The sequence below is a fragment of the Paraburkholderia sp. Ac-20347 genome (genome assembly GCF_017104805.1).
GTDB classification, from domain to species: Bacteria; Pseudomonadota; Gammaproteobacteria; order Burkholderiales; family Burkholderiaceae; genus Paraburkholderia; species Paraburkholderia tropica.
This window is the reverse complement of sequence record NZ_JAAGPN010000040.1, coordinates 1-46787: the sequence shown is the minus strand read 5'-3', so window position 1 is coordinate 46787 and position 46787 is coordinate 1. Positions and strand designations below refer to the sequence as shown.

The 46787-nt window shown below is 63.9% G+C and carries 49 protein-coding genes and 1 tRNA gene; 29 read left to right on the top strand and 21 right to left on the bottom strand.

Going from position 1 to position 46787, the window contains the following annotated elements; genetic code table 11:
• The 5 genes from G3N97_RS10940 to crcB form a co-directional block, all read left to right on the top strand.
• A partial coding sequence (locus G3N97_RS10940; RefSeq protein WP_205993220.1) for a hypothetical protein occupies window positions 1-261 on the top strand: 261 nt, incomplete at its 5' end.
• Window positions 262-271: 10 nt separating this feature from the next.
• Complete coding sequence (locus G3N97_RS10935; protein WP_205993219.1) at window positions 272-847, top strand: hypothetical protein; 576 nt, start codon at window positions 272-274, stop codon at window positions 845-847.
• A gap of 26 nt (window positions 848-873) precedes the next feature.
• The gene (gene styD / locus G3N97_RS10930; RefSeq protein WP_205993218.1) at window positions 874-2352 is read left to right on the top strand and encodes a phenylacetaldehyde dehydrogenase StyD; all 1479 of its coding nucleotides are present in this window, start codon (window positions 874-876) and stop codon (window positions 2350-2352) included.
• A gap of 181 nt (window positions 2353-2533) precedes the next feature.
• On the top strand, window positions 2534-3295 hold the full coding sequence (locus tag G3N97_RS10925; protein ID WP_205993217.1) for an SDR family oxidoreductase: 762 nt from the start codon (window positions 2534-2536) through the stop codon (window positions 3293-3295).
• Between the two features lie 170 nt (window positions 3296-3465).
• On the top strand, window positions 3466-3846 hold the full coding sequence (crcB, locus tag G3N97_RS10920; protein WP_065061136.1) for a fluoride efflux transporter CrcB: 381 nt from the start codon (window positions 3466-3468) through the stop codon (window positions 3844-3846).
• Between the two features lie 111 nt (window positions 3847-3957).
• Here crcB and cfa read toward each other — a convergent pair whose 3' ends face one another.
• Window positions 3958-5136, bottom strand: coding sequence for a cyclopropane fatty acyl phospholipid synthase (gene cfa / locus G3N97_RS10915; protein ID WP_205993216.1), 1179 nt, complete (start codon window positions 5134-5136; stop codon window positions 3958-3960).
• Between the two features lie 255 nt (window positions 5137-5391).
• Between cfa and G3N97_RS10910 the strand changes: the two genes are divergently transcribed.
• Window positions 5392-5808, top strand: a complete 417-nt coding sequence (locus G3N97_RS10910; RefSeq protein ID WP_205993215.1) for an HIT family protein — start codon at window positions 5392-5394, stop codon at window positions 5806-5808.
• 70 nt (window positions 5809-5878) lie between these two features.
• Here G3N97_RS10910 and G3N97_RS10905 read toward each other — a convergent pair whose 3' ends face one another.
• A complete protein-coding gene (locus G3N97_RS10905) occupies window positions 5879-6550 on the bottom strand; it encodes a nitroreductase (protein ID WP_205993214.1) in 672 nt (223 codons plus the stop codon).
• A gap of 94 nt (window positions 6551-6644) precedes the next feature.
• Window positions 6645-7826, bottom strand: coding sequence for a porin (locus G3N97_RS10900; protein ID WP_205993213.1), 1182 nt, complete (start codon window positions 7824-7826; stop codon window positions 6645-6647).
• Window positions 7827-8105: 279 nt separating this feature from the next.
• Here G3N97_RS10900 and G3N97_RS10895 point away from each other — a divergent pair.
• The 4 genes from G3N97_RS10895 (at window position 8106) to G3N97_RS10880 (ending at window position 11248) form a co-directional block, all read left to right on the top strand.
• Window positions 8106-8196, top strand: a tRNA-Ser gene (locus tag G3N97_RS10895).
• 257 nt (window positions 8197-8453) lie between these two features.
• A complete protein-coding gene (locus G3N97_RS10890; RefSeq protein WP_205993212.1) occupies window positions 8454-8711 on the top strand; it encodes a hypothetical protein in 258 nt (85 codons plus the stop codon).
• Window positions 8712-8836: 125 nt separating this feature from the next.
• Complete coding sequence (locus tag G3N97_RS10885) at window positions 8837-10534, top strand: FkbM family methyltransferase (protein ID WP_205993211.1); 1698 nt, start codon at window positions 8837-8839, stop codon at window positions 10532-10534.
• Window positions 10535-10660: 126 nt separating this feature from the next.
• The gene (locus G3N97_RS10880) at window positions 10661-11248 is read left to right on the top strand and encodes a tyrosine-type recombinase/integrase (protein ID WP_346778049.1); all 588 of its coding nucleotides are present in this window, start codon (window positions 10661-10663) and stop codon (window positions 11246-11248) included.
• Here G3N97_RS10880 and G3N97_RS10875 read toward each other — a convergent pair.
• Entirely contained in the window at window positions 11232-12014 is a 783-nt protein-coding gene (locus tag G3N97_RS10875; RefSeq protein WP_205993210.1) for a hypothetical protein, read from the bottom strand. The genes G3N97_RS10880 and G3N97_RS10875 overlap by 17 nt on opposite strands.
• Before the next feature lie 430 nt (window positions 12015-12444).
• Window positions 12445-12630, bottom strand: coding sequence for a hypothetical protein (locus G3N97_RS10870; RefSeq protein ID WP_205993209.1), 186 nt, complete (start codon window positions 12628-12630; stop codon window positions 12445-12447).
• On the opposite strand from G3N97_RS10870, the gene G3N97_RS10865 reads away from it, so the two are divergent.
• Window positions 12616-13248 (top strand): hypothetical protein, encoded by a 633-nt coding sequence (locus G3N97_RS10865; RefSeq protein ID WP_205993208.1) that lies wholly within the window; start codon window positions 12616-12618, stop codon window positions 13246-13248. The two genes, G3N97_RS10870 and G3N97_RS10865, sit on opposite strands and share 15 nt — an antisense overlap.
• Window positions 13249-13288: 40 nt before the next feature.
• On the opposite strand, the gene G3N97_RS10860 is transcribed toward G3N97_RS10865, so the two are convergent.
• From G3N97_RS10860 to acs, 3 genes are all read right to left on the bottom strand, one after another.
• The gene (locus tag G3N97_RS10860) at window positions 13289-15307 is read right to left on the bottom strand and encodes a sodium:solute symporter family protein (protein ID WP_205993207.1); all 2019 of its coding nucleotides are present in this window, start codon (window positions 15305-15307) and stop codon (window positions 13289-13291) included.
• A complete protein-coding gene (locus G3N97_RS10855; RefSeq protein WP_205993206.1) occupies window positions 15304-15669 on the bottom strand; it encodes a DUF4212 domain-containing protein in 366 nt (121 codons plus the stop codon). Before G3N97_RS10855 ends, G3N97_RS10860 begins: the two co-directional genes overlap by 4 nt.
• A 100-nt stretch (window positions 15670-15769) precedes the next feature.
• Window positions 15770-17752, bottom strand: coding sequence for an acetate--CoA ligase (gene acs, locus G3N97_RS10850; RefSeq protein WP_205993205.1), 1983 nt, complete (start codon window positions 17750-17752; stop codon window positions 15770-15772).
• Between the two features lie 409 nt (window positions 17753-18161).
• Between acs and G3N97_RS10845 the strand changes: the two genes are divergently transcribed.
• The 9 genes from G3N97_RS10845 (at window position 18162) to G3N97_RS10805 (ending at window position 26108) form a co-directional block, all read left to right on the top strand.
• Complete coding sequence (locus G3N97_RS10845; RefSeq protein ID WP_176080985.1) at window positions 18162-19055, top strand: DMT family transporter; 894 nt, start codon at window positions 18162-18164, stop codon at window positions 19053-19055.
• 287 nt (window positions 19056-19342) lie between these two features.
• Window positions 19343-19948, top strand: a complete 606-nt coding sequence (locus G3N97_RS10840) for a TIGR00645 family protein (RefSeq protein ID WP_205993204.1) — start codon at window positions 19343-19345, stop codon at window positions 19946-19948.
• Between the two features lie 54 nt (window positions 19949-20002).
• A complete protein-coding gene (locus tag G3N97_RS10835; RefSeq protein WP_205993203.1) occupies window positions 20003-21526 on the top strand; it encodes a fumarate hydratase in 1524 nt (507 codons plus the stop codon).
• A 208-nt stretch (window positions 21527-21734) separates the two neighbouring features.
• Window positions 21735-22214: a bacterioferritin gene (gene bfr, locus G3N97_RS10830; RefSeq protein ID WP_065061384.1), complete on the top strand. Its 480-nt coding sequence runs from the start codon at window positions 21735-21737 to the stop codon at window positions 22212-22214.
• Between the two features lie 121 nt (window positions 22215-22335).
• Window positions 22336-23196, top strand: a complete 861-nt coding sequence (gene murI / locus G3N97_RS10825; protein WP_205993202.1) for a glutamate racemase — start codon at window positions 22336-22338, stop codon at window positions 23194-23196.
• Window positions 23197-23611: 415 nt separating this feature from the next.
• Window positions 23612-23863 (top strand): (2Fe-2S)-binding protein, encoded by a 252-nt coding sequence (locus tag G3N97_RS10820; protein ID WP_205993201.1) that lies wholly within the window; start codon window positions 23612-23614, stop codon window positions 23861-23863.
• Window positions 23864-24128: 265 nt separating this feature from the next.
• Window positions 24129-24863: an energy transducer TonB gene (locus G3N97_RS10815; RefSeq protein WP_205993200.1), complete on the top strand. Its 735-nt coding sequence runs from the start codon at window positions 24129-24131 to the stop codon at window positions 24861-24863.
• 78 nt (window positions 24864-24941) lie between these two features.
• Complete coding sequence (locus tag G3N97_RS10810) at window positions 24942-25670, top strand: MotA/TolQ/ExbB proton channel family protein (RefSeq protein WP_176080984.1); 729 nt, start codon at window positions 24942-24944, stop codon at window positions 25668-25670.
• An 18-nt stretch (window positions 25671-25688) separates the two neighbouring features.
• Complete coding sequence (locus G3N97_RS10805; RefSeq protein WP_205993199.1) at window positions 25689-26108, top strand: biopolymer transporter ExbD; 420 nt, start codon at window positions 25689-25691, stop codon at window positions 26106-26108.
• A 453-nt stretch (window positions 26109-26561) separates the two neighbouring features.
• On the opposite strand, the gene G3N97_RS10800 is transcribed toward G3N97_RS10805, so the two are convergent.
• Window positions 26562-27620: a LysR family transcriptional regulator gene (locus tag G3N97_RS10800; protein WP_205993198.1), complete on the bottom strand. Its 1059-nt coding sequence runs from the start codon at window positions 27618-27620 to the stop codon at window positions 26562-26564.
• A gap of 122 nt (window positions 27621-27742) precedes the next feature.
• On the opposite strand from G3N97_RS10800, the gene G3N97_RS10795 reads away from it, so the two are divergent.
• From G3N97_RS10795 to G3N97_RS10780, 4 genes are all read left to right on the top strand, one after another.
• Window positions 27743-28624 carry a pirin family protein gene (locus G3N97_RS10795; RefSeq protein ID WP_065061377.1) on the top strand — a complete coding sequence of 294 codons (882 nt, stop codon included), beginning with the start codon at window positions 27743-27745 and terminating at the stop codon, window positions 28622-28624.
• Between the two features lie 173 nt (window positions 28625-28797).
• Window positions 28798-29196 carry an OsmC family protein gene (locus G3N97_RS10790; RefSeq protein WP_205993197.1) on the top strand — a complete coding sequence of 133 codons (399 nt, stop codon included), beginning with the start codon at window positions 28798-28800 and terminating at the stop codon, window positions 29194-29196.
• A 45-nt stretch (window positions 29197-29241) separates the two neighbouring features.
• Window positions 29242-29730 (top strand): SRPBCC family protein, encoded by a 489-nt coding sequence (locus tag G3N97_RS10785; RefSeq protein WP_205993196.1) that lies wholly within the window; start codon window positions 29242-29244, stop codon window positions 29728-29730.
• 194 nt (window positions 29731-29924) lie between these two features.
• Window positions 29925-30191 carry a hemin uptake protein HemP gene (locus G3N97_RS10780; protein ID WP_205993195.1) on the top strand — a complete coding sequence of 89 codons (267 nt, stop codon included), beginning with the start codon at window positions 29925-29927 and terminating at the stop codon, window positions 30189-30191.
• A gap of 471 nt (window positions 30192-30662) precedes the next feature.
• Here G3N97_RS10780 and G3N97_RS10775 read toward each other — a convergent pair whose 3' ends face one another.
• The 6 genes from G3N97_RS10775 to uvrB form a co-directional block, all read right to left on the bottom strand.
• Window positions 30663-31070: a heme-binding protein gene (locus G3N97_RS10775; RefSeq protein ID WP_065061373.1), complete on the bottom strand. Its 408-nt coding sequence runs from the start codon at window positions 31068-31070 to the stop codon at window positions 30663-30665.
• Between the two features lie 140 nt (window positions 31071-31210).
• Window positions 31211-32629: a 4Fe-4S binding protein gene (locus G3N97_RS10770; protein ID WP_205993194.1), complete on the bottom strand. Its 1419-nt coding sequence runs from the start codon at window positions 32627-32629 to the stop codon at window positions 31211-31213.
• Between the two features lie 10 nt (window positions 32630-32639).
• Window positions 32640-33485 carry an FTR1 family protein gene (locus G3N97_RS10765; protein WP_205993193.1) on the bottom strand — a complete coding sequence of 282 codons (846 nt, stop codon included), beginning with the start codon at window positions 33483-33485 and terminating at the stop codon, window positions 32640-32642.
• A gap of 82 nt (window positions 33486-33567) precedes the next feature.
• Window positions 33568-33921, bottom strand: coding sequence for a cupredoxin domain-containing protein (locus G3N97_RS10760; protein ID WP_065061371.1), 354 nt, complete (start codon window positions 33919-33921; stop codon window positions 33568-33570).
• A gap of 117 nt (window positions 33922-34038) precedes the next feature.
• Complete coding sequence (locus G3N97_RS10755) at window positions 34039-34587, bottom strand: iron transporter (RefSeq protein ID WP_205993192.1); 549 nt, start codon at window positions 34585-34587, stop codon at window positions 34039-34041.
• 359 nt (window positions 34588-34946) lie between these two features.
• Complete coding sequence (uvrB, locus tag G3N97_RS10750; RefSeq protein ID WP_205993191.1) at window positions 34947-37028, bottom strand: excinuclease ABC subunit UvrB; 2082 nt, start codon at window positions 37026-37028, stop codon at window positions 34947-34949.
• Window positions 37029-37496: 468 nt separating this feature from the next.
• Here uvrB and G3N97_RS10745 point away from each other — a divergent pair, with 468 nt between their 5' ends.
• Window positions 37497-38696, top strand: a complete 1200-nt coding sequence (locus tag G3N97_RS10745; RefSeq protein ID WP_205993190.1) for an amino acid aminotransferase — start codon at window positions 37497-37499, stop codon at window positions 38694-38696.
• Window positions 38697-38839: 143 nt separating this feature from the next.
• Here the strand turns inward: G3N97_RS10745 and G3N97_RS10740 are convergent, their stop codons facing one another.
• Together G3N97_RS10740 and G3N97_RS10735 are read right to left on the bottom strand one after the other, a co-directional pair.
• Window positions 38840-40102: a patatin-like phospholipase family protein gene (locus G3N97_RS10740; RefSeq protein ID WP_205993189.1), complete on the bottom strand. Its 1263-nt coding sequence runs from the start codon at window positions 40100-40102 to the stop codon at window positions 38840-38842.
• Between the two features lie 15 nt (window positions 40103-40117).
• Window positions 40118-40921 (bottom strand): 3-hydroxybutyrate dehydrogenase, encoded by an 804-nt coding sequence (locus G3N97_RS10735; RefSeq protein ID WP_183038243.1) that lies wholly within the window; start codon window positions 40919-40921, stop codon window positions 40118-40120.
• A 346-nt stretch (window positions 40922-41267) separates the two neighbouring features.
• Here G3N97_RS10735 and G3N97_RS10730 point away from each other — a divergent pair, with 346 nt between their 5' ends.
• Together G3N97_RS10730 and rlmJ are read left to right on the top strand one after the other, a co-directional pair.
• The gene (locus G3N97_RS10730) at window positions 41268-42239 is read left to right on the top strand and encodes an aldo/keto reductase (RefSeq protein WP_074986426.1); all 972 of its coding nucleotides are present in this window, start codon (window positions 41268-41270) and stop codon (window positions 42237-42239) included.
• A gap of 243 nt (window positions 42240-42482) precedes the next feature.
• Entirely contained in the window at window positions 42483-43328 is an 846-nt protein-coding gene (gene rlmJ / locus G3N97_RS10725; RefSeq protein WP_205993188.1) for a 23S rRNA (adenine(2030)-N(6))-methyltransferase RlmJ, read from the top strand.
• 115 nt (window positions 43329-43443) lie between these two features.
• On the opposite strand, the gene G3N97_RS10720 is transcribed toward rlmJ, so the two are convergent.
• From G3N97_RS10720 to cueR, 3 genes are all read right to left on the bottom strand, one after another.
• Window positions 43444-43719 carry a hypothetical protein gene (locus G3N97_RS10720; protein ID WP_346778048.1) on the bottom strand — a complete coding sequence of 92 codons (276 nt, stop codon included), beginning with the start codon at window positions 43717-43719 and terminating at the stop codon, window positions 43444-43446.
• A gap of 255 nt (window positions 43720-43974) precedes the next feature.
• Complete coding sequence (locus tag G3N97_RS10715; RefSeq protein WP_074986432.1) at window positions 43975-44121, bottom strand: DUF3563 family protein; 147 nt, start codon at window positions 44119-44121, stop codon at window positions 43975-43977.
• Window positions 44122-44432: 311 nt separating this feature from the next.
• Window positions 44433-44849, bottom strand: coding sequence for a Cu(I)-responsive transcriptional regulator (gene cueR / locus G3N97_RS10710; RefSeq protein WP_205993186.1), 417 nt, complete (start codon window positions 44847-44849; stop codon window positions 44433-44435).
• Between the two features lie 175 nt (window positions 44850-45024).
• On the opposite strand from cueR, the gene G3N97_RS10705 reads away from it, so the two are divergent.
• Both G3N97_RS10705 and G3N97_RS10700 read left to right on the top strand, forming a co-directional pair.
• The gene (locus G3N97_RS10705) at window positions 45025-45231 is read left to right on the top strand and encodes a heavy-metal-associated domain-containing protein (RefSeq protein ID WP_205993221.1); all 207 of its coding nucleotides are present in this window, start codon (window positions 45025-45027) and stop codon (window positions 45229-45231) included.
• A 13-nt stretch (window positions 45232-45244) separates the two neighbouring features.
• Window positions 45245-46177: an SDR family oxidoreductase gene (locus tag G3N97_RS10700; RefSeq protein WP_205993185.1), complete on the top strand. Its 933-nt coding sequence runs from the start codon at window positions 45245-45247 to the stop codon at window positions 46175-46177.
• Window positions 46178-46260: 83 nt separating this feature from the next.
• Here the strand turns inward: G3N97_RS10700 and G3N97_RS10695 are convergent.
• Window positions 46261-46787: OB-fold nucleic acid binding domain-containing protein (locus tag G3N97_RS10695; RefSeq protein WP_346778047.1), on the bottom strand; the 527-nt coding region annotated here is incomplete at its 5' end.

Genomic DNA, 46787 nt, shown 5'->3' with positions numbered 1-46787 from the left:
CGCCGCCAGCGGGCTTGCGCTTGCGGCGATGGCGTGCTTGCCCGCCATGCTGGCGCGGCGATTCGCAGCGCGGCCCATCGCGCCCATCGCCACCGCGCTCGTGACAACGATGCTCGCGATAAGCGCGGCTTCGGCGCAGGCAAATTCAATATCGGTCGGTCAAGCGTCGATATTGATTTTGCTCGGCGTGGCATTGCTCATTCCGATGTGGAATTTTTGGCAATTCAAAAATTTACCAAGGATTCCCAATCATCAAATTAAACGCAGCGATTTGAATAGCGCATTACGCGGCAACGCAGCCATGCTGGCTGCCGCGTTGCTTGCCGGATTGTCGAGCGGCGTGCTCGCCCGCTTTCAACTCTTTTCGCTCTGCGGATCCGGACCGTTCTCGTTTTTGCACGCGGCTATTTCGCTCTGCCTCGTCGCGTTGCTCGGTTTGATCGCGGATCGCGCCGATCATCGGCACACGTTGCTCACACTCTTTGTCGTGCGCGGCGCGTTACTCGCCGCGCTCGCACTCACTGCGTTTTCCGCCTGGACCGTTTTCGCCGCGCCCGCCTTCGCGCTGCTCGATGCGCTCACGCTACCCGCGCTCATCCGCGCGTCACGCACGCAGCGCGCCGCACACGCGGGTTGTCCCGGCATGGTTCATCACGGCGGCATGCTCGCGGGCGCGGCGCTCGCCACGACGTCCTGGGGCTTCGGCCAGGGCTTCTACGCGCTTTACTTGCTCGGCGGCGCGCTCAATCTCGCCTGTGCGTATGCACTCGCCCATCGCCGCGTCGCCGGGACGCATTACGTCGCGTCATCCGCGCTCGCCACGCGCGGCGCTATCGAACTTCGCTGAACCCATCATCGAATCAAGGAGACAAGATGGACCGCCAGGATTTCACGCACACGATCCGCACGCAGATGTTCGTCGACGGACGCTTTGTCGAGAGCGACAACGGCCGCCACTTCGCCGTCTTCAACCCGGCCACCAGCCATGAAATCGCACAGGTGCCCGACGCCGGCGACGCCGACATCGACGCAGCAGTCAGCGCCGCGCGCCGCGCCTTCGAAGCCGATACGTGGCGACGCCTGCCGCCCGCCGCGCGCGAACGTCTGCTGCTCAAACTCGCCGATCTCGTCGAGCAGAACGGCGACGAGCTCGCCGCGCTCGAAACGCTCAATCAGGGCAAATTGCTGGGCTTTTCGAAAATGCTCGAAGTGGGCGGCAGCGTGCAATGGCTGCGTTACATGGCGGGCTGGGCGACCAAGATCGAAGGCAGCACGGTCGATCTCTCGCTCGCGTTTCCGCCGGGCGTGCGCTACAACGCCTCCACGCGTCGCGTACCCGCGGGCGTGGTCGCCGCGATCGTGCCGTGGAATTTTCCGCTGCTGATGGCCGTGTGGAAGATCGCGCCCGCGCTCGCGTGCGGCTGCACCGTCGTGCTCAAACCCGCCGAGGAAACGCCGCTCACCGCGATCCGTCTCGCCGAACTCGCGCACGAAGCGGGCTTTCCGCCGGGCGTGTTCAACGTCGTCACCGGTCAGGGCGAGACGGCGGGCGCGGCGCTCGTGCGTCATCCGCACGTGGACAAGGTCACGTTCACCGGCTCGACCGAAGTGGGCCGCATCATCGGCAAGCAATGCGCGAGCGATCTGAAGCGCGTTTCGCTCGAACTCGGCGGCAAGAGCCCCGTGATCGTGCTCGACGACTGCGATACGCAGCGCGCGATCGAAGGCGCGGCGGGCGCGATCTTCTTCAATCACGGCCAGGTCTGCACGGCGGGCTCGCGGCTCTACGTGCCGCGCGCGCGCTTCGACGAGATCGTCGGCGGCATTGCGGACGTCGCGCGCAATACGGTGCTCGGCTCCGGCTTCGAGGCGGCCACGCAGATGGGTCCGATGGTTTCCGCGCGCCATCGCGACAAGGTGGCAGGCATGATCGCGCAGGGCCGCGCGGAAGGCGGCGAGATTCTCGCGGGCGGCGGCGACGCTCAGCGTGCGGGCTTTTTTGTCGAACCGACCGTGATCGCGAACGCCGGCAAGCGCGCGCTGACTGTCGTGCGCGAAGAGGTCTTCGGCCCGGTGCTCGTGGCGATGCCCTACGACGACGTGGAAGAAGCGATCGACGCCGCTAACGCCTCCGAGTACGGGCTGGGCGCGAGCGTGTGGACCAACCAGCTCGATCGCGCCTTGCGTGTGGTCGATGCCGTGCAGGCGGGCACCGTCTGGGTGAATACGCACAACATGGTCGATCCCGCGCTGCCGTTCGGCGGGTTCAAGTCGTCAGGGATCGGACGCGAACATGGCCGCGCGATCATCGATGCGTACACCGAGACGAAATCGGTCTGCATCGCGTATTGAGCGTCTTCGCGGGCGCACGTGACGGTGTGAAATACGTTCGCTAACCTGCGCCCGCCCTCGATCGATTGTTAATCGAAATGGAATGATGAAACCCGCCGGCGGGCAATGACCGGCGGCGCGAATTCCCGCATGATCGACTCCATTCCCGCTGCGGCGGACATCCATCGAAAGGAGATCGAGCATGAGCAACGCAACCACGACCTCAACAAGCGGCACGCGCGGCGTGGCGATCGTGACCGGCGCGTCGCGCGGCATCGGCGCCGCCGTGGCCGAGCGGCTGGCGCGCGACGGCCACGCGGTCGTCATCAACTATGCGTCGAGCGCACGCGAGGCCGAAGCGCTGGTCGCCACCATCACGGCCGCGGGCGGTCGCGCCATCGCTGTGAAAGCCAATATCGCGAAGGCCGACGAAGTGCGCGCGCTGTTCGACACGACCATCGCGCAACTCGGGCAACCCACGGTGCTCGTCAACAATGCGGGCGTGATGAAGGTGGTCACGCTCGCCGATTCGACCGACGCGCTCTACGACGAGATGTTCGACATCAACGTGCGCGGCACACTGAACACGATGCGCGAGGCCGCCACGAAACTCGCGAACGGCGGGCGCATCATCAACTTTTCGACGACGGCGCTCGCGCTGAATCTGCCGGGCTATGGCATCTACAACGCCACGAAGAACGCGGTCGAAGCGCTCACGCGCGTGTTCGCGAAAGAATTGCGCGGGCGCGGCATCACGGTGAACGCGGTCGCGCCGGGTCCGGTCGCGACCGCCCTCTTCCTCGAAGGCAAGACCGAGGAGCAGATCCGCCATTTCGCAAGCCTGCCGCCGCTCGAACGCCTCGGCCAGCCGGAGGACATCGCCTCGGTCGTGTCGTTCCTCGCCGGGCCGGACAGCGGCTGGGTCGACGGCCAGACGCTGCGCGCCAACGGCGGACTCGCGTGATGCCGTAAGCGCAGTTTCACATCAAGCCGCACATTGCGCCGCACAGCGCCTGCCGCCCTGCGGCGCGATGCTACACTTTCGGGGTCCAGGCCGGAGCGCGCCGGCAGCCGGCAAAGACCGTTCGCCGCCAGCCGTGTGCGCCTTTCATTGCGCTCACCACGACCCCTGACATGTATCTGTCCATACTCGCCGTCGGCATTGGCGGCGCGCTCGGTTCGCTGCTGCGCTGGGTGCTCGGCCTGCGGCTGAATGCGCTGTTCCCTTCGTTGCCGCTCGGCACGCTGGCGTCCAATGTGATCGCCGGTTACGTCATCGGCGTGGCGGTCGCGGCGTTCATGCGTCTGCCCGAAGTCTCGCCGCAATGGCGTCTGTTCGTCATCACCGGCTGCATGGGCGGCCTTTCGACGTTTTCGACCTTCTCCGCCGAAGTGGTTTCGCATCTGCAAAACGGACGCTTCGGCTGGGCGGCGGGCGAGATCGTCATTCACGTCTGCGCGTCCGTGCTGATGACGATACTCGGCATCGCAACGGTCGCGGCCGTCATGCGCTAAACGCGCGTGCAATGAAAAACCGCGCTGCGTTTTAGATTGGCGCACACGCGGTTTTGCTCATCAGGCGACGGCATTGAAAAAGGCCTTGTTTCAAGGCCTTTTTTCATTCGATCATTCTGCCGACGGCAATTCAGGCCGCACGTAACCGCCCACCAGACCATTTCTCGACAGCACGAATTGCCAGAGCTGAATATCGCGCGCACGGAACGCACCCGCGCACGACAGCAGGTAATAACGCCACATGCGATAGAAACGCTGGCCCATTTCGGCTTCGAAACGCGGCCACGCGGCTTCGAAATTCGCGTGCCACGCCATCAGCGTGCGGTCGTAATCGGCGCCGAAATTATGCAGATCTTCGGTGACGAACAGACCGCCCGATGCATCGGCGATCTGGCCGATGGTCGGCAATTCGCCATTCGGGAAAATGTATTTGTCGATCCACGGATCGGGCGTGGTGTCACGCCGGTTCTTGCCGATCGTGTGCAGCAGGAAGAGGCCTTCGCTGTCGAGACAACGATGCGCGACTTCCATATACGTGCGATAGTTTTTCGGCCCGACGTGCTCGAACATGCCCACGCTCGCGATGCGATCGAACTTCTCGTCGAGCAGACGATAGTCCTGCAGGCGGAACTCCACCGGCAGCCCTTCACAGCGCGCGGCGCCCAGCGCGGCCTGCTCTTTCGAAATGGTCACGCCCACGCATGAAACGCCGTAGTGCTCGGCAGCGAACTTCATGAGACTGCCCCAGCCGCAGCCGATGTCGAGCAGACGCATGCCCGGCTGCAAGCCAAGCTTGCGGCAAATCATGTCGAGCTTCGCTTCCTGCGCTTCTTCGAGCGTCTTCGCGCCGCCCGACCAGTAACCGCAGGTGTAGGTCATGCGCTTGTCGAGCATGGCCTCGTAAAACGCATTGCCGATATCGTAGTGCTGCTGACCGACCTTCCATGCGCGACGCACGGTCTGGCGATTCATGAGGCGCGCCTTGAGCGCGTGAAAGACGAGGCGCGAGGGATCGATCTGATCATCCAGATGCGCGCGCAACACATGCGCGAAGAACTCGTCGAGTTGTTCGCAATCCCACTGGCCATCCATATAGGCTTCGCCGAGGCCCAGATTGCCGAGCGCCAGCACCCGCTCGGGCACCTGGTTGTCGTGGATGCGCATGTCCCACGGACGCGTGCCGTTCAGCTTGACGTCGGCGCGCGCGAGGAGTTGGGATGCAAATCGCCAGGCCCCCGAACCGGTGGCCTCGCGGGCGGGTTGGGCTGCTTCGAGATCGGTCGTTGCCATACGTGCTCCGTCAAGACCGGCACTGGCGCCCTGCGCCTCGCTCCGGCCACATGCAAGAGGTTGCTATCAAGACTTCGTCGTCGCGCTCGCTGCGAGAACCTCTATGATGCACCCGCTTCAAAAAAAGTGCAGGGACACGGACACACCGCTTTCACCATCCGGCCAGGCGATAATCGACCGCTGCGGCTGCGACAGCCGCCCGAAAGCCTCCAGCAATCACGCAGGAAAACCCAAGCAATAACCCGAGGACAACCCATGGCATACGACACCAACAACATCTTCGCGAAGCTGCTGCGCGGCGAAATTCCTTCCATCAAGCTGGCCGAAAACGACGACGCCGTCGCGATCATGGACGTGATGCCGCAGGCCGAAGGCCACGTGCTGGTGTTGCCGAAGGAAGGCGCGGAAGAGATTTACGAGCTGTCGCCCGAAGCGCTGAGCGCGGCGATGGCGATGGTGCACACGCTGGCCGCGGCGCTGCGCAAGGCGCTCACGCCCGACGGCCTGATGATCGCGCAGTTCAACGGCGCGGCCGCCGGCCAGACCGTGCCGCATGTGCATTTCCACCTGATTCCGCGCCGCAACGGCGAGGAACTGCGCATGCACGCGCGCGACATGGCCGACAAGGCGGAACTGGAAGCCGTCGCCGCGCGCATTCGTGCGGCGCTTTGAAGCAATGCGTCACGATGTGACGCAATCAGCTTTCAAATAGCTTAAAACGCGGTTCGCGGCGGCGAGATCGTCAGATGCCGTCGAACTGCGCGAACGCCTCGAGCGGCACGCGCGCCGAACGCCACTGATTGATCGGCGCCGCGACATCCTCATAGCCGATCGCCATGCCGCTGAACAGCATGCGCTCATCCGGCAGCGCCAGAAAGTCGCCGACCGTCTGCGCATAGCGCGCCCAGCATTCCTGCGGGCAGCTATGCAAGCCGGCTTCGCGCAACAGCAGCATGACCGTTTGCAGGAACATGCCGAGATCGGACCATTGCGGCGGTCCCATCTGCCGGTCGACGCTGCAAAAGAGCGCGAGCGGCGCGTCGAAGAACGCGAAATTGCGCGCGAACTGGCGCAGCCTGCCTGGCCGGTCGTCGCGCGCGATGCCGATGCTGCGATACAGATCCTCGCCGACCTGATAGCGCCGGTCGCGATACGGCGGCGTGAGTTCGCGCGGATAGACATCGTATTCGCCGCGCTCGCCCTCGGGCGCCTCGGCGATGCGCGCGGCCATGATCGACTTGAACGCCGCGAGCCGCTCGCCGCCCACCACGTGGATGTGCCACGGCTGCAGATTGCCGCCCGACGGCGCGCGCGACGCGGTGGCGAGCACCGCGCGAATCAGTTGGGGATCGATAGGATCGGGCAAGAACTGACGCACCGACTTGCGGCTGTTGACGGCTTCACTGACCTTCACGCGCGGACTCCTCAAAGAATCGACGATGCATTATCGACGAAGCGCTGTGCGTCTGCAGAGCGCCTCTTCCGCGCGCGTGTGTGTACGTCCGGCGTTAGAACTTGTGACGGATGCCGACGACGGCGAGCGTCTGCGTATCGGTGCCGGAATTCACGCCGAAGTCGCCGATCGATGCCTGCGCATCGACCGCGGCGCCCTTCGCGTTCAAGGTGTGGCCGCTCGCCTTTTGCCAGCCCGCGAGCGCGTACAGCTCGGTGCGCTTCGACAACGCGTAATCGCCGCCGACGTTCACCTGGTTGTAGTGCGCCGACGACGGCCCGGTCAGCGACGTGTAGTTATAGCCGACGCCCGCGCGCAATGCCGGGCTGAACTGATAGTTCACGAACGCCGAACCGTTGTTGAATTTCGCGGTCTCGTGGAAGGTGGAAAACGCGTCGCTGCCGTATTGCGTATTCGAATACGCGAGGCCGAAGCTCACCGCGCCGATCGCGTAGCTGCCGCCCGCGCGCACGATCTGAATCGAGTTCGCGCTCGCGAAGCCCTGGTTGATGACCGTGTTGAAGAGGCTGTCCGAACTGCTCGACCAGGTGCGCACGCCGCTCGTGACGGTGTTGCCGCCGTTGGCGTAGAAGTAGCCCGCCGCGAGGGCGAGCGGACCGTTCGAGTACGCGGCGCCGAAGCTCCAGGTCTGGCCGCTGCCGGTCGCGCCCGCGACGCCGCCGAATCCATAAAGCGCTTCGAACTGCAGCCCCGAAATCAGCGGGCTCGTGTACTTGACCGAGTTGCTGACGCGCAGGCTGTTGTCGTAGTTGTCGAGGTCGCCCGGCGTGCCGAACACGCCGCCGAACGGACCATCCTGCGTGAGCGGCTGCACCAGATCGACGAGCGGATCGTACTGGCGACCGAGCGTCACCGTGCCCCACGTGTTGCTCGCGAGCCCGACGATGGATTTGCGGCCAAACTCGCGCTGCCCTTGCCCCGCGACGCCGGTGCCGACGTTGAAGCCGTTTTCGAGCTGGAAGATGGCCGCGAGTCCGTTGCCGAGGTCCTCGCTGCCGCGCAGACCCCAGCGGCTGCCCGAGAGATTGCCGCTGCTGAACTTGACGAGCGTGCTGGCGTTCTGGCCGCTCGAGTCCTGCGCGTTGTGGACGTAGGCGATGCCGGCATCGACGATGCCGTAGAGCGTCACGCTGCCCTGCGCGTGGGCGGCGGTGGCGCTCGCGGCAAGGAAGGCGGCAGCGGCGATGGATGAGGCGCGTGGCGAGATGCGATTCATGATGCGGGCTCCGTGGCGTTTTGGTGTGTCGTTTTTGGTGTGGCGTTTTGCGGTGGCGGGCTGCGGTGCAGCGCGCAAGTTGTGCAAGTGGCGCAAAAAACGATACGGAACGGAGGCAAGGCGGGGAACGAAGCAATTCTTCGATGCTTTGTAGCGGGCGGCGGCGATTGTTTATGGGCTTTTGCGATGTTTTGCGATGCTCCGGTAGAGGCGGAATATCGACGCTCCAGCAACGCCCTCCCCCCGCCGTCCAGACTCTGCTATAATTCGCGTCCCGCCGGAGAGATGGATGAGCGGTTTAAGTCGCACGCCTGGAAAGCGTGTATAGGTTAATAGCCTATCGGGGGTTCGAATCCCCCTCTCTCCGCCACCCGCACCATAAGGCTTTGCGCCATATTCGCGGGTAAGCGCTGTACCTTAGATTCAAGGGTGTACCTTTGCAGTCCAGAAAACGGCTCCGCTCAGCGGGGCCTTTTTTGTTTCTGTGCGGTGAATTCACGCCCTAATCACCGCAGAAATTGCGGTGATTAATTCCACCCGGCCACGCCGCACTACTGTACATGCATACAGTAAAACCTTGGGTACCATCGCCCACCACTCAGCGCCGAACACGTCGCCAGATCTGAGATGAGCACCTGCCCCCCCGTCGTGCTCGAACTGCTGTGGGAGACGCACCGCCTGCGCTCGACGATCGCGCGCGCGAATCAGGTCCGCCACTTCCTTTCGCCAGGCGGCCACGGCGTGATTCCAAATTCGGTTTGGGAGCACCTTCGGAACGAGCTCAACGCGGGGCCGTGTTTAGAAAACAAACCGGCGCCGCGCCGGCAGGCACAGATCGACTCGATTGGGAAGCAGCCATTCGAGGAGCGCGCCGACCTAGAGTAACTAAAAGCGACGCCGACACATTTGCGATCTGGGCGCAAGGTGGTGTAACTCTATGTAAGAGAAATGCCGTACCATTCGGGCAATCGTGGCTTCCCCAATAATGAATACATTCCCGCGCTAGGCCCATGAGCGACCAATTTTTTCCTAATCAGTCTGCGTACGTGCAAGAGCAAGAGGCTCGGCTCAGAAAAATCGCGGCCGTCTTGCCGGAACCGGAACGGCTGGTTCTTTATGAAATTTTCTCGGCTTGCACTCCTGGACTAACGAAAACGACTTTTCGCGTCGAAGAAAACTACGTCGTCGCGTTGCAGGCAGGGCGCGAAATCACGTTCCCTCGGCCGGTGCCGCTCATTAAGCTCAGCCATATTGTCTACGGCTACGAAGAGTGGCTGCAGCGCAAGTACTGCCTGCCGGGCTTCGTCGAAGTGCAGCCCGGTGATGTCGTAGTAGATTGCGGCGCTTATGTCTCAGGCTTCTCGCTTAGTGCATCGCGCATCGCAAGCCAGTTGCATGCTTTCGAACCTGATCGAGAAAATGCAAACTGCTCTCGTCGAAATCTCTCAGATGCAGCGAACGCGAAGCTGAACGAATGTGGACTTTACGACCATTCCGACGAAATGACGCTTAATGTCTCGGCCAATAGCGTCGAGCACTCGCTGCTACTACCCGACGACGGAACGGTCATCGAGAGGCGGAGTATTCGAGTCGTGTCGCTGGCAGACTATGCCCGCGCGAATAATATTGATCGCTACGATTTCGTGAAAATTGAGGCCGAGGGCGTCGAGCTCGAAGTCTTTGCGGGACTTGCCGACATGAGACCGCGGAAAGTGGCAATTGATGTTAGCCCAGAGCGCAACGGCGAAAGCCCTGCTGACGAGTTTCGCATGCGCCTTGAATCTCTCGGCTACGAAGTGCGGCAACGTGGACTGGTGATGTTTGCACATCTGCGTGACCCGTCACGAACACTCACTAATGCTGATGGGTCTCGCCCCCGTAGCACTATTTCTCGCATTTTTGACGCACTGCGGCGCCCGACCCAAAAAGCGAAGGACCTGAGCGATGAAAATGCAGCGCGCAACGCGAGCGTGCCGACTGTACCCAAAATTATCTACTCTCTGTGGCTGCAAGGTCTGGAGGATGCGCCCGAACTGGTACGCCTCAATTTCGAACGTTGGGGCCGGCTGAATCCGCACTATCGGCTGGAAATCCTCGATCGGGCCGCAGTGCTTCGCTTGCTTGCCGGCACACAGATCAAGCCCGATACACTGACGCATCAGGCCCTGTCCGACGTGGTTCGTCTGCGACTACTTCATGAGACTGGAGGTATTTGGGTGGATGCGACCGTCCTTCCGACGCAACCTCTAGATGATTGGCTGCCCGCAATGATGACTGAAAGTGGGTTCTTCGCCTTCGAGAAGCCAGCGCCCGACCGTCCGATCTCATCGTGGTTCCTTGCCGCCACTCCTGCGAACTCGATGGTCAAGGCGTGGTGGCAGAAGATCAGCGAATTTTGGTCGTCTACTCGCGAAGCCGTAGAAGGCATCCCGGAAGATCCAATCGCTGCCGTGACCACGACCGCCACTTTCCCGTACTTTTGGTTCCACTATCTGTTTCAGCTATTGGTCGAGCGCGACGCTCACTTTGCTGCGTCTTGGGCCGCCTGTGCAAAGTTCTCCGCCGACGCGCCCCATGCAATGCAAATGCGGTTCGCAGCGCAACTGGAGCTTGAAAGAGACGAGGTGGTCGAACTCGCCGCCGCAGCACCTTTGCATAAATTGAACTGGCGCGCTCCGTATCCGCTGGAAACGCTTGCCGCCTTGTGAAAGTACACCGGAACAAGCACGCAACGAAGATCGTTACGATAGCTGAGGCCGTCGTGGGTCGCGGCCCCAGGATACACGAAGGCGGTCGAATGGGGTTATCTCGACCGCCATCCATTCAAAGGCGAGGTGCGCCTCGACGGCGAGAAGCCGCGCACGCGCTACGTCGAGGATTGGGAAATCATCGAATGTCTGTCGATCGAGTCGCGGCGCAAAGCGGGTAGCGTTCTCGCGATCCAGGCATATACCCGCGTGAAGCTGCTCACCGGAATGCGCCGCGGCGATCTGCTGCGCCTGACGATGTCGGATCTGAAGGACGACGGAATTCATGTGACACCGGGCAAGACGGAAAACTCGACACGCAAGCGCCTGATTATCGAGTGGTCCGACGAGCTGCGCGAGGCAGTATCGATCGAGAAATCTGCGCGGCCTGTGCAGATCGCTCCGTGGCTCTTCTGCACGCTGCGCGGCGAGTGCTACTTCGACGAGGAAACCGGGCGCGCCGGCGGCTGGGACTCAATGTGGCGCAACTTCATGAGCAAGGTGCTCGAAACGACGAAGCTCAAAGAGAAGTTCACCGAGCACGACTTGCGAGCCAAGTGCGCCGGCGATGCCGAGACGCTTGAGCACGCGCGCGTGCTACTCGCGCACGCCGACGGAAAGATCACCGAGCGCATCTATCGACGCAAACCAGAACGGGTCAAGCCGTTGCGCTAGCAGCTGCAGCCGCGCGATGCGCAAGCTCCGCGAGTTCGATGCAGGCCTTACCAACCAGCAGATAATAGTTCGTGCCGTTAGGCAGCTGCGGATGGCCCCGCGGCTGCGTCATTTGGCTTAGAACTCCGACATTGCAGAGCTTCAATGCGAATGCTCCGACCTCCGCGACAAGGTTTAGCGAGTTCTCTCCGGGAGGCTGAACCTCAACTAGCCCACGAGCTTCGTCGATACCGCCTTTAACCAGCACCGGAAACTCGGCACCGTGATTCACGCAAAGAGCGTAACCGTCGCCCGTTCGATCACTCTCTCTAGCCGAATCCATCCAGGCCAAAAATTCTCGGAAATCCTTATCGTTAAGTGACTCTGCCGCCATAAAAATCTGCTCCTCCTCTTCTGTCGCATCGCGCGACGCCAGAGCGATCTTGGCAGTCTGCAACCCGATGATCATCGGCCCGAGATCTTTGCTCGCGGAAAGTGCGACGCGACGGTAAGAGTCGAAGAGTAGCGAACTTTCTTTATCGCCATCCGCGACCTTTGCCAGCATTACATTGAGGTCCGCTGACTCGGTGACGACGTCGGCCTCTTTACAGACCTCGTCGACAAATGACGCAAGAAATCGCTCTGCGCGATGGTTACTCCAGCGAGTAACCACCGATCCCTGAAATTTATCTTTCAGAAAATCTACGGCGACGTCGGTGGCCTTTTCCTTCATCTTTCCAAGAGCCCAAGCCCCTGCGCTGACCGCTGCAACCTCCAATCCGGACATCGTCAACCTCCGCTGTTGGCATGGATTCAATCGTCTAAAAAGTGTATCTTAGCGGCGAATCCGATACAGACAATTCAACGAGTTATATAGGCTGAGCGACAATAGCGAAGGTACAGATTCTCGGGATACGTTGCCGTCGCAACGGGCGTTGCGAGCCGATCTGTAATTAGGTTAATAGCCTATCGGGGGTTCGAATCCCCCTCTCCCCGCCAGGAGAGCATTCTCAAAACCCCGTAAGTTCAAGGACTTGCGAGGTTTTTGTTTTTCGGGGCCTTGAATCGATCCACGGCGCATCCGCGCACGAGAATGAAAAACGGAAATCCCTCGATGACCCACCACGCAAGCGTGCGCCTCTCGCCCGTCATGCCCGGCGACGTCCTCCTGCTGCGCCCACGCAGCCTGACTTGCAGCAGCGTCGCGAATCGCACAATCAAGTTTCGCTGAAGACCGTTCGGCATCGGACAACGAACTCGTTGCCCGGCCAGGTCTCATCCAGCGCAAATTCGACGAATTCTTTGCCCAACAGACCGACGACGCGCATGGCACCATTGTCGCGCTCGAAAAACTCGATCGACTGTTGCTCGATGACGCCGAGCGCATGATGAAAGCGCGCCATTCGCACTCATTCCTCCCTGATGCACAGACCGCCCCGCCACAAACAGCGCCCGGCGAAATCGATATCGAAGGGCTGGCAGGCGAAGCACTGGGAGCGACATTTCTCGCGCAGTGGCGGGCGTTATATATCGACCACCAGGAACGCGCCCCGCGCTTCATCGCGCAGCGGATGGACAGCGCAACCACGACACGGCAGCGAAAGTTGCTCGAAGATAGCGTTGCCGGGTTCCATACAGCCATCGACACAGCGCTCAAGGCATTCGAGTCATACGCGCAAGCAATTCAAACGACGTTGAAGCAATGCTCGGGCGCAGGATTCTTACCGCCAGAGATCGCGACATTGCTGATCGACTATGCGAACAACGTCCGCGTGATGGGTTCCGGATTCGATTTCGAAGCGATGCCGTCGCTCGAAAAGCGTATCCAGCAATATGACGCCCTCATTCAAGACGCGCTGGTCTGGGCGACCCATCAAAGCGAATACATCGCAAAACAAGGCCTGTCGACGCTCTTCGCAATCAAGACCTGTGACGAATTGACGGCTGTCTGGAAGCGCTCGTCAACGCAACTTGAAACGCTTTGCAGCGACCTGCAGCCCATGCAAACCGGCACGACCTGAAACTGAAGCGCCGCATCGCGTTTGCGGCGCACATCCATTATTAAGGATGCCGAATATAATCCACCAACGCGACCATATACTCATCCGGTTTCCGATCGAAAAGACTCACGACGATCGCCACCAGAAACCCCGCAGGCACCCCAAACACCCCAGAAGAAATCGCATCGATACCAAACCACCGCGATCCTTCGAACCCGGTAAGTTGCGTGAAAAACGGATACGTCGAAACGATGTAATACACGCACACCACGAGCCCCGCGATCATCCCCGCCACGGCACCGAGGCGCGTCGTGCGCTTCCAGAACACGCCGAGCACGAGCACCGGAAACAGACTCGACGCCGCCAGCGAAAACGCCGCGCCCACGAGAAACAGAATATTCCCCGCATTCAACGAAGCGACCCACGAAGCAAACAACGCCACGCCCAGCAGCAGAATCTTCGACATCGTCACGCGTCGTTGACTCGACGCATTCGGATCGACCATGTGGTAATACACGTCGTGCGAGAGCACGTTGGAAATCGTGAGCAGCAAACCATCCGCGGTCGAGAGCGCCGCCGCGAGCGCGCCCGACGCAATCAGCCCCGACATCACATACGGCAGCCCCGCGATCTCCGGCGCCGCGAGCACGACCATATCGGCCTGCATCCGGATGTCGCCCCAGTGCACGATGCCGTCGCCGTTCACATCGCTCACGCTGATCATCGACGGCTCCACGCGCCGCCACTGCATCACCCAATGCGGCAGATCCGAAAAATGCTGCCCCACGAGATGCGAAAGAATCTCGTACTTCATCAGCACCGCCAGCACCGGCACGGTCAGATAAAACAGCGCGACGAAGAACAGCGTCCAACCCACCGAGCGCCGCGCCGACGCCACCGAAGTCGTCGTGTTATAGCGCGTGAGAATGTGCGGCAAGCTCGCGGTCCCCAGCGAAAGACACAGCAGCAGCGAAAGAAAATTGCGCTGATGCACGCGCCGCGCCTCGTCGCTTTCCGCGGGAAACGCTTCGTGCATCGGCACGGGCGGCGTCGCGAGCGCGAGCAGGTCGTCGCGTTCGCGCGTCCACGCTGCGCGCGCCGCTTCAATGTCGCGCGGGAAACGGGCGACTTCACGTTCGAGCGAATCGATGTCGCGCAGCGGGCCGTTATGGCGGCGCAGATCGACGAGCGCATCGACGAGCCGCGTTTTCTCCTCCACGTACGAACCCGGCAGCGCATCGAGCCGCGACTGCCACAGCGCCGCGCGCCGCTCGTATTCGTCGCGCACGTTGGCCTCGGCGCTCGACGCGCGCGCGTCGCGTTCGAGCGCTTCCACGCGCTGCATCACGTTGCCGTAGTCGAGCTGCGGCACCCAGCCGAGTCCGTCGCGATGCGCGATCAGCGAGACGGGAATCAGGATCGCCGCGATCAGGATGATGTATTGCGCGACCTGCGTCCAGGTAACCGCGCGCATGCCGCCGAGAAACGAGCACACGAGGATGCCCGCGAGTCCGCAGAAGATGCCGATGGCGAAGTCCACGCCGATGAAGCGCACCGCGATCAGGCCCACGCCCTGGATCTGCGCGACGAGATAGACGAACGAGCACAGGATCGTCGCGAGCACGGCGAGTGCGCGCACGAGGTTGCTCGAAAAGCGCGTGCCGAGGAAATCGGCGATGGTGTAGCGCGCGAGCTTGCGCACGTACGGCGCGAGCAGGAACGCGACGAGGCAGTAGCCGCCGGTCCAGCCCATCAGGTACGCGAGGCCGTCGTAGCCGGTCGCGTAGAGCGAGCCCGCGAGGCCGATGAACGACGCCGCCGAGAGCCAGTCGGCCGCCGTCGCCATGCCGTTGAAGACCGAGGGCACGCGCCGTCCCGCGACGTAGTATTCGACCAGATCCGAAGTGCGAGACAGCAGCCCGATCACGGCGTAGACGGCGATCGGCACGAACAGGAACACGTAGCCGATCCACATGCCCGGCCCCGTCGCGCGCTCGATGCGCCCCATCACGAAGACGAAGGCGAGAAAGCCGAGCGTATAGAGCGCGTAGGAGCGGATGAGCCGATGCGCGAGCTTCATCGTTGCGGCGCCTGGCTGGCCTGGCGGATCGCCATGTCGGCTTCGCGCGCGGCTTGAAGCACGCGGTCGGCGCGCTGCATCAGCACGATATACACGACCACGAGCGCCACGTAGATCAATATCGCCCCTTGCGCGCCGAGGTAGAACGGCAGGCTGAAGCCGGCGAAGCGCAGGCCGTCGAGCGCGTGCGCGAACAGCGGCGCGACGAACGAGACCGCGAAGCCGATCGTCATGAGCACGGCGATCAGCGCGAGATTGAAGCGCCAGTAGCGCCGATGCGCGTAGGCCATCGCCTCGCTGACCGCGGGCGGTTCAGGTAAGGGATTGACGTTGTTCTGGGGGTTGGTGTGTGGCGCGGCCATGCGCCTGTGTAGCAAAAAGGCGCATGACCGGCAATTGGGGGCAACCTCGGGAGGCGCGCGGCGGCCCTGTGACGCAGGCCGCCGCGCGCTCCGGATGGGACTACAACGACTCGCCGAGCTGGTCGAGAATCGCCGGATTCTCCAGCGTGGACACGTCCTGCGTGATCGCCTCGCCCTTCGCGAGCGAGCGCAGCAGGCGGCGCATGATCTTGCCCGAGCGCGTCTTCGGCAGGTTTTCGCCGAAGCGGATGTCCTTGGGCTTGGCGATCGGTCCGATCTCCTTGCCCACCCACGCGCGCAGTTCGTTCGCGAGCTTCACGGCGGCGTCGCCTTGCGGACGGTCCGCCTTGAGCACCACGAACGCCACCACGGCTTCGCCGGTCGTGTCGTCCGGACGGCCCACCACCGCGGCTTCGGCCACGAGCGGATTGGCCACCAGCGCCGACTCGATTTCCATCGTGCCCAGGCGGTGTCCCGAGACGTTCAGCACGTCGTCGATGCGGCCCATGATCGTGAAGTAGCCGGTTTCCTTGTCGCGCACGCTGCCGTCGCCGGCGAGGTACAGACGGCCGCCCAGTTCCTCGGGGAAGTAGCCCGACTTGTAGCGCTCGGGCTGGCCCCAGACGTTGCGAATCATCGACGGCCACGGACGCTTGACGACCAGAATGCCGCCCTGCCCGTTCGGCACGTCCTGGCCGGTTTCGTCGACGATCGCGGCCATGATGCCCGGCAGCGGCAGCGTGCACGAACCCGGCACGAGCGGCGTGGCGCCCGGCAGCGGCGTGATCATGTGGCCGCCGGTTTCGGTCTGCCACCAGGTGTCGACGATCGGGCAGCGCTTGCCGCCCACGTTCTCGTAGTACCACATCCACGCTTCCGGATTGATCGGCTCGCCGACCGTGCCGAGGATGCGCAGCGACGACAGGTCATAGCTCTTCGGATGCACCTTGGCGTCGGCTTCCGCGGACTTGATCAGCGAGCGGATGGCCGTGGGCGCCGTGTAGAACACGCTGACCTTGTGGCGCGCGATCATGTCCCAGAAGCGGCCCGCGTTCGGGTAGGTGGGCACGCCTTCGAACACGACCTGGGTTGCGCCGATCGTGAGCGGGCCGTAGGCGATGTAGCTGTGGCCCGTGATCCAGCCGATGTCGGCGGTACACCAGAACACGTCGCTCGGCTTCCAGTCGAAGGTCCACTTCATCGACTGCGCGGCCCACAGCAGATAGCCGCCGGTGCTGTGCTGCACGCCCTTGGGCTTGCCCGTCGAGCCCGACGTATAGAGGATGAAGAGCGGGTGTTCCGCGCCGACGGGTTCCGGCGCGCAGACGTCGCTTTCCGCCGCGGAGACTTCGTGCATCCAGAGGTCGCGGCCTTCGTGCCACGCGACCTTGCCGCCCGTGCGCTGGTAGACGATCACGGTCTGCACCGCTTCGCAGCCGCCCATCGCGATGGCTTCGTCGGCGATATTCTTCAGCGGCAGCGCCTTGCCGCCGCGCATCTGTTCGTCGGCGGTGATGAGCGCGACCGCGCCCACGTCGACCATGCGTTCGTTGAGCGACTTCGACGAGAAGCCGCCGAACACCACCGAGTGCGTCGCGCCGATGCGCGCGCAAGCCTGCATGGCCACCACGCCTTCGACCGACATCGGCATGTAGATGACCACGCGGTCGCCCTTCTTCACGCCGCGCTTCTTGAGCGCGTTCGCGAAGCGCGATACGCGCGAGAGCAGATCTTGATACGTGATGTTGGTGACGGTGCCGTCGTCGGCTTCGAAGACGATGGCGACGCGCTCGCCGTTGCCCGCTTCCACGTGACGGTCGAGGCTGTTGTACGAGGCGTTGAGCTCGCCGTCCTCGAACCAGGTGTAGAACGGCGCCTTCGACTCGTCGAGCACCTTCGTGAAGGGCTTTTGCCAGGTCAGCGTTTCGCGCGCGAGGCGCGCCCAGAAACCCTCGTAATCGCGTTCGGCCTCGGCGCACAGCGCCTTGTAGGCTTCCATGCCGGACACCGTAGCGTCCGCCACCGTTTGCGCGGACGGCGCAAACACACGATGTTCCTGAAGAACCGATTCAATCGCAGACATCGACAACCCCTTGGTGAAGATGAAACGTCAAACTCGTGGACGCGCGCGGCATCGTGGATGCCCGCGCGCGCCGTCTCCGTGTGCCGCCGCGCTGCCGCCCGGATTTGCGCGGGCGCGCGACGGCGCGTTGTTTACTTTGCCGCTCGATGGCGCGAAGCACATGTGCCTGGCGCCTGGCGGTCTGCACGGGTCCGCGCAAGACTCATGCGGCAAAACCTGCGCGGCAAAACCCATGCGCTCAAAGGTTAAGCGCGACAACTTACCCGCTACTTACGTGCGCTCGCGTGCGGCGCAGGGGTTTGCCCCAAGGCGGCACGCCCCGCGGCGCTCGAGCGCCTTCGCCGACACCATGGCGAGGCATTAAGCGGGCATTTAGAATGCTAACTGATCTCAGCGCCCGGATTCCAGCTTGAACCGTTATTCATTTTTTCTCGTCGCCGCCATGCTGCTGGTGGGCAGCAACGTCGGCATCGGCAAGTCGATCGTCGCATTTTTGCCGGTTCCGCTGTTCGCGCTGCTGCGCTTCGTGATCGCCCTCGCGGTGCTCTGGCCCCTGCTGCGCCTCTCCCGCATGCGCCGCGTGAAGCGCGACGAATGGATCAATCTGTTCCTTCAGGCCCTCTTCGGTACATTCGGGTTTACGCTGCTGATGCTTGGCGGCGTGCATCGCACCAGCGCGGTGGCCGCGGGCGTCATCACGAGCACGATTCCGGCCGTGGTCGCGCTGTTCGCGTGGCTGTTCCTGCGCGAGCGCCCCGACGCACGCGCCTTCGCGTCCATCGCGCTCGCGATCGCGGGTATCGCCGTGGTCAATCTCGCGCACGCGGACGCCGGCTCGCAGAATCCCGGCTCGCTCGCGGGCAATCTGATGGTGCTCGGCGCGGTGTGCTGCGAATCGCTCTACGTGATCCTCTCGCGCCGTCTCACCCAAACGCTCGCGCCGCTCGAAATCTGCGCGTACACGCATCTGTTCGGCTTTCTGCTGATGCTGCCAGTCGGGCTGGCCGGCGCGTTCTCGTTCGACTACGCGAGCGTGCCAGCCAGCGTCTGGGGGCTCGTGGTCTGGTACGGCCTCTCGGCGAGCGTGTTCTCGTTCGTGCTCTGGATGATGGGCATCCGTCACGTGCCGGGCAGCATCGCGGGCGTGTTCACGGCCGTGCTGCCGGTGGCCGCCGCGGTCTACGGCATGGTCTTCCTCGGCGAGCGGCCGACGCCCGCGCACGGCGTCGCGCTCGCCTGCGTGGTCGCGGGCATCGCGCTCGCGAGCGTCAAGACAAAACGGCTGCCGCCCGTGGCGTCGTGAAGTTTCGTGCGGGCCGCGCCCGGCGGGCTTCAGCGCGCTTCGGCCCTGTTCTGACGTAAGAGTTCTGAAAGTTTGTCTGCCCGTATCCCGGCGACGCGCGCCGCCGACGCGTTACAATAGCGCCCGCCCGGCCCCTGCGGCATTGCGGCGCAGCGCGCGAACGTGAGAAACGTGCCAGCGCGCGCGGCGCACGCCGTCGCGGCCCTGCCCGAATCGTCAGAATCGCCCGCCGCGCCTGCTGCGGGCGCTTCATCCGGTTCCCACGATCATCGCGACCCACAACGCACATGTCCGCCGCTCGTCCCCAGCCGCAGTCCCGCCGCCGCATGCGTTTGCTGCCCAGCATCATCTTCATGAGCCGCTGGCTGCAGGTGCCGCTGTACCTCGGCCTGATCGTCGGGCAGACGGTCTATTGCGTGCTGTTCATCAAGGAAGTCTGGCATCTCGTCACGCACGCGATGTCGCTCGACGAAACCAGCATCATGCTGGCCGTGCTGGGCCTGATCGACGTGGTGATGATCTCGAATCTGCTCATCATGGTGATCGTCGGCGGCTACGAGACCTTCGTCTCGCGCATGGGCCTCGAAGGCCACCCCGACGAACCCGAATGGCTCGATCATGTGAACGCCGGCGTGCTCAAGGTGAAGCTCGCGATGGCGCTCATCAGCATTTCGTCGATTCATCTGCTGAAAACCTTCATCAATCCCGACGCCGTTTCCGAGCGCACCGTGATCTGGCAGGTGGCGATCCACGTCGCCTTCCTGCTCTCGGCGCTCGTGATGGCGTGGATCGATCGCATCACGACGCACACGCATCCCGAGCATTACCACGACCTCGCCGCGCGCCATCCGGTGCCGGAGCGTGTCGTGCGCGACACGGCGACGCCGGAGTAATACCGGCGCGCCAGGCCACAATTCGAAACACCCCTGTCCCCACAGAAGCTAGCCATGACCGTCATCAAGCAGGAAGACCTGATCCAGAGCATCGCGGATTCGCTCCAGTACATCAGCTACTACCATCCGCAGGATTACATCGAAGCGCTCGGCCGCGCCTACGAGCTCGAAGAGAGCCCGGCAGCGAAGGACGCGATCGCGCAGATCCTCACCAACAGCCGCATGTGCGCCGAAGGCCGCCGTCCGATCTGCCAGGACACCGGCATCGTCACGATCTTCGTGAAGGTCGGCATGGACGTGCGCTGGGATGGCGCGACGATGGGCGTCACCGACATGATCAACGAAGGCGTGCGCCGCGGTTACCTGAACCCGGACAACGTCCTGCGCGCATCGATCGTGTCGCCGCCCGAAGGCGGCCGCAAGAACACGAAGGACAACACGCCGGCCGTGATCCACTACGAGATCGTGCCGGGCGACAAGGTCGACGTGCAGGTCGCGGCCAAGGGCGGCGGCTCGGAAAACAAGTCGAAGTTCGTCATGCTCAACCCGTCCGACTCGATCGTCGACTGGGTGCTCAAGACCGTGCCGACGATGGGCGCGGGCTGGTGCCCGCCGGGTATGCTCGGCATCGGCATCGGCGGCACCGCTGAAAAGGCGATGCTGATGGCGAAGGAATCGCTGATGGAGTCCATCGACATTCAGGACATCATCAAGCGCGGTCCGAAGGACTGGATCGAAGAACTGCGCGTCGAACTGCACGAGAAGGTCAACGCGCTCGGCATCGGCGCACAGGGTCTCGGCGGTCTCGCCACCGTGCTCGACGTGAAGATTCACGCCGCGCCGACGCACGCGGCCTCGAAGCCGGTCGCGATGATCCCGAACTGCGCCGCCACGCGCCACGCGCACTTCGTGCTCGACGGCTCGGGTCCGGCCAAGCTGGAAGCGCCCTCGCTCGACGCCTGGCCGAAGGTCAACTGGGAACCGAACACGGAAACCAGCAAGCGCGTCGACCTGAACACGCTCACGCCGGAAGAAGTCGCGTCGTGGAAGCCGGGCCAGACGCTGCTGCTGTCGGGCAAGATGCTCACGGGCCGCGACGCGGCGCACAAGCGCATCGCCGACATGCTCGCCAAGGGCGAAAAGCTGCCGGTCGATTTCAAGAACCGCGTGATCTATTACGTCGGCCCGGTCGATCCGGTGCGCGACGAAGTCGTCGGCCCGGCTGGTCCCACGACGGCCACGCGCATGGACAAGTTCACCGAACTGATGCTCTCGCAGACGGGCCTCATCTCGATGGTGGGCAAGGCCGAGCGCGGTCCGGTCGCAATCGAGGCGATCCAGAAGCACAAGGCCGCATACCTGATGGCCGTGGGCGGCGCCGCCTACCTCGTGTCGAAGGCGATCCGCGGCTCGAAGGTCGTCGCGTTCGAAGACCTCGGCATGGAAGCCATTTATGAATTCGACGTGTTCGATATGCCGGTGACGGTCGCTGTCGATTCGTCGGGTACCTCGGTTCATAAGACCGGCCCGGCGGAATGGCAGGCGAAGATCGGGAAAATCCCCGTCGCGACCGCATGATGTGTATCATTCGGTTTCACACCGAAAACTGAAAACCGGGGCTTACGCCCCGGTTTTTGTTTTGGAAAACGCAAAACGTAACGAGATTAATTCTCAGCACGGGCAAGTGTTTGATTTCAGCCGGGATTCGGCCTTGGCATTTGCGTATTGAGCGTTTATTGTTCGAACCAGTGTTTGAAAACCCACGCCCCACAAGGAAGGAAAGATCATGCAAGGCGATAAAAAAGTCATCGAGTATTTGAACGCGCAACTCAAGAATGAGCTCACCGCAATCAACCAGTATTTTCTGCATGCCCGCATGTACAAGCACTGGGGTCTCGAAAAACTCGGCAAGCATGAATACGACGAATCGATCGGCGAAATGAAGCACGCCGACTGGCTTATCGAACGCATTTTCATGCTCGACGGCCTGCCTAATCTCCAGGATCTGCATAAGCTGCTGATCGGCGAAGAGACCAAGGAAATCCTCGAATGCGATCTGAAACTCGAACAGATTTCGCAATCGACGTGTAAGGAAGCGATTGTTTATTGCGAATCGGTTCGCGATTTCATTTCGCGTGAAATCTTCACGAAGATTCTCGACGACACCGAAGAGCACATCGACTGGCTCGAAACGCAAATCGACCTGATCGACAAGGTCGGCCTGCAGAACTATCAGCAAACGATGATGGGTTCGGTAGAATCCTGATCGTCCGGGCTCACGCGGCGCATCCGCATCGATTGCGGGTGCGGCCCCCGAGCGCGGCGTGGCTGCTCTATATAGTCACGCCGTCCGCGAACCCTGTTTCTTTTCCGGTTTCCCGACGCACTTGAACCTTCCGGCTTCCACTCGCGCCGCGCCCATCGGCATCTTCGATTCCGGTCTGGGCGGCCTCTCGGTGCTGCGCGCCGTGCGCGCGCTGCTGCCTGCCGAACGGCTCGTCTATGTGGCCGACTCGCGCTATGCGCCCTACGGCCAGCGCGACGACGACTTCATCGCCGACCGCACGCTCGCGATCGGCGAATGGCTGGTGGCGCAGGGAGCCAAGGCGCTCGTGGTGGCCTGCAACACGGCCACGGCGCAGTCCATCGAATTCGTGCGCGCGCGCCTGCCGATTCCGCTCGTCGGCGTGGAGCCGGGCATCAAGCCTGCCGCGCAACTGTCGCGTTCGCGCGTTGCCGGTGTGCTGGCCACGCCGGTCACCTTGCGCAGCGCGCGCTTCCAGGCGCTGGTCGAACGCCATGCCGCCGATCTACGCGTGCTGAGCCAGCCGGGCTACGGTCTGGTGGAAGCGGTCGAATGCTGCGACGTCGACTCGCCCGAACTGCTGCAATTGCTGCGCGGTTACGTCGAGCCCATGCTCGACGCGGGCGCGGACACCCTCGTGCTCGGCTGCACGCACTACCCCTTTCTCGACGCGGCAATTCGCTCGATCGTCGGCGAACGCATGACGCTCGTCGATACGAGCGTCGCCATCGCGCGCCAGCTCGAACGCGTGCTCGATCAGCACGGTCTGCGCGCCGACGCGCACCCGACCGATTGCGCGAGTCCCGCCGCACGGTTTTGCTCGACGAACGACGGCATGCATCTGCGCAAGCTCGCGGCCGCGCTGCTCGGCATCGAGTCACAGGTGGAATGCGTGAGCATTCCGTCGCGCCGCACGCGCGAACTGGAACCCGACGCGGCCTGAGCCGCTCCGGCCGACTCGATCGACATCGCGCGGCGAAGCTCAATCTCCCTGTCATTGTCAGGGTCGATGTCGGCGTTTCGGTGCCAGCGTCGCGTTCGTCCAAAAAATTTTCGCGAAGATCGCGCCCCTTTTCCGGTCGGACGAATTTCGCTCGCGCTGATGGCGCCCTCATCGCGCCAACTTCCCTCCTCACGCCGCGACGCCCACCAGGCACGGCTTTCCCGCCATCCGTCTGCGGATTGCCCCACATCGCACCCCGATTCGCCGGACATCGCGCAGATCGCACCCTTGATCCCGAGCAGCAATTTCCCTGCTAAGCCCTGAGTTTCGTTACAAAAATTCCCTGCGCATGCTTGCCAAACCGTCCAAACATAATGATAATAATTCGCATTAACTCTTTCTATTGCGCTCCATCATGATTGTCTGCGTGTGCAAGTCCGTCTCCGACCGGACGATTCGTGCCTCGATTGCCGACGGCATGGACTCTTTCGACGAGCTGCAATTCGAGCTCGGCGTCGCGACCTGCTGCGGCAAGTGCGAAGAATCCGTTCGCGACGTGATGGCGCAAAGTGGCGTCTGTGCAAGCCGCTGCGGCGTGACCCGCCCGCAGGTGGCCGTCGTTCCGCACGTGGTGCCGATGACGTTCTACGAGCGCAAGGCAGCCTGAACAGCTTGACGGGCGCGCGCCCGCAGCTCGCGCGCGCCTTGCTTCATCGCTCGATCATCGAGCGCTTACCGCCGACAGCAAGCCAGTTTCTTGACCAGCCAGCTAGCGCCTGTTTCCTTTTTCCCGGAGGATGCCCGCTATGGAATTGCTGATCGGATTCGTGACCACCGTGTGCATCTCGCTGTTGATTTTTCGCCCATAAAGCTGCCTGTAGCGACGCGTTGCCCAGCCTGCGCGCCGTCGTCATCCGGGCGGCAACGCTAATATGCAGGCTACCCAAACCACCGCCAGCGCGTTTTCGTTTCCCGCCGTCCGCACGAACCGCCGAGTCGTGACCGCGAGCGCGATCGTCATCGCGCTTCACGCCGCGCTCATCGCCGTCGTGCTCATGAAACGCGACGCCGTCACGCCGGTCGCGCTCGAGTCGCAAACGATTACCGCCGAGCTGATCAAGCCCGACCCGGTCGCCGCACCCGCCGCGATCCAATCCACGCCTACGCCGCCGCCGCCCAAACCGGTGCCAGTCAAGCGCGAAAAGCCCAAGGTTCAGCCCAAGCCGAAGCCCACGCCCACCCCGCCGCTGCCGGTGGCCGACTCGCCCTCGCAGCACGTGGTGGAAACGCCTGCTCCGTCGCAGCCGGCTCCGCCCGCGCCTGCGCCGCCGGCTCCCGCCGCTCAGGCCGCGCCCGCGGTCGGCAAGCCGACCATGGCGCTGACGGCGCCGAAGAACGTGTCGCACCTGGAGTGCAACATCGTCAAGCCCGACTACCCGACGCTCTCGCGCCGCCGTGGCGAAACCGGCACGGCCTATGTCCACTTCGTGGTGGGCTTGACCGGAAAGATCGAGAATATTGAGCTGAAGAAGAGCAGCGGCTACAGCCGTCTCGACGACGCCGCGATGGGCGCCATGCGCGACAGTTCGTGCAAGCCGTACCTGGAGGACGGCCAGCCCGTACGCGCCGCCTACACGCAGCCTTTCGGTTTCACCCTCGACGATTGACGGCGCCCGGTGTAACGGCCGCGCCATCCGTCTGAATGAGAATCACAACGTTTAACGCATCGAATCAAGGAAAAAAGCATGCAGAGCTACGGTATCGCCCACGTTTGGGCGCAAGGGGATTTCGTCACACGCGGCATCGCGCTCGCGCTGTTGATCATGTCGGTGCTGTCGTGGTGCGTGATCGTCATCAAGGGCTGGAACGTCGCGCGCCTCAAGCGCCTCACGAAGAACGCCGAACAGCAGTTCTGGCACTCGGACGACCTCGCCGACGGCGTGAAGAAGCTCGGCACCGGTACGCCTGAAGACAACCCGTTCCTCGCGCTCGCGCTGTCGGGCCAGGAAGCCGCCGATCATCATCACCAGACGCAACCGCATCTGCATGACCGCATGGACGTGTCGGACTGGGTCACGCGCTGCCTGAAGGACACGATGGACGAGTCGGTCTCGAAGATGCAAAGCGGCCTCGCGATCCTCGCCTCGATCGGCAGCACGGCGCCGTTCGTCGGTCTGTTCGGCACGGTGTGGGGCATCTATCACGCCCTGCTGACGATCGGCGCGACGGGCCAGACCTCGATCGACGCGGTCGCGGGTCCGGTCGGCGAAGCGCTGATCATGACGGCGTTCGGCCTGTTCGTGGCGATTCCGGCGGTGCTCGGCTACAACGCGCTCACGCGCGCCAACAAGTCGATCGTTGCGAAGCTCAACCGCTTCGCGCACGGCCTGCACGCTTTCTTCGTGACGGGCGCGCGCCTGTCGTCGACCACGGCGAAGAACGGCAACCTGCGCGTCGCCGCACGCAGCCACTAATTCGCGGAGGCAGCAAACATGGCGATGAGCCCCTTTGCCAGCGACGACGACGATGGCCTGATGAACGAGATCAACATGACGCCGCTCGTCGACGTCATGCTGGTGCTCCTGATCGTTTTCATGGTGACGATCCCCGTGATCCGTCACGCCGTGAAGATCGACCTCCCGCACGCCAGCAGCGTGAAGGAAGACACGAAGCCCGCGCAGATCAACGTATCGATCGAAGCGGACGGCACGGTGCTGTGGGACGGCGATGCCGTGAACGACGACCAGCTCACGGCGAAGATCGCGGCAGCCGCGCAGCAGCAACCGCAGCCCGAACTGCATCTGAACGCCGACCGCAAGGTGCAGTACGAAAAGGTTGCGCAGGTGATGTCGGCCGCGCAGAGCGGCGGTCTGACGAAGCTCGGTTTCGTGACCGATCCGGCGCATCACTGATGCACTGATCTTCGCATCGTCGCAAGACGAAACGAAACACAAAAACGCGCGGCGCGATTTGCCGCGCGTTTTTGTTTTCAGGCCGTGTTTTCAGGGCCCAAAAGTAAAAGGCCTTCATCGTCAGATGAAGGCCTTTTTTCGTGCGCACGCGGCGCATTCGGGCGGTGGCGACACTCCCCGACATTCGATCGGTTCACATCGGCACATGCGACTGCCGTGGTCGACACGGACTGCGCGTTCAGCCCTGAAGGCTCACTATGATAGCGGCCATCGAATCCCGCTCAAGACCGGTGCTTGGCGAGACGGCTTCAATATAGGCCTCTCGCTGCACGCCTTCAAGACTTCGCCCATTGAAAGTAACGATTGCCGGCCGCGCTTAAATGCCAAAAGGCAAAGACGTGACAGACGCGCGGAAGTTCGCAAAGCTTCGATCGCCTTGAAGCGTCGCGCGCCTCAAGCCGTTTCGATATTGCTCGGCGACTTCGTGCGCGGCAGGCCGCCGGTCGAGAGCGAACTGCTCGGTCCCGGATTGCCCTGCCCCGCCTGATTCTGCGCGGCGAGCGCGGCGATCTCGCTGCGAAGCGGACATTCCTGCTGAAGACTCTTGTCGGCGTCGAGCACTTCGACGAGGTAATCGACGAACGCGCGCACCGCGGGCACCATGCCCTGGCGCGAGAGAAACACCGCGTAAAGCTGCGGCACCGGCAGCGTCCAGCCCGGCATCACCGGCGAGAGCTTGCCCGAACGCAGCGCGGCGCCATACATCATCTCCGGCATCGCAGCGATGCCGAGGCCCTGCAAGGCGGCTTCGCGGATCGTCGTGAGGTCGGCGCTGATGAGACGCGGCTCGTGTTCGTGCGCGTGGCGCGTGCCGTCCGGCGCGATCAGATGAAACACGTGTCGCCCGTCGCTCGTGGGCGTGTCGAGCGTCTCGAAGCGGGACAGATCGTCGGGCGTGAGCGGCGGCGCGTTCTGCGCGAGCAGGCTCGGCGCGCCCACCAGCATCTGCTCCGTGCGCCACAGCGGACGCACCACGATGTTGGCGTTCTGCGGCGGTTCCGAGCGCACGCGCAAGGCGATATCGACGGAATCCTCGAACAGATCGATCACGCGATTCGTCACGCGCATCACCACCCGCACTTCCGGGTAGCGATGCATGAACTCGGGAATGATCTGCGAAAAGATGGTCTGCGAGAGCGTGACCGGCACGCTTACGCGCACCGTGCCGCGCGGCGAGGAACGCAGCGACTGCACCACGTTCACGGCGGCCTGCGCTTCGGCGAGCATGGCGCGACAGTGCTGATAGAACAGTTCGCCCGCCTCCGTCAGCGCGAGCTTGCGCGTGGAGCGCTGCAACAGACGCACGCCGAGCGACGACTCCAGCTCGCTCACGCGCCGCGACAGGCGCGACTTCGATATGCCGAGCACCCGTTCGGCCGCCGAGAATCCGCCGTGCTCCACCACCTGCGAGAAGTACATCAGGTCGTTCAGGTTGTGCGAATCGATTTTCATGTCGTCGTTCCAGCGATGGGACAATCCATTGCGATCAGGCGGTCAAACAGGCCAAATCGGCTACCTATAATAGCGGTTTGTTTCGCATATCGCGCAATTCCCATTTTTCCGAGGTGATATCCATGCCGGCCATCCGCTCGATCGAACGCGTCTTTCCCGCGGTTCGCACCACCGAGGGCGGGGGATTCATCGTCCACCGCCCGTTCCCCACCCGTCAGTTGATGGATTTCGACCCGTTTCTGCTGCTCGACGAAATGGGCCCCACCGACTACGCGCCCGGCGCCGCCAAGGGCGCGCCCGACCATCCGCACCGCGGCTTCGAGACGGTCACGTACATGCTCGCGGGCCGCTTCGGCCACAAGGATTCGTCGGGGCAGTCGGGCACGCTGAATCCGGGCGACGTCCAGTGGATGACGGCCGGTGCGGGCGTGATCCACAGCGAGATGCCCGATCCCGAGTTCACGCGCACGGGCGGCCGCATGCATGGCCTGCAGCTGTGGGTGAACCTGCCCGCGCGCGACAAGATGATCGCGCCGCGCTATCAGGAAATGCCGCACGCGAGCATTCCGCAAGGGCGCTCGGCGGACGGCAAGGCCACGGTCAAGGTGATCGCGGGCGAATCGCTCGGCGCGCAGGCGGCGATCGAGACGCGCACGCCGATCCTCTATCTGCACTTCACGCTCGCGCCCGGCGCGCGCGTCGAGCAGCCGGTGCCGCATGCCTGGAACGTGTTCGCCTACGGTCTCGCGGGCAAGGCGCTGTACGGCGACCATGCCGAGCCGATCGACGCGCAGCACATGGTGGCCTTCGCCGGCGACGGCGAGACGGTGACGATCGCCGCGCCCGCCGATGCGACCGAGCCGGTCGAAGTGCTGCTGATCGGCGGACTGCCGCTCAACGAGCCGGTGGTGCGCTACGGCCCGTTCGTGATGAACACCGAAGACGAGATCCGCCAGGCCGTGCTCGACTACCAGGCCGGCCGCATGGGACGCATTTCGCACTGAGGCCCGGTGAGGCCCGGTGGCCGGGAACGGGGGCGCAAGCCCCCCGCCACCGACGCTAACCCGCAGGCTCACGCGCTTTTTGTCACAATAAGGTTTCACTGGCCGCGCCTCGCCCGCCGCATCGCGGGCGCCGCGGCCGTTCTCCGTTCAACCGTTCCGTTAGCGAGAAGCGCATGACCGATTCCGTAGTCACCGCACACATCGGCTCGACCAACTATCAAGTCCAGTTCGACGACGGCACCCACACCTGGATCGCCGACGAACCGACCTCGCTCGGCGGCAGCGACCGTGGGCCCTCGCCCTTTTCGCTGCTGCTGTCGAGCCTGGGCGCCTGCACGTCGATCACGCTGAAGATGTACGCGCAGCGCAAGGAATGGCCGCTCGAAGGCGTGCGCGTGAAGCTGTCGATGGAAACCGGCAGCGCGGGCACCACGATCGACCGCCAGATCGCGCTTGAAGGCAATCTCACGGAGGAGCAGCGCGAGCGGCTCCTGCAGATCGCGAACGCGTGCCCGGTGCACAAAGTGCTCACGAATACGATCACGATCCGCTCGGGTCTCGTCGTCGCCTGACGGCGGCGCGCCCGGCGCACGGACATAGACACACAGGACGTTGCCTTGAATTTCGAACACCTTATCCAGATCAACGACCCGCAGAACCCGCTCGTCCTGCCGATGACGCGCGACCAGCTCTGGGAAGGCCTCGTGCTGCGCGCCGAGCAGCCGCAGCTGTTCGTGCTCGGCCTCGACGGCTGCACGATCCTCGCGCACGAAGCCAACACGATGGAGCGCGAGCTGCATTACGGCCAGGCCACCGTGCGCGACCGCGTGACGTTCACGCTCAACGAGAGCGTGCGCTACGACATCCTGCCGACCGCCGAGCACGTCGGCGGCTCGCTCACGATGACGATCGAGGAACCGGAGGAAGCACAGCTGTTCCTGCGCTTCGAGTACCGCACCACCCTGCCGGCCGCCGAGAACGAGGACGATCGCCAGACCTCGGAGATCGTGAAGTCGGCGTATCGCGAGTCGGATATCGACACCGTGCGGTTGATCCGCCAGTACGTGCAGGGGATGCCCGGCGAGCAGGAAGCGCCGCTGCATTGAGAATTTTGCGGATGCACGACGCGCGCGCGGGCGTTGCCGGGCGCGCGTCGACGTTGTTTTTCAAGGCTTATTTCACGCGCCATGCATAAAGCTATCGGCGCACGAATTCGATGAATTTATCGCAGTTGAAAATAGGAACGATTATCATTTAGAATTCATCCATCGAATCGAGACACACACAAGACGTCACGTTCATGACTGAATTCAACCGCTCATCGACACTCAGCCTGCGCCGCAACGGTTCCGCGCTGACCGGCTCGCGACCCGCGAAACCCGTCACCGCCGCCGCTGTCGCCCGCAAGAGTGCCGACACCGCCAGCACGGCAGCACCGGCCAGCAGCGAGCGAACGCTCGACAGCACGGCCCTGCTGCAAGGCCGAAGCCACGTGAGCATCCTGCACAACGGCGAGACGTATCAGCTGCGCGCCACGCGTCTGGGCAAGCTGATTCTCACCAAGTGAGGCAGGCAGATTTGTTGTAGTACCGAGTATTGTGGGGACCGCCTCCATCGAGAGGCGTTGGGCAGTAGCCAGCAACGACGGCTTGCACGCGAGATCTAGACCCCTTCGTGCAGACATCCTTCAAGCCAGCCGTCACAGCAAGCCAAGCCATTTTTTTGTTCTCACCTGTGATGACGGAGCGGCGCGCAAAGCGTGCCCGCCCGAGGCGAGCGCCGCGGCATGGTCCGCGGCGTTTGTCATTTCTATGGGGTATTTTTTTATGCCGCCTGGGGATGGCAGCCAGCGCTCGCCTGCTTGTTCGACTGTGCTGCTCGATACAGCGGCGATGCGTGAGCCGCGATTATAACCACAGCTCCGCTTCGCCGCGCGTAAACCCTGGCGGTTTGCTCGGTTACTCAGGTCAATCGTCGAGACGACTGCCAGAAAAATCCATCGGCAGCCCTAAGCGACGCCGGGCAAGACCGCGTGATCTCACTCGATCCCGAGCGCCGCAATGCCGGCGCGCGCGATCTCCGCGTCCTGATCGGACTTCACGCCCGACACGCCCACCGCGCCGATCACGTCGCCATTCACGACGATCGGCACCCCGCCCTCCAGCATCGCCGTGAGCGGTGCGCTCAGGAACGCCGTGCGGCCCTGGCGGATCGCCTCTTCGTAGAGCCGGCTTTCGCGGCGTCCGAGCGCCGCCGTGCGCGCCTTGCCGGGCGCCATCTCGGCGCTGATCGGCGGCGCGCCGTCGAGGCGGCGCAAGAACAGCAAATGCCCGCCATCGTCGACGACCGCGATCGTCACGTTCCACTCGTTCGCACGGGCGTGCGCGGCAGCCGCGTCGGCCACCTTCGTCACATCTTCTTCGGTCAGAACTGCTCGCGTTCGCATACGTCTCTCCGAAAAGTCAAAAACCGGGTGGCAAAGGCCAACCCGGTTTTCGAGATTAACATCCGACGGCGCGCGGCGACACGCTGATCCCGCATATAGCGGCCGCGCGCGATGAAGCGCTTAGTGAACGCGCGCCGCGATCAACGCGTCCAGCCCCAGAACATCAGCCACCACGCGCTGTCGACCACCGCCAGCGCGAGCGCGAAGCCCACGAAAGCGAGTCCGCGCTGCCAGAAACGCGCGCTGTAACGGCCCGTCACGCGCCACGCGAGCCACGCGCTCCACAGATTCGTGACGACGAGAATGCCGATGCGCACCTCGGTCGCCCAGTCGAGCGGCACGTGCTCGGCGCGCAGCAGCGAGAGCGTCGTGGCCGACAGGCCGAGGAACACGCCCGCGCCCGCGAGCGGAATCAGCGACTGCGCGAGGTGATGCAGGCGACGCATCTCGAAGCGGCCGAGCACCGCGCTCGACGCCGCGAGAAGCGCGAACAGCACCGTGCCGTAGATCAACCCCGTCGTCATGATGTAGCCGACGATCATGGTGCCGTCGAGCCACGAGAACACGTCGTTCTGCGCCGGATAGTGCGTGAGCAGGAACCACGGCGCGTTGGTGTCGAGCGGCCAGGTGATGTCGCGGTCGATCAGCCAGCCCGCGAGCCACTGCTTGATGTCGATGAACCACGGCGAGCCGGTCCAGTGGAACGCGCCGATCGCGATGCCGAGCAGGCCGTACAGAATCAGCGCCGTGTCCCAGCCGCTGGCCTGGCTGTCGCCGAGTTCGACCACTTCTTCCGCGGGCGAGCGCCACGTCAGCGCGATGGCGTCGCGGTGGCCGCTGCAGCGTCCGCACATGTGGCACTGCGCGGCGCCCTTCATGTTGCGCAGGGGCACGAGCGGCGCGCAGTTCACCGGAATCACGCGATGTCCGCCGTGTTCGCCGTGCGTGTACGAGTTGCGCCACGCGTCTTCGTCGACCTTGAAGCGGAACGGCGCGAGGCGCGCCAGAAGCGCAAAAACCCCGTTCACGGGGCAGAGGTATTTACACCAGACGCGCTTCTCGCGTCCGTATAAGAATCCGATGATCATCGCGCCGAGCGTCGATCCGCCCAGCACCAGCAACACCGCCTTCGGGTACTGGTAGACGCTCACCATCTGACCGTAGATGGTGGTCAGGCCGAAGGCCACGAACGGCCAGCCGCCCCAGCGCATCCAGCGCGGGATCGCCCAGCCGCGCCCGAACTTGCTGGCGAACTCGGTGAGCGCGCCTTCGGGACAGAGCACGCCGCACCAGACGCGTCCGAGCATCACCATCGAGAGCAGCACGAACGGCCACCAGATGCCCCAGAACACGAACTGCGCCGCGAGCGTGAGGTTGTTCCACAGGTGCGCCGTGTCGTCGGGCAGCGGCATGACCGCGGGCACGAGAATCAGGAACGCATAGACCGCGACGACGACCCACTGCACGGCGCGGATAGCCGCACCGTGCCGTTGCATCCATTGGCCCGCCTGGGCCAGCTTGCCCCGCTTTTGCAGCGGCGGGGCCGATGCACAACTCATACTGCTTCCCTCATGCTGCTGTCCTTTTGGTCATGGCGGCGTGACGTCCACTCGCACGGCGCGCGAGGAACCATACCACCAGCCAGTACACCGCGTAAGCGATCAGGTTCATCAGCGCCGGATGCGCACGATAACCCGTGAGCGTCGCGACGAGCGAACCGAAGGTGCTCGAATCGTCGAGGATCGCCGACGAATTCCACACCTGGTCGACGATGGTCGGCAGGATTTCCTTGTCGATCAGCTTGTCGACGCCCGTCTGGAACAGGCCCGCGCCGAGGAACAGCAGCATGATCTCGGTGACGCGGAAGAAATAGCGCCACGAGAAGTACTTGCCGCCCAGCTGCAGAATATAGAACGTGAGGAACGCAAGGCCGAGACCGAGCAGCACGGCGACGTACTGGCTCGCGTCGACGTGGCCCGACTGACCGAAGCCGAGACCGTAGAGGAAAATCACCGTCTCGCTGCCTTCGCGCGCGATGGCCAGCGCGACCAGCACCGTGATGCCCCACCAGTTCGCATCGCGCGTGCTCTTCTCCAGCGACTCTTCCATCTCGCGTTTGAGCGTGCGGCCGTGCTGCTTCATCCACAGCACCATCTGCACGATCAGCACGCAGGCGACCAGCACCATGCCGGTCTGGAAGTAGTCCTGGGCGTCGCCCGAGAGCACTTCGGTGAAGCCCACGAGCGCCGCGCCCAGCGCGATCGCCGCGAGAATGCCCAGACCCACGCCGGCCCAGAGATACGGGAGACCGCGGCGCGCGTCGGCGTCGCCGTTCTTCAGCCACGCATACAGAATGCCGACCACGAGCAGCGCTTCCACGCTCTCGCGCCAGACGATGAACAATACCTGACCCATTCCTTGGCTCCTGCCGCCGGCACACGCGCCGGCCGCGTTCTTCACTTCATGACGATGACGGCTTCTGGCCGATCGAATCGCATCACTTCGCGACGATCACACCCTGTGCCTGCTGATGGAAATCGTCGAAAAACTTGTACTCGCCCGGATCGAGCGGCGCGATCACGACGAACGAATCCGCGCCCGGCGCCAGCACTTTTTCCTTGCGCAACTGGACGCTCTCGAACTCCGCCGCGCCCTTGCCCGTGTTACGCACCTCGATCTTGATGCGCTTGCCCGCCGGCACTTCGATGCGCGCGGGGTTCAGCTTGCCGTCGGTCATTTCGAGCTTGAACGTCGGCAGATCCTCGGCGTGCGCCACCGTGGCCACGCCCGCCAGCGACGCTGCAAAAGACGCGCTGAGCGCGAGCGCCGCAAACTTGCGAATTCCGGTCATTAGTCTTACCTGCTCCTTCGTGTCCTGTGCGCAACGGCTGCGCGCGACTCGGGGTCCTGCTGAATGCTTCGCGACGCGGCCCGCGCAGCGTCTGACGCGCGCGGGCCGTATGCGGGTTTAGTAACCGCCCTTCTTGCCGATGCCCGCGAACGGGAAATCGTATTCGATCGTGATGGGCTTGAACCACGGGCCCACGCCGGTTTCCTTGTCGACGTGACGGCCGAACGCCATGTGGCCCGTCTGCATCGGCGCTTCGACGATCAGCTTCAGGTGGTACTTGCCGGGACCGGCGAGCTTGACGTTGTCGCCGTAATGCGGGCCGTCGTTGGCGACCATCGGCATCAGATCGCCCTTTTGCACGTAGCTCGAACCCGGCTTCGAGAGTTCGTAGTGGACCTGCAGATACGGCATCCAGTCGCCTTCGGCAAAACCGGTCGGGTTGTTCTTGACCGCGTGGATGTCCGACTCGAGGTGGATGTCCGAGTCCGACGCCTTGCGCATCATGCCTTCCGGCTCCATGGTGATCGGCTGCAGATAGACCGCGCCGATTTCCATGCCGCCCTGGATGGCCTGCTTGCCGATCGGGTATTCGGCCGCCTGGGCCGAGAACGCCGCCGCTGCGGCCGCCATGACGACGGTGCCGCGCACGATAGATTGGATCCGCATCGAAACTCCTGATTTTTTTATGAGTGGTACCACCGAACCGACAACGCGCATCAACCTGAAAATGTTAATGCGAACAATTCTCAATAATGGCGGAGTTTAACACCGAAGCCAGGGCGGAACAATTTGTGAAACCCAGAAAACCCCATCGCAACAGGGTTTTAGCACCGTTGCACACTTTAGCTTAACGGCACCTTACGGACGGATCTGTATCTAATTTCACGGCCGCTCAGACCGAAAGCCAATCGCAGGATTGCGCGAGGAAAACACCGAAACCGGCGCAAGCCAAAAAGAAGGCGCGCGGTCCACTACCCCGCGCGCCTTCGCCGTTTTTCCCGCGAGCCCGTCGCCGGGCGCCACGATCAGGCCGGATGGTCGCCCACATTCGCCCCGAACACGCGCTGGCGTAGCACGGCCAGTTGATCGCGCGTCTGCGCCGCCTTCTCGAATTCGAGGTTCTTCGCGTAGTCCATCATCTGCTTTTCGAGCTTCTTGATTTCCTTGGCGAGCTGCTTCTCGGACATATCCTCGAACTTCGCGCGTTCCTGCTCCTCGCGCAGCTCGGCGCGCGCTTCGTCCACGTTGTAGACGCCGTCGATGATGTCCTTGATGCGCTTGACCACGCCGCGCGGCACGATGCCGTGCTCTTCGTTGAAGGCCATCTGCTTCGCGCGGCGGCGTTCGGTTTCGTCGATCGCCTTGCGCATCGAGTCGGTGATGCGGTCGCCGTAGAGAATCGCCTTGCCGTTCACGTTACGCGCCGCGCGCCCGATCGTCTGGATCAGCGAGCGCTCGGCGCGCAGGAAGCCTTCCTTGTCCGAGTCGAGAATCGCCACCAGCGAGACCTCGGGAATATCGAGGCCCTCGCGCAGCAGGTTGATGCCGACCAGCACGTCGAACGTCCCCAGACGCAGATCGCGGATGATCTCCACGCGCTCGACCGTGTCGATATCGCTATGCAGATAGCGCACCTTCACGCCGTGATCGGCGAGGAACTCCGTGAGCTGCTCGGCCATGCGCTTGGTCAGCGTAGTGACCAGCACGCGCTCGCCCGCCGCCACGCGCTCGTTGATCTCGCCGAGCACGTCGTCGACCTGGGTGGACGCCGGGCGCACCTCGATCACCGGATCGACGAGGCCCGTCGGCCGCACCACCTGCTCGGCGATCTGACCCGTGACGCGCTTTTCGTAATCGGCGGGCGTCGCCGACACGAAGATCACCTGGCGCATCTTGCGCTCGAACTCGTTGAACTTGAGCGGCCGGTTATCGAGCGCCGACGGCAGACGGAAACCGTAATCGACGAGATTTTCCTTGCGCGCGCGGTCGCCGTTGTACATGCCGTTGAGCTGGCCGATCAGCACGTGCGACTCGTCGAGGAACATCATCGCGTCGGGCGGCAGATAGTCGACCAGCGTCGGCGGCGGCTCGCCGGGCATCGCGCCCGAAAAGTGTCGCGAATAGTTCTCGATGCCCTTGCAGAAGCCCAGTTCCTGGAGCATTTCGAGGTCGAAGCGCGTGCGCTGTTCGAGGCGCTGCGCCTCCACGAGCTTGCCTTCGGTGTGGAAGAACTCCAGCCGGTCGCGCAACTCGGTCTTGATGGTCTCGACGGCGCGCAGCACGGTCTCGCGCGGCGTCACATAGTGCGACGACGGATAGACCGTGAAGCGCGGAATCTTCTGGCGCACGCGGCCGGTGAGCGGATCGAACAGTTGCAGCGTTTCCACTTCGTCGTCGAAAAGCTCGACGCGCACGGCCATTTCGGCGTGCTCGGCCGGGAAGATGTCGATGGTGTCGCCGCGCACGCGGAAAGTGCCGCGCTGGAAATCCTGCTCGTTGCGGCTGTACTGCATGGCGATCAGGCGCGCGATGACGTCGCGCTGGCCAAGCTTGTCGCCCTGGCGCAGCGTGAGAATCATCTGGTGATACTCGGACGGATTGCCGATACCGTAGATCGCCGACACGGTCGCGACGATCACCACGTCGCGGCGCTCCATCAGGCTCTTGGTCGCCGACAACCGCATCTGCTCGATGTGCTCGTTGATCGACGAATCCTTCTCGATGAAGAGATCGCGCTGCGGCACGTACGCTTCCGGCTGGTAGTAGTCGTAGTACGAGACGAAGTACTCGACGGCGTTGCGCGGAAAGAACTCGCGGAACTCGGCATAGAGCTGCGCGGCGAGCGTCTTGTTCGGCGCGAACACGATGGCCGGACGGCCGAGGCGCGCGATGGTGTTCGCCATCGTGTAGGTCTTGCCCGAGCCCGTCACGCCGAGCAGCGTCTGGAACGAGAGGCCGTCGCCCACGCCTTCACAGAGCGTTTCGATGGCCGTCGGCTGGTCGCCGGCCGGCAGATAGGGCTGATACAGCTGGAACGGCGAGCCTTCGTACTGGACGAATTTCGACTCGTCGAGCGCGGGCGCGTCGGCCACGGAATGGTCGGACATGGGTGACATCCTGTGCGCGGAGCAAACAACTATTCTAGCGTCTCGCCCGATCTTGCCGGGGGGCGAGCCTTGGGGGCGCTTGCGGGGTTGTCCGGGCGGCGCGGCAGGGACGCGGCGTGCGTTCCGGAACCGTTATCGTCGTCGGCAAGGGGCAAGCGAAGATCTGACAGGAAGAACAGATGGGGCGTCGCAGCCGCCGCTGCAAGGGCCGCGCCGCCCGCTGCGGCGGAAATTCAATCGCAGGCGCGGCCGCTGCGACACCAGGTGAGCATCAAATGGCCCCGCTGGCGTCGCAGTCGGCGGAAATACGGCCTGCGGATTCGTTACAATAGCGAGCTGCGTGGCCGGCTGCCGGCGCTCGTCGTTCGCGAGGAGCGCGCCAAAGAAATCCCGAATTTGCCGAAATACCGGCGGATATGAGCAGCGTGTGGTCCACCGAGCTTCTCCCTTCACTTTTGCCGAACCATCATGTCCCTCTTTTCCGCTGTCGAACTCGCCCCCCGCGACCCGATCCTGGGTCTGAACGAAGCCTATAACGCCGACGCGCGCGCGACCAAGGTGAACCTCGGTGTGGGCGTGTACACCAACGAGGACGGCAAGATTCCGCTGCTGCGCGCGGTGCGCGATGCGGAAAAGGCCCGCGTGGAAGCCGGCCTGCCGCGCGGCTATCTGCCGATCGAAGGTATCGCCGCCTATGACGCGGCCGTGCAGAAGCTGCTGCTCGGCGACGACTCGCCGCTGCTGGCCGCGGGCCGCGTCGTCACGGCGCAGGCGCTGGGCGGCACGGGCGCGCTGAAGATCGGCGCCGACTTCCTGAAGCGCGTGAACCCGAACGCCAAGGTCGCGATCAGCGACCCGAGCTGGGAAAACCACCGTGCGCTGTTCGAAAGCGCCGGCTTCGAAGTCATCGCCTACCCGTACTACGACGCGCAGACCAACGGCGTGAACTTCGAAGGCATGCTGAGCGCGCTCAACGGCTACGCCGCGGGCACGGTCGTCGTGCTGCACGCGTGCTGCCACAACCCGACCGGCGTCGACCTCACGATCGACCAGTGGAAGCAGGTGATCGAAGTCGTGAAGGCGCGCGAGCTCGTGCCCTTCCTCGACATCGCCTACCAGGGTTTCGGTGACGGCATCGCCGAAGACGGCGAAGTCGTGCGCCTGTTCGCCGCTTCGGAACTCAACGTGTTCGTGTCGTCGTCGTTCTCGAAGTCGTTCTCGCTGTACGGCGAGCGCGTCGGCGCGCTGTCGATCATCACGAGCAGCAAGGAAGAATCGACGCGCGTGCTGTCGCAACTCAAGCGCGTGATCCGCACGAACTACTCGAACCCACCGACGCACGGCGGTTCGGTGGTCGCCGCCGTGCTCGGCTCGGCCGACCTGCGCGCCATGTGGGAAGCCGAACTCGGCGAAATGCGCAACCGCATCCGCGCAATGCGCACCGGCCTCGTCGAGCGCCTGTCGGCGGCCGGCGTCGACCGCGACTTCAACTTCATCAACGTGCAACGCGGCATGTTCTCGTACTCGGGCCTGACGGCGTCGCAAGTCGACCGCCTGCGCGAAGAGTTCGGCATCTACGCCGTGAGCACGGGCCGCATCTGCGTGGCCGCGCTGAACACGCGCAACCTCGACGCCGTCGCGACCGCCGTCGCCGCCGTGCTGAAGTAAGCGTGCCGAAATAAGCGATTCGCGTCGATGCGCCGTTTTCGGACGGCGCGTTGACGTGAAAAGAAAAAGGCGTCCGTTCGCGAGAACGGACGCCTTTTGTTTTGGCGCGGACGATTGCGCCTGCCTGAGCGCAAATCGCGCGTTCAACCGTGCCCGCGCATGTCGCGATGGATATCGTGCGTGACGAAGCCCGAGTCGTTATCGGGTTTGTCGAGCCAGCCCGGTTGCCCGAGCGACGCGCGAATGTCCTGCAAGCCGCTCGTCCAGTGCTCGCGCATCGTCGAAATGCCGAACTGGAAGTCCTTGAAGTGCCCCTCGTACTCCTTGTGCCGGTAGATCAGGTGGATCACGTTGTACTTCTTCGAGCACGAGAGTTCGTCCGCCAGTTCGACCCACATGTCCTCCCGATGCTCGGGCGCGACGCGCTCCAGCACCTCGCGCAGCACGTGCCGGAAACGCTGCGAGCGTTGCAGCATGTCGGTGACCATCCGCGTGCGGCTCGAATACTGGATGTCCTTCATGCGGCCCTGCACGTCGGTGATGTTGTCGGGCACCGGACCGCGCGCGCTCCATAGATCGACCTGAAACGCGAGCGTGTCGCGCCGCGGCGTGGTCTGAATGACCTCGTAGAGCGGCGTGTTCGACATCAATCCGCCGTCCCAGTAATACTCGCCGTCGATCTCCACCGCCGCGAAACCCGGCGGCAACGCGCCCGACGCGATGAAATGCTCGGGACGCAGCGTGGTGGTCGTGTTGTCGAAGTAGACGAAGTTGCCCGTGCCCACGTTCACCGCGCCTACCGAGACGCGAATCTCGCGCGAATTGATGCGATCGAAATCGCAGAGCCGTTCGAGCGTGGCCTTGAGCGGCGTGGTGTCGTAATAGCTCGCCTTGCCCGGCTCGCCCGCCGCCGTAGGCAGCGGCGGCGGAAAGCGCGGCGTGAAGAAGCCCTTCTGCCCTTCGATCACCGCGCCCGCCGCCTGCAAGGCCGTGAAGCTCTTGCGCACGGCGTCGCCGGAATTGAACAACGCGTGCTCGATGAAGGCCGGCAGCGGCGGACTCCACGCGGGCTGGCAGATCGTCTCCCAGAACTCGCGCAGACGCGCCACGCGATGCTCGGGCGCATTGCCCGCGATCAGCGCCGTATTGAGCGCGCCGATGGAAATACCCGCGATCCAGTTGGGCGCAATGCCCGCCTCGAACAGCCCTTCGTACACGCCCGCCTGATACGCGCCGAGCGCGCCGCCGCCTTGCAGCGTGAGCGCGACCGTCTCCCATTGCTCGGAGTCGCTCGAGCAGCGCGAGACGCGCGGCTGTGCGCCAGGTTGGGCATTCGTGGCGGCGCGCACGCCGGTCGCGTCGTCGACGGCGCTCGACTGCGCCTGCCCTTTCTTGCGTTGCGCCATGACCGGCCCTCCGCGTTACTGCATGAACCAGCCGTGGCTCACCACGAACGACTGCCCCGTGAAGGCCGCCGTGGGGAATGCCGAGAGGAACAGCACCGTTTGCGCGACGTCCTCGACGGTCGTGAAGATGCCGTCCACGGTGCCGCCGAGCATGACGCGCTTGACCACTTCCTCTTCCGAAATGCCGAGTTCCTTGGCCTGCTCCGGAATCTGCTTTTCGACCAGCGGGGTGCGCACGAAGCCCGGACAGACCACATGCGAGCGCACGTTGTGCTTGCCGCCTTCCTTCGCGAGCACGCGCGCGAGACCGAGCAGCGCATGCTTGGCCGCCACGTAGGCCGACTTGAGCGGCGACGCTTCGTGCGAGTGCACCGAGCCCATGTAGATCACCACGCCGCCGCGGTCGTCCTTGTACATGTGCTGGAGCGCGGCCTTGGTCGTGAGGAACGCGCCGTCGACGTGAATCGCCTGCATCTTCTTCCAGTCGGAGAACGCGTAGTTCTCGATGGGATTGACGATCTGGATGCCGGCGTTCGAAACGAGGATGTCGATCGAGCCGAACTCGGCGGCCACACGGTCGATGCCCTGATTCACGGCGTCTTCGTTGGTGACGTCCATGGCCACGCCGATCGCCTTGCCGCCCGCGCCCTTGATCTCTTCGGCGACGGCGTCGGCGCCGCTCTGGTTAAGGTCGGCGATCGCGACCGCCGCGCCCGCCTGGGCGAGCGTGAGTGCGATCTGCTTGCCAATACCGCTGGCCGCGCCGGTAACGACCGCGACCTTGCCATCGAGCTTCGAATTCAGAGTGAGAGACGACATCGAGCACCTCCAGGAATGGGAACAACGACGTAGAAGAGATGAGACCTCGACGCGCGCATACCGTCAAACCTGTCGAATGGCTTAAGCGTTTTCCTGCATTTGTCCTACGCCATCCGGCCGGATGTTGCGCCGCGGCCAACCGCGCTATTGTGCATGAAGCCGCGCGTCGCAAGCGTCGATCTGGACAAGGCGGCACAGGCTTGCCGCAGCGCACCGTCAAGCGCCGGCGTGGCGGCGGTTCGACCGCTCATGCGATCCGGCTGCTCAACCGCTTGCACAATGCAGCGCACGCTCAGCGCGTGCCGCGCGATCGTGCTAACTTGGCGAGCTCAACAAGGAGGCGTTCATGAACTATCGGCGACTGGGCCGCTCGGGCCTGCAGGTTAGCGAACTGTCTATCGGCTCGTGGGTCACGTACGGCAATCAGGTCGATCGCAATCTCGCGCGCGAGTCGCTCGCCGCGGCGCGCGATGCAGGCGTCAACTTCTTCGACAACGCCGAGGTCTACGCCGGCGGCAAGTCCGAGGAAATCATGGGCCAGGCGCTCAAGGAACTCGCCTGGCCGCGCGTGAGCTACGTGGTCTCCACCAAGTTCTTCTGGGGCTTGAACGAAGCGCCCAATCAGTACCACACGCTCAATCGCAAATATCTGCTGAACGCCATCGACGAATCGCTCAAGCGGCTGCAGCTCGATTACGTCGACCTCGTGTTCTGCCACCGCCCCGACCCGAACACGCCGGTTGAAGAAACCGTCTGGGCGATGAGCGACATGATCACGCGCGGCAAGGCCTTGTACTGGGGCACGTCGGAATGGAGCGCGGAGGAAATTCGCGCCGCGTGGGAAATCGCCGAACGGCATCATCTTCACAAGCCGGTCATGGAACAGCCGCAGTACAACCTGTTCCATCGCCGCCGCGTGGAAGACGAATATCGCCGACTGTACGAAGACATCGGCCTCGGCCTGACCACGTGGAGCCCGCTCGCCTCGGGGCTGCTGACCGGCAAGTATCGCAGCGGCGTGCCGTCGGACAGCCGTGCGCAGTTGCAAGGCTACGACTGGCTGCGCAAGGAAGTCACCGACGCGGACAAGAACGCCATCGTCGGCAAGCTCGCCGACTTCGCGAAGGAACTGGACTGCACGGTCGGCCAGCTCGCGCTCGCGTGGATCCTGAAGAACCCGCACGTGAGCACGGTCATCACGGGCGCGTCGCGCGTCGAGCAGATCGGCGAGAATATGAAGGCACGCGACGTGGCCGAAAAGATCACGCCCGAAGTGAAGGCGAAGATCGAGGCGATCGTCGGCGAGCATTACGAATAAGGCGGCAGCTCAGCCATTGCGCGAGGCCGCGCTGCACGACGCTGTACAATACGCGGCCTCGCCGGCATGCCTCGTTCTCGAAGCACGTGAAACGCCGCCGGCGCGCATCGCCAGCGGCGCGTCCCGAAAGAACTTGCTCGAAAGAAGCTCTCGAAAGAACCTGAGCGCCGCCGTTTATCGTTTCACCGCCATTGGCGCGCAAGTACGCGCGCCGGTCGCCACCTTCCTCGCGTCCGCCCCAACATGCTGAGCTACCGCCACGCCTTCCACGCCGGCAATCACGCCGATGTCCTCAAGCACGCCGTCGTCGTGCAACTGCTGCATTACCTCGGCAAGAAGGACAAGGCCTACTGGTACATCGACACCCACGCGGGCGCGGGCGCCTATGCGCTGCGCGAGGGCTACGCGACCAGGAACGCCGAATTCGACACGGGTATCGGCAAGCTCTGGGGCCGCAGCGACCTGCCGCCGATGCTCTCCGATTACGTCGACGAAGTCGCGGCGCTCAATCCCGACGGCGATCTGCGCTTCTATCCGGGCTCGCCCTATCTCGCGTGGCGTCTGATGCGCGAGCAGGACCGCATGCGTCTGTTCGAACTTCACAGCACGGAAATCGACGTGCTGCGCCATCGTTTTCACGACGCCGGCCGCCGCGTGATGATCTACGCGGGCGACGGTTTCGACGGCATCAAGCCACTTCTGCCGCCGCCGCCGCGCCGCGCGCTGGTGCTGATCGATCCGTCGTACGAGGACAAGCGCGATTATTCGCGCACGATCAAGTGCGTCGAGGATGGACTGCAGCGCTTCGCGACCGGCACCTACGCGGTCTGGTATCCGCAGGTCACGCGTCCCGAATCGCAGCGCTTTCCCGAGCAGCTCAAGCGTCTGCAGGAAAAGAACTGGCTGCACGTCTCGCTGTCGGTGAAGCGTCCGCCGCACGATGGTTTTGGTCTGTTCGGCAGCGGCATGTTCATCGTCAACCCGCCGTACACGCTGGTCGCCGCGCTCAAGGAGGCGATGCCCTGGCTCGTCAAGACGCTCGGCGAGGACAGCGGCGCGCAATTCAAGCTCGAATCGCGCGGCGACTGAAGTCCGGCGACCGAAGTCTGCCGATTGATGTCCGGCAATTTCATGCGGCATGCCCGTTCGCGGCATGCCCACTCACGCTATCCCGCTGCTTAACGCGCCTGATCGTTACTGCTACTTATTGCGCAGGCGCGTACTGCTGCTGCGCCGGCCGCGGTCGCGGCGGCCGCCCGCCCCCGCTGCCCGGCACTTCCACATACGGCGCGACGATGATCGGCTGCTGATTATTGGCATCCAGCGACGGTAGCTGCTGCATCGGCACCATCTGCGACTGGCCGAGCGGCGCATTCTGCAACACGATGCCCTTCTGGCCGTCGCTGATCCCATGCTGCGTATCGAGGATCAGCGGCTGCCCCGCCTGCGCGCCCGCGCTGGTCACTGCGCCAAGCGTCACGAGTGCAAGCGCACACACGGAATGGTGAAAAAAGCTGACTGGCGCCATGAACGTCCCCCGGTAGAAGAAAGCGACTCCACTGTGTTGTCGGCTTGTCGCAAAAAAGACTTTACCTTACCGCGGTGGGAAGGCTGAGACTGCCTTCATCGATGCGTTTCAGACACAGGATCGCGGGAGCGCCGGGACACGGGACCGCAGAAATGACAAAGCCCCGCCAGTGCGGGGCTTGCGACAGCGCAGATTGCCTGCGGCTGCTTACAGCGAGTAGCCGTTCGATTCGAGCGAGCGGATACGCTGTTCGAGTTGCACGATGTCCGACGAGGAAGCGAGATACGCTTCGCGGCGACGACGTTCGGCAGTTTCAAACCAGGTGCTCAGCTTTTCAAGAAGGTACGCAAACATGATGGTGTTCTCCAAGGATCGGTCGTATCCCCGGTGGATTTGCATCAGGGATTACCCTCGTAAGGGATAACCCGCATTATAGCGGTTGCACCTGACTTTACCAGTGAATTGCTCGAATGCGGTGCATTCCAATCTGGAATGATGCGCCGCGCGCATTTGGCAACTTAATGATTTATCGACACTTTTCGAGGATGGATCGGCGCAGGCCGCAGCCGGATGGCGTTTTTAGCACCGACATGGTGCAAACAACCCGCCCAGATGCGCCGGTTGCGACAATTTGCCTGCGCGGGTTGCACCTCCAGTTGAAGCGCTCAAGCCGCGCCAGCCTGCGCCACCGGTTCCGGATCGGCGAGGCGCTCGATGATCGGACAGTCGGGCCGGTCGTCGCCGTGGCAGTGCGCGGCCAGATGGCGCAGCGTGTCGCGCATCTGCGTGAGTTCGGCGATGCGCTGATCGAGTTCAGCCACATGCTCCATCGCGATGGCCTTGACCTCGGCGCTCGCGCGCGAGCGGTCGTGCCAGAGCGCCAGCAGGCGGCGGATATCGTCGACGAGAAAGCCCAGACGCCGCGCCTGCCGGATGAAGCGCAGCGCGTGCACCTCTTCCATGCCGTACACGCGGTAGCCCGATTCCGTGCGCGCCTTGGGCGCGAGCAGGTCCACGCTCTCGTAGTAGCGGATCATTTTCGCGGTGACGCCCGAGGCGCGCGCCGCTTCGCCAATGTTCATGCTGCTCTCCTGCCGAATGTTCATCGATGCTTCGATGCTACACCTTCCCACGATGGGAAGGTCCAGCGCTCGCCGGCAGTCCCGCCGATGAGCGCCTGGCCCCCACTGGCATAATCCGGCACAGGCCGCATATGTCTTTTGTCTCCTCCGTTCCGTTCACTCAGCAAAGGAAAACATCATGATCCAGTTCAACGTCGAAGGCATGAGCTGCCAACACTGCGTCGACGCCGTCACGCGCGCGATCCACGAGCAGGACGCCGCCGCCAAGGTCCAGATCGACCTGGCCGCAGGCCGCGTGAGCGTCGAGTCGACCCAGAGCGCCGACGTGCTCAAGGCCGCCATCGACGAAGCCGGCTACACGGTCAAGGGCACGGCGGCCTGAGGCCGGGCGCGCCATGTTCAAGGTCGCCGTCATCGGCGCGTCCGGCCTGCTCGGACGCGCGCTCGTGCGCGAACTCGACACCGAAACCGGCTGGCAGGTCGTGCAGACCGCGCACAGCCGCGTCGGGCCGCGCCAGGTCGCGCTCGACGTGCGCGATGCGCAGGCCGTCGCGGCCTTCGTCGCGCGTGAAGCGCCCGATGCCATCGTGATCGCGGCCGCCGAGCGGCGTCCCGATGTCTGCGAGCACGATCCCGCCGCGGCGCGCGCGCTCAACGTCGACGCGGTGCGCAGCATCGCCACGGCGGCGAAAGCGCGCGGCGCGTGGGTGCTGTCGATCTCCACCGATTACGTGTTCGACGGCACGCAACCGCCGTATTTGCCGGACGCCGCGCCGAATCCGCTCAACGCCTACGGCCACAGCAAGCTCGAAGGCGAGCGCGCGCTGCTCGATGCGAGCGACGATGCGCTCGTGCTGCGCCTGCCGCTGCTGTACGGGCCGATCGTCGACTGGAACGAGTCGGCGGTCACGAGCCTCGTGCCGCCGATCCGCGCGGCGGCTCCGTCGAGTGCGAACGCCACGGCCAAACCCGCGCCGATGGACGCGTGGGCCACGCGCTATCCGACCTTCACGCCCGACGTGGCCGTCGTGATCCGCGAACTGCTCACGCGCTGCGCGGATGGCGAGGCTGTGCGCGGCATCGCGCAATGGTCCGGCGACGAGCCGATGACCAAGTACGACATCGCGCAACGCATCGCGCGCGCGCTCGGGATCGAGGCGCAGTTGATCGCGCAGACGCAGCCCACGGACGCGACGCCGCGTCCGCGCGACTGTCATCTCGATTCGGGTCGCCTCGAAGCCCTCGGCATCGGGCGGCGCACGCCGTTCGACGCGGGCATCGGTGCGGTGCTCGATGCCTTCGAGCGCGAGCACGCGGACAAAAACTGACCACAGCGGCGATGCACGCAGCGCGGCCCTGGCTGCCAAGCGCGCATCGCCCTCTCCTCTTTTCTCCCGTCGGCAAACAACGCTCAGTGGAAATTGCGGCTTTCCGTCGCGAGCCGCCCGAGCAGACGGCTGTGATCTTCGAGCCGATGCGCGACCAGGTGCACCACCTCGCCCTCGCGCTGCACGACGCCCGCCACCGCCAGTAGCGACGCCCCCAGCAATTCCTTGCGCTGCGACTCCACGAGCGCGGCGTGCACGATCACGTTGACCGAGCCGGTTTCGTCCTCCAGCGACACGAAAATCGTGCCGTTCGCCGTGCCCGGCCGCTGCCGCACCGTGACGATGCCGCACACGCGCGCGAGCATGCCGTGGCGGCAACGCGCGAGTTGCGCCGCGCTGCGAAAGCGCTGTTTCGCGAGCCCTTCGCGCAGCAGTTCGAGCGGATGGCGATTGAGCGTGAGACGCAGGCTGGCGTAATCGGCGACGATCTCCGCGCCTTCCGAGGCGCGCGGCAAGTCGAGCCGCGCCTCGGCCACGGGCGCGTCGCGCAGCAAGGCCGGCACCGCATGCTGCGCGGTCACGGCCCACCACGCCTCGCGCCGATGCCCGG

Coding starts and splice junctions, on each gene's coding strand:
- G3N97_RS10855 (WP_205993206.1), bottom strand. CDS start 15,669: ATGGCCGCGCCACACACCAACCCCCAGAACAACGTCAATCCCTTACCT.
- G3N97_RS10715 (WP_074986432.1), bottom strand. CDS start 44,121: ATGTTTGCGTACCTTCTTGAAAAGCTGAGCACCTGGTTTGAAACTGCC.
- G3N97_RS10910 (WP_205993215.1), top strand. CDS start 5,392: ATGGCATACGACACCAACAACATCTTCGCGAAGCTGCTGCGCGGCGAA.
- G3N97_RS10730 (WP_074986426.1), top strand. CDS start 41,268: ATGAACTATCGGCGACTGGGCCGCTCGGGCCTGCAGGTTAGCGAACTG.
- G3N97_RS10805 (WP_205993199.1), top strand. CDS start 25,689: ATGGCGATGAGCCCCTTTGCCAGCGACGACGACGATGGCCTGATGAAC.
- cfa (WP_205993216.1), bottom strand. CDS start 5,136: ATGGCAACGACCGATCTCGAAGCAGCCCAACCCGCCCGCGAGGCCACC.
- rlmJ (WP_205993188.1), top strand. CDS start 42,483: ATGCTGAGCTACCGCCACGCCTTCCACGCCGGCAATCACGCCGATGTC.
- G3N97_RS10760 (WP_065061371.1), bottom strand. CDS start 33,921: ATGACCGGAATTCGCAAGTTTGCGGCGCTCGCGCTCAGCGCGTCTTTT.
- G3N97_RS10875 (WP_205993210.1), bottom strand. CDS start 12,014: ATGTCCGGATTGGAGGTTGCAGCGGTCAGCGCAGGGGCTTGGGCTCTT.
- G3N97_RS10820 (WP_205993201.1), top strand. CDS start 23,612: ATGATTGTCTGCGTGTGCAAGTCCGTCTCCGACCGGACGATTCGTGCC.
- G3N97_RS10810 (WP_176080984.1), top strand. CDS start 24,942: ATGCAGAGCTACGGTATCGCCCACGTTTGGGCGCAAGGGGATTTCGTC.
- G3N97_RS10925 (WP_205993217.1), top strand. CDS start 2,534: ATGAGCAACGCAACCACGACCTCAACAAGCGGCACGCGCGGCGTGGCG.
- G3N97_RS10780 (WP_205993195.1), top strand. CDS start 29,925: ATGACTGAATTCAACCGCTCATCGACACTCAGCCTGCGCCGCAACGGT.
- crcB (WP_065061136.1), top strand. CDS start 3,466: ATGTATCTGTCCATACTCGCCGTCGGCATTGGCGGCGCGCTCGGTTCG.
- G3N97_RS10700 (WP_205993185.1), top strand. CDS start 45,245: ATGTTCAAGGTCGCCGTCATCGGCGCGTCCGGCCTGCTCGGACGCGCG.
- G3N97_RS10775 (WP_065061373.1), bottom strand. CDS start 31,070: ATGCGAACGCGAGCAGTTCTGACCGAAGAAGATGTGACGAAGGTGGCC.
- G3N97_RS10870 (WP_205993209.1), bottom strand. CDS start 12,630: ATGGCGCGCTTTCATCATGCGCTCGGCGTCATCGAGCAACAGTCGATC.
- bfr (WP_065061384.1), top strand. CDS start 21,735: ATGCAAGGCGATAAAAAAGTCATCGAGTATTTGAACGCGCAACTCAAG.
- G3N97_RS10795 (WP_065061377.1), top strand. CDS start 27,743: ATGCCGGCCATCCGCTCGATCGAACGCGTCTTTCCCGCGGTTCGCACC.
- acs (WP_205993205.1), bottom strand. CDS start 17,752: ATGTCTGCGATTGAATCGGTTCTTCAGGAACATCGTGTGTTTGCGCCG.
- G3N97_RS10770 (WP_205993194.1), bottom strand. CDS start 32,629: ATGAGTTGTGCATCGGCCCCGCCGCTGCAAAAGCGGGGCAAGCTGGCC.
- G3N97_RS10890 (WP_205993212.1), top strand. CDS start 8,454: ATGAGCACCTGCCCCCCCGTCGTGCTCGAACTGCTGTGGGAGACGCAC.
- G3N97_RS10835 (WP_205993203.1), top strand. CDS start 20,003: ATGACCGTCATCAAGCAGGAAGACCTGATCCAGAGCATCGCGGATTCG.
- G3N97_RS10865 (WP_205993208.1), top strand. CDS start 12,616: ATGAAAGCGCGCCATTCGCACTCATTCCTCCCTGATGCACAGACCGCC.
- G3N97_RS10800 (WP_205993198.1), bottom strand. CDS start 27,620: ATGAAAATCGATTCGCACAACCTGAACGACCTGATGTACTTCTCGCAG.
- G3N97_RS10790 (WP_205993197.1), top strand. CDS start 28,798: ATGACCGATTCCGTAGTCACCGCACACATCGGCTCGACCAACTATCAA.
- G3N97_RS10735 (WP_183038243.1), bottom strand. CDS start 40,921: ATGTCGTCTCTCACTCTGAATTCGAAGCTCGATGGCAAGGTCGCGGTC.
- cueR (WP_205993186.1), bottom strand. CDS start 44,849: ATGAACATTGGCGAAGCGGCGCGCGCCTCGGGCGTCACCGCGAAAATG.
- G3N97_RS10815 (WP_205993200.1), top strand. CDS start 24,129: ATGCAGGCTACCCAAACCACCGCCAGCGCGTTTTCGTTTCCCGCCGTC.
- G3N97_RS10765 (WP_205993193.1), bottom strand. CDS start 33,485: ATGGGTCAGGTATTGTTCATCGTCTGGCGCGAGAGCGTGGAAGCGCTG.
- G3N97_RS10755 (WP_205993192.1), bottom strand. CDS start 34,587: ATGCGGATCCAATCTATCGTGCGCGGCACCGTCGTCATGGCGGCCGCA.
- G3N97_RS10745 (WP_205993190.1), top strand. CDS start 37,497: ATGTCCCTCTTTTCCGCTGTCGAACTCGCCCCCCGCGACCCGATCCTG.
- G3N97_RS10860 (WP_205993207.1), bottom strand. CDS start 15,307: ATGAAGCTCGCGCATCGGCTCATCCGCTCCTACGCGCTCTATACGCTC.
- uvrB (WP_205993191.1), bottom strand. CDS start 37,028: ATGTCCGACCATTCCGTGGCCGACGCGCCCGCGCTCGACGAGTCGAAA.
- styD (WP_205993218.1), top strand. CDS start 874: ATGGACCGCCAGGATTTCACGCACACGATCCGCACGCAGATGTTCGTC.
- G3N97_RS10740 (WP_205993189.1), bottom strand. CDS start 40,102: ATGGCGCAACGCAAGAAAGGGCAGGCGCAGTCGAGCGCCGTCGACGAC.
- G3N97_RS10840 (WP_205993204.1), top strand. CDS start 19,343: ATGTCCGCCGCTCGTCCCCAGCCGCAGTCCCGCCGCCGCATGCGTTTG.
- G3N97_RS10885 (WP_205993211.1), top strand. CDS start 8,837: ATGAGCGACCAATTTTTTCCTAATCAGTCTGCGTACGTGCAAGAGCAA.
- G3N97_RS10900 (WP_205993213.1), bottom strand. CDS start 7,826: ATGAATCGCATCTCGCCACGCGCCTCATCCATCGCCGCTGCCGCCTTC.